General features: G+C 59.9%; 42 protein-coding genes and 4 pseudogenes (1 of these 46 only partly in view). 25 read left to right on the top strand and 21 right to left on the bottom strand.

Annotation, left to right across the window (positions count from 1 at the left end; all coding sequences use genetic code 11):
• The 3 genes from J2R76_RS17950 to J2R76_RS17960 all read right to left on the bottom strand — a co-directional run.
• Positions 1–6,782, bottom strand: the 5' portion of a protein-coding gene (locus J2R76_RS17950) for a non-ribosomal peptide synthetase (protein WP_253624400.1). It extends 5,674 nt beyond the left edge of the window; 6,782 of the gene's 12,456 nt are visible here — the first part of the coding sequence; the start codon lies at positions 6,780–6,782; its stop codon lies beyond the left edge, outside the window.
• Positions 6,779–7,165: an ectoine synthase gene (locus J2R76_RS17955; RefSeq protein ID WP_253624401.1), complete on the bottom strand. Its 387-nt coding sequence runs from the start codon at positions 7,163–7,165 to the stop codon at positions 6,779–6,781. Before J2R76_RS17955 ends, J2R76_RS17950 begins: the two co-directional genes overlap by 4 nt.
• 622 nt (positions 7,166–7,787) lie before the next feature.
• Entirely contained in the window at positions 7,788–8,507 is a 720-nt protein-coding gene (locus J2R76_RS17960; protein WP_309143540.1) for an aspartate/glutamate racemase family protein, read from the bottom strand.
• Between the two features lie 360 nt (positions 8,508–8,867).
• Here J2R76_RS17960 and J2R76_RS17965 point away from each other — a divergent pair, with 360 nt between their 5' ends.
• Positions 8,868–9,086, top strand: a complete 219-nt coding sequence (locus tag J2R76_RS17965) for an Lrp/AsnC ligand binding domain-containing protein (protein WP_253624402.1) — start codon at positions 8,868–8,870, stop codon at positions 9,084–9,086.
• A 20-nt stretch (positions 9,087–9,106) separates the two neighbouring features.
• Here J2R76_RS17965 and J2R76_RS17970 read toward each other — a convergent pair whose 3' ends face one another.
• Together J2R76_RS17970 and J2R76_RS17975 are read right to left on the bottom strand one after the other, a co-directional pair.
• Positions 9,107–11,230: a prolyl oligopeptidase family protein gene (locus J2R76_RS17970; protein WP_253624403.1), complete on the bottom strand. Its 2,124-nt coding sequence runs from the start codon at positions 11,228–11,230 to the stop codon at positions 9,107–9,109.
• 692 nt (positions 11,231–11,922) lie between these two features.
• The gene (locus J2R76_RS17975; RefSeq protein ID WP_253624404.1) at positions 11,923–12,315 is read right to left on the bottom strand and encodes an autotransporter domain-containing protein; all 393 of its coding nucleotides are present in this window, start codon (positions 12,313–12,315) and stop codon (positions 11,923–11,925) included.
• Between the two features lie 520 nt (positions 12,316–12,835).
• Between J2R76_RS17975 and J2R76_RS17980 the strand changes: the two genes are divergently transcribed.
• Both J2R76_RS17980 and J2R76_RS17985 read left to right on the top strand, forming a co-directional pair.
• Complete coding sequence (locus J2R76_RS17980) at positions 12,836–13,138, top strand: hypothetical protein (RefSeq protein WP_253624405.1); 303 nt, start codon at positions 12,836–12,838, stop codon at positions 13,136–13,138.
• 158 nt (positions 13,139–13,296) lie between these two features.
• Entirely contained in the window at positions 13,297–13,635 is a 339-nt protein-coding gene (locus tag J2R76_RS17985; RefSeq protein WP_253624406.1) for a helix-turn-helix domain-containing protein, read from the top strand.
• On the opposite strand, the gene J2R76_RS17990 is transcribed toward J2R76_RS17985, so the two are convergent.
• From J2R76_RS17990 to J2R76_RS40825, 6 genes and pseudogenes are all read right to left on the bottom strand, one after another.
• Positions 13,632–13,790 (bottom strand): hypothetical protein, encoded by a 159-nt coding sequence (locus tag J2R76_RS17990; RefSeq protein WP_253624407.1) that lies wholly within the window; start codon positions 13,788–13,790, stop codon positions 13,632–13,634. The genes J2R76_RS17985 and J2R76_RS17990 overlap by 4 nt on opposite strands.
• Positions 13,791–14,256: 466 nt before the next feature.
• A complete protein-coding gene (locus J2R76_RS17995; RefSeq protein ID WP_253624408.1) occupies positions 14,257–14,553 on the bottom strand; it encodes a type II toxin-antitoxin system RelE/ParE family toxin in 297 nt (98 codons plus the stop codon).
• A complete protein-coding gene (locus J2R76_RS18000; RefSeq protein ID WP_253624409.1) occupies positions 14,543–14,821 on the bottom strand; it encodes a type II toxin-antitoxin system ParD family antitoxin in 279 nt (92 codons plus the stop codon). The genes J2R76_RS17995 and J2R76_RS18000 overlap by 11 nt, the downstream gene beginning before the upstream one ends.
• A 450-nt stretch (positions 14,822–15,271) precedes the next feature.
• Complete coding sequence (locus J2R76_RS18005; protein WP_253624410.1) at positions 15,272–15,460, bottom strand: hypothetical protein; 189 nt, start codon at positions 15,458–15,460, stop codon at positions 15,272–15,274.
• A gap of 643 nt (positions 15,461–16,103) precedes the next feature.
• Positions 16,104–16,553, bottom strand: a complete 450-nt coding sequence (locus tag J2R76_RS18010; RefSeq protein WP_253624411.1) for a nucleotidyl transferase AbiEii/AbiGii toxin family protein — start codon at positions 16,551–16,553, stop codon at positions 16,104–16,106.
• Between the two features lie 83 nt (positions 16,554–16,636).
• A pseudogene (locus J2R76_RS40825) lies at positions 16,637–16,858 on the bottom strand (hypothetical protein); the annotation flags it as partial.
• Between J2R76_RS40825 and J2R76_RS18015 the strand changes: the two are divergent.
• Positions 16,777–17,370, top strand: coding sequence for a hypothetical protein (locus tag J2R76_RS18015; RefSeq protein ID WP_253624412.1), 594 nt, complete (start codon positions 16,777–16,779; stop codon positions 17,368–17,370). The pseudogene J2R76_RS40825 and the gene J2R76_RS18015 overlap by 82 nt on opposite strands.
• Positions 17,360–18,310 (top strand): nucleotidyl transferase AbiEii/AbiGii toxin family protein, encoded by a 951-nt coding sequence (locus tag J2R76_RS18020; protein WP_253624413.1) that lies wholly within the window; start codon positions 17,360–17,362, stop codon positions 18,308–18,310. The genes J2R76_RS18015 and J2R76_RS18020 overlap by 11 nt, the downstream gene beginning before the upstream one ends.
• A gap of 404 nt (positions 18,311–18,714) precedes the next feature.
• Here J2R76_RS18020 and J2R76_RS18025 read toward each other — a convergent pair whose 3' ends face one another.
• From J2R76_RS18025 to J2R76_RS18040, 4 genes are all read right to left on the bottom strand, one after another.
• Entirely contained in the window at positions 18,715–19,968 is a 1,254-nt protein-coding gene (locus J2R76_RS18025; protein WP_253624414.1) for a DUF6035 family protein, read from the bottom strand.
• Positions 19,969–20,133: 165 nt separating this feature from the next.
• Positions 20,134–21,330: a Fic family protein gene (locus J2R76_RS18030; RefSeq protein ID WP_253624415.1), complete on the bottom strand. Its 1,197-nt coding sequence runs from the start codon at positions 21,328–21,330 to the stop codon at positions 20,134–20,136.
• Positions 21,331–21,637: 307 nt separating this feature from the next.
• Positions 21,638–21,937, bottom strand: coding sequence for a DNA-binding transcriptional regulator (locus J2R76_RS18035; protein ID WP_253624416.1), 300 nt, complete (start codon positions 21,935–21,937; stop codon positions 21,638–21,640).
• Positions 21,938–23,053: 1,116 nt separating this feature from the next.
• On the bottom strand, positions 23,054–23,431 hold the full coding sequence (locus tag J2R76_RS18040) for a hypothetical protein (protein ID WP_253624417.1): 378 nt from the start codon (positions 23,429–23,431) through the stop codon (positions 23,054–23,056).
• Between the two features lie 257 nt (positions 23,432–23,688).
• Between J2R76_RS18040 and J2R76_RS18045 the strand changes: the two genes are divergently transcribed.
• Positions 23,689–24,378, top strand: coding sequence for a porin family protein (locus tag J2R76_RS18045; RefSeq protein ID WP_253624418.1), 690 nt, complete (start codon positions 23,689–23,691; stop codon positions 24,376–24,378).
• Between the two features lie 70 nt (positions 24,379–24,448).
• Positions 24,449–25,576 carry a type III polyketide synthase gene (locus tag J2R76_RS18050; protein ID WP_253624419.1) on the top strand — a complete coding sequence of 376 codons (1,128 nt, stop codon included), beginning with the start codon at positions 24,449–24,451 and terminating at the stop codon, positions 25,574–25,576.
• Positions 25,577–25,753: 177 nt separating this feature from the next.
• Here J2R76_RS18050 and J2R76_RS18055 read toward each other — a convergent pair whose 3' ends face one another.
• Positions 25,754–26,047 carry an integration host factor subunit beta gene (locus J2R76_RS18055; protein WP_253626027.1) on the bottom strand — a complete coding sequence of 98 codons (294 nt, stop codon included), beginning with the start codon at positions 26,045–26,047 and terminating at the stop codon, positions 25,754–25,756.
• Positions 26,048–26,670: 623 nt separating this feature from the next.
• On the opposite strand from J2R76_RS18055, the pseudogene J2R76_RS18060 reads away from it, so the two are divergent.
• The 9 genes and pseudogenes from J2R76_RS18060 to J2R76_RS18100 form a co-directional block, all read left to right on the top strand.
• Positions 26,671–27,456 (top strand): annotated as a pseudogene (locus tag J2R76_RS18060) (isocitrate lyase/phosphoenolpyruvate mutase family protein); the annotation flags it as partial.
• Between the two features lie 287 nt (positions 27,457–27,743).
• Positions 27,744–27,947: a hypothetical protein gene (locus J2R76_RS18065; protein WP_253624420.1), complete on the top strand. Its 204-nt coding sequence runs from the start codon at positions 27,744–27,746 to the stop codon at positions 27,945–27,947.
• A gap of 1,279 nt (positions 27,948–29,226) precedes the next feature.
• On the top strand, positions 29,227–30,123 hold the full coding sequence (locus tag J2R76_RS18070) for a S1/P1 nuclease (RefSeq protein WP_253624421.1): 897 nt from the start codon (positions 29,227–29,229) through the stop codon (positions 30,121–30,123).
• 274 nt (positions 30,124–30,397) lie between these two features.
• The gene (locus tag J2R76_RS40830; RefSeq protein ID WP_253624422.1) at positions 30,398–32,554 is read left to right on the top strand and encodes a CHAT domain-containing protein; all 2,157 of its coding nucleotides are present in this window, start codon (positions 30,398–30,400) and stop codon (positions 32,552–32,554) included.
• A gap of 16 nt (positions 32,555–32,570) precedes the next feature.
• The gene (locus J2R76_RS18080; RefSeq protein ID WP_253624423.1) at positions 32,571–33,029 is read left to right on the top strand and encodes a hypothetical protein; all 459 of its coding nucleotides are present in this window, start codon (positions 32,571–32,573) and stop codon (positions 33,027–33,029) included.
• A 150-nt stretch (positions 33,030–33,179) separates the two neighbouring features.
• Complete coding sequence (locus tag J2R76_RS18085; RefSeq protein WP_253624424.1) at positions 33,180–34,205, top strand: hypothetical protein; 1,026 nt, start codon at positions 33,180–33,182, stop codon at positions 34,203–34,205.
• 429 nt (positions 34,206–34,634) lie between these two features.
• Positions 34,635–35,435, top strand: coding sequence for an ATP-binding cassette domain-containing protein (locus tag J2R76_RS18090; RefSeq protein WP_253624425.1), 801 nt, complete (start codon positions 34,635–34,637; stop codon positions 35,433–35,435).
• The gene (locus tag J2R76_RS18095; protein ID WP_253624426.1) at positions 35,432–36,991 is read left to right on the top strand and encodes an ABC transporter permease/substrate-binding protein; all 1,560 of its coding nucleotides are present in this window, start codon (positions 35,432–35,434) and stop codon (positions 36,989–36,991) included. The genes J2R76_RS18090 and J2R76_RS18095 overlap by 4 nt, the downstream gene beginning before the upstream one ends.
• Before the next feature lie 372 nt (positions 36,992–37,363).
• Positions 37,364–37,693, top strand: coding sequence for a hypothetical protein (locus J2R76_RS18100; protein ID WP_253624427.1), 330 nt, complete (start codon positions 37,364–37,366; stop codon positions 37,691–37,693).
• 179 nt (positions 37,694–37,872) lie between these two features.
• Here the strand turns inward: J2R76_RS18100 and J2R76_RS18105 are convergent, their stop codons facing one another.
• Positions 37,873–38,175 carry an HU family DNA-binding protein gene (locus J2R76_RS18105; protein WP_253624428.1) on the bottom strand — a complete coding sequence of 101 codons (303 nt, stop codon included), beginning with the start codon at positions 38,173–38,175 and terminating at the stop codon, positions 37,873–37,875.
• A gap of 345 nt (positions 38,176–38,520) precedes the next feature.
• Between J2R76_RS18105 and J2R76_RS18110 the strand changes: the two genes are divergently transcribed.
• A complete protein-coding gene (locus J2R76_RS18110; protein WP_253624429.1) occupies positions 38,521–39,954 on the top strand; it encodes an ATP-binding protein in 1,434 nt (477 codons plus the stop codon).
• Between the two features lie 293 nt (positions 39,955–40,247).
• On the opposite strand, the gene J2R76_RS18115 is transcribed toward J2R76_RS18110, so the two are convergent.
• From J2R76_RS18115 to J2R76_RS41000, 3 genes are all read right to left on the bottom strand, one after another.
• Entirely contained in the window at positions 40,248–40,760 is a 513-nt protein-coding gene (locus J2R76_RS18115; protein ID WP_253624430.1) for a hypothetical protein, read from the bottom strand.
• On the bottom strand, positions 40,757–41,695 hold the full coding sequence (locus tag J2R76_RS18120; RefSeq protein WP_253624431.1) for a M35 family metallo-endopeptidase: 939 nt from the start codon (positions 41,693–41,695) through the stop codon (positions 40,757–40,759). The genes J2R76_RS18115 and J2R76_RS18120 overlap by 4 nt, the downstream gene beginning before the upstream one ends.
• 731 nt (positions 41,696–42,426) lie before the next feature.
• Complete coding sequence (locus tag J2R76_RS41000) at positions 42,427–42,678, bottom strand: papain-like cysteine protease family protein (RefSeq protein WP_375166502.1); 252 nt, start codon at positions 42,676–42,678, stop codon at positions 42,427–42,429.
• A 396-nt stretch (positions 42,679–43,074) separates the two neighbouring features.
• On the opposite strand from J2R76_RS41000, the pseudogene J2R76_RS18125 reads away from it, so the two are divergent.
• Positions 43,075–43,214: pseudogene (locus J2R76_RS18125) on the top strand (transposase); the annotation flags it as partial.
• Positions 43,215–44,761: 1,547 nt separating this feature from the next.
• Here J2R76_RS18125 and J2R76_RS41005 read toward each other — a convergent pair.
• A pseudogene (locus tag J2R76_RS41005) lies at positions 44,762–46,135 on the bottom strand (trehalose-6-phosphate synthase); the annotation flags it as partial.
• A gap of 545 nt (positions 46,136–46,680) precedes the next feature.
• On the opposite strand from J2R76_RS41005, the gene J2R76_RS18135 reads away from it, so the two are divergent.
• The 7 genes from J2R76_RS18135 (at position 46,681) to J2R76_RS18170 (ending at position 57,092) form a co-directional block, all read left to right on the top strand.
• Positions 46,681–49,833: a DUF2169 domain-containing protein gene (locus J2R76_RS18135; RefSeq protein WP_253624433.1), complete on the top strand. Its 3,153-nt coding sequence runs from the start codon at positions 46,681–46,683 to the stop codon at positions 49,831–49,833.
• Entirely contained in the window at positions 49,823–50,899 is a 1,077-nt protein-coding gene (locus tag J2R76_RS18140; RefSeq protein WP_253624434.1) for a pentapeptide repeat-containing protein, read from the top strand. Before J2R76_RS18135 ends, J2R76_RS18140 begins: the two co-directional genes overlap by 11 nt.
• 4 nt (positions 50,900–50,903) lie before the next feature.
• Positions 50,904–51,311 carry a DUF4150 domain-containing protein gene (locus J2R76_RS18145; protein WP_253624435.1) on the top strand — a complete coding sequence of 136 codons (408 nt, stop codon included), beginning with the start codon at positions 50,904–50,906 and terminating at the stop codon, positions 51,309–51,311.
• A 33-nt stretch (positions 51,312–51,344) separates the two neighbouring features.
• Entirely contained in the window at positions 51,345–52,301 is a 957-nt protein-coding gene (locus tag J2R76_RS18150) for a hypothetical protein (RefSeq protein WP_253624436.1), read from the top strand.
• Positions 52,302–52,318: 17 nt separating this feature from the next.
• Positions 52,319–52,975 carry a DUF3540 domain-containing protein gene (locus tag J2R76_RS18155; RefSeq protein WP_253624437.1) on the top strand — a complete coding sequence of 219 codons (657 nt, stop codon included), beginning with the start codon at positions 52,319–52,321 and terminating at the stop codon, positions 52,973–52,975.
• Positions 52,976–52,980: 5 nt separating this feature from the next.
• Positions 52,981–54,750: a lipopolysaccharide assembly protein LapB gene (locus J2R76_RS18160; RefSeq protein ID WP_253624438.1), complete on the top strand. Its 1,770-nt coding sequence runs from the start codon at positions 52,981–52,983 to the stop codon at positions 54,748–54,750.
• A 710-nt stretch (positions 54,751–55,460) separates the two neighbouring features.
• On the top strand, positions 55,461–57,092 hold the full coding sequence (locus tag J2R76_RS18170; RefSeq protein ID WP_253624439.1) for an NEL-type E3 ubiquitin ligase domain-containing protein: 1,632 nt from the start codon (positions 55,461–55,463) through the stop codon (positions 57,090–57,092).
• The last annotated feature ends 579 nt before the right edge of the window (positions 57,093–57,671 follow it).

A 57,671-nucleotide genomic window follows, 5' to 3' on the forward strand; every position in this document is an offset into this window, starting at 1 on the left:
TAGGCACCGCCCGCCTTGAGGATCGCCAAAAGCCCGACCACCATCGCCAGACTACGTTCCAGGCAGATCGCCACCGGCTGGTCCGGCTTGACCCCGAGGGCGATCAGATGATGCGCCAGCCGGTTGGCCCGTGCGTTGAGCTCACCATAGCTCAGCCTCTCATGTTCGCAGACCAGCGCCACCGCCTCCGGCGCCTTTTGCACCTGCGCCTCGAACAGCTCATGGATGCACCGCTCCGACGGATACGGCGCCGCCGTCCGGTTCAACTCCTCCAAGAGATAGCTGCGCTCCTCGGCCGGCAGGATGTCGATGCGGCCGACCTCTTGCTGCGCATCGGCAGCCATCGCTTGCAGCAGCGCCAGCAGATAACCACGCTGCCGCTCGATGGTCGCGCGATCGAACAGCGCCGTAACATAACCCAGTGTTCCGGCGATCTCCCCGCCATGCTCGCCAAGGCTCAGCTCCAGGTCGAATTTGATCTGATCGATCTCGGAGACAGCCTCTACACTCAGCCCCGGCAGCTCCAATGACCCAACCGCATTGTTCTCCCAAGCCAGCATCACCTGCAACAACGGCGTGTGATCAAGAGCCCGGGGCGGCTGCACGATCTCCACCACCTGCTCGAACGGTAGGTCCTGATGCTCTTGCGCAGCCAGCACCGTGCGCCGCGTCCGCTCCAGAAGCTCCGACACGCTTGGCTCGCCCGACAGGTCCAACCGAAGCGCCAGGGTGTTGACGAAGAACCCGATCAGCTCTTCGATCTCCCGATGCCCCCGATTGGCGCTCGGCACGCCGATCACAAGATCGTCCTGTCCCGACAGACGCGACAGCACCGCCGCCCAGGCCGCCAGCACCGTCATGAACAAGGTCGTGCCATGCTGCAGGCTCAGCCGCTTCAGCTCCCGCGTCAGATCCGCATCGATGACGATCGGGACCGTGGCCGCGGCAAACGACTGCTGGGCCGGCCGCACACGGTCGGTCGGCAAGACAAGACGGGTCGTGCCCGCCAGGGCGCTGCGCCAATACTGCGCCTGCTTCTGCAGCCGTTCCCCCGACAGCCATTGGCGTTGCCAGGCGGCGTAATCCGGATACTGGATCGCCAGCGCCGGCAAAGGATCGTCCTGACCAGCCCCGAATGCCCGGTAAAGCTGGCTGAGTTCACGCAGCAGCACGCCCATCGACCAGCCGTCCGAGACGATGTGATGCTGGGTCAGCAGGAAGACGTGCTCATCATTCGACATCCGCACCAGATGCCCGCGGATCAGTGGACCGCGCGCAAGATCAAATGGCGTACGCGCCTCTTCTTGGCACAGATCCAAAAGTGCCGCTTCCGCATCAGTTCTGTGCCGAAGATCGTGCTCAAGTACCGGCAATCCCGCATCCGGCGGCAGGACCTCAACGCGGGGCTTGCCTTGCGTCGCGACAAAGACACTGCGCAGCGCCTCATGACGCGCAAACAGACGGTCAAGGCTGCGCTGCCAGGCGCTGCGGTCGAGCACCCCGCGCAGTCGCAGGGCCAGCGGAATGTGATAGTTCGTGCTGCCTACGTTCAGCTGCGCCAAAAACCATAGCCGCTGCTGCGCAAACGACAGCACCAGCGGCTCACGCCGCGACACAACTGCAATCGCCGGCAGCTGTTGCGGACCGGAGCGGCTCAACAGCTCGAGGATGCTTGCCGCCAGGTCAATCAGCACTGGCCTGGCGAACAGCGTCGACAGCGGCAGTTCGATCCCGACAGCCTGTGACAGCCGGCTCGACATCTGCACGGCCAAGAGCGAGTGGCCGCCCAGTTCGAAGAAGTGGTCGTGGCGCCCGATGCGCTCGACACCGAGCAGCTCGGCCCAGATCCGCGCCAGCGCCGTCTCGACCGCGCCCTGCGGCGCCTCATAGGCCGCCAGCGCATAGGCTGCATCGGCTGGCGCCGGCAGCGCGTTGCGATCGAGCTTGCCGTTCGGCGTCAGCGGCAGCGCGGCGATCGGCACGAACGCAGCCGGCACCATGTAGTCCGGCAGCCGGCTACTCAAGTGCGCGCGCAAGGCACCTGCAAGCCCGCCTGCATCGCCCTCGTCCGAACAGGCCTCCGGCGCGCAGACCACATAGGCGATCAGATGCTTGTCGCCGGCGCGGCTCTGGCGCGTCACCACCACCGCCTCGCGCACAAGGGCGTGCTCGCACAGCTTTGCTACGATCTCGCCCGGTTCGATGCGGTAGCCGCGGATCTTCACCTGGTCGTCGTTGCGGCCCAGGAACTCCAGATTGCCGTCCGGCAGATAACGCCCGAGGTCGCCGGTCCGGTACAGCCGATCGCCCTCGACAAAGGGACTGGCGATGAACCGCTCGGCCGTCAGTTCAGGGCGGTTCAAATACCCGCGCGCCACCCCCGCCCCGCCAATGTAAAGCTCGCCCACCGCGCCGAACGGCACGGGCCCGCGATGACCGTCCAGCAGGTACACCCGCGTGTTGGCGATTGGACGGCCGATCGGGACCACCGACCCATCAAAATCAGCCGGACAAGTCCAGGCCGTCGCAAACGTCGTCGTCTCAGTGGGCCCGTAGCAGTGAATGAGACGTACGGGGCCTTTTTCTTTCAGCAATCTCAGAAATGAGGCGAGATCACCGCGCTCACCCCCACAGAGGACGTACTTCAGCTGCGCCAACGTCGGAGCAATCGATGAAGTATATTGGTTGAACAATGCTGTTGTCAGAAACAGTGATGTCACGCGGTGCTGTTCTAGCGCCCGGGCAAAACTGGAAGTATCTCTGACGGTGGCGGCATCCATTGCAACAATGCAACCACCGTTAAGCAGCGGTGCCCATACTTCGAATGTGCTTGCGTCGAAGGCGGGATTGCCAGCCCATGCCACCCGATCTCCTGCATCGACCTTCGCATAGCCACTGTTGATCACGAGCCGGTTGACGGCACGATGAGGAACAACAACGCCTTTCGGAAGGCCAGTTGAGCCGGAGGTGTACATGACGTAAGCGGCAGTCTCAGCGCTCAACACCAGACCAGGATCGCTACTACATCCCGTTCCAACTATGAGCGGCTCAATAGCGAGAACAGGTATCGTCGCCTCAACCAGGTCATCCCCGCAAAGCACCAGGCGTGCAGCACAATCGGCCATCAACAATTCTTGTCGCGCAGATGGAAGGGCGCGATCGATCGGTACATACACTCCGCCCGCCTTCAGAATCGCCAGCTGCGCCACCACAAGAGCGGCGGAGCGGTCCAGCACGGTGGCAATGCGATCCCCAGGCTTGACCCCGAGGGCGATCAGATGATGCGCCAGCCGGTTGGCCCTCGCGTTGAGTTCGCCATAGCTCAGCCGCTCATCTTCGCAGACCAGCGCCATTGCATCCGGCGCCCTTTGCACCTGCGCCTCGAACAGCTCATGGATGCACCGTTCCGACGGATAAGGCGCCGCCGTCCGGTTCAACTCCTCCAAGAGATAGCTGCGCTCCTCGGCCGGCAGGATGTCGATGCGGCGGACCTCTTGCTGCGCATCGGCAGCCATTGCCCGCAGCAGCGCCAGCAGATAACCACGCTGCCGCTCGATGGTCGCCTGATCGAACAGTGCCGTGGCATAACCCAGCGTTCCGGCGATCTCCCCGCCATGCTCTCCAAGGCTCAGCTCCAGATCGAACTCGACCTGGTCAATCTCCTCCCCGGCAACTTCGATACTCAGTCCCGGCAGGTCCAGTGACCCAACCGCATTGTTCTCCCAAGCCAGCATCACCTGCAACAACGGCGTGTGATCAAGAGCCCGGGGCGGCTGCACGATCTCCACCACCTGCTCGAACGGTAGGTCCTGATGCTCTTGCGCAGCCAGCACCGTGCGCCGCGTCCGCTCCAGAAGCTCCGACACGCTTGGCTCGCCTGACAGGTCCAACCGAAGCGCCAGGGTGTTGACGAAGAACCCGATCAGCTCTTCGATCTCCCGATGCCCCCGATTGGCGCTCGGCACGCCGATCACAAGATCGTCCTGTCCCGACAGACGCGACAGCACCGCCGCCCAGGCCGCCAGCACCGTCATGAACAAGGTCGTGCCATGCTGCAGGCTCAGCCGCTTCAGCTCCCGCGTCAGATCCGCATCGATGACGATCGGGACCGTGGCCGCGGCAAACGACTGCTGGGCCGGCCGCACACGGTCGGTCGGCAAGACAAGACGGGTCGTGCCCGCCAGGGCGCTGCGCCAATACTGCGCCTGCTTCTGCAGCCGTTCCCCCGACAGCCATTGGCGTTGCCAGGCGGCGTAATCCGGATACTGGATCGCCAGCGCCGGCAAAGGATCGTCCTGACCAACCCCGAATGCCCGGTAAAGCTGGCTGAGTTCACGCAGCAGCACGCCCATCGACCAGCCGTCCGAGACGATGTGATGCTGGGTCAGCAGGAAGACGTGCTCCTCGTCCGAGATCCGCACCAGATGCCCGCGGATCAGTGGACCGCGCGCAAGATCGAATGGCGTGCGCGCCTCTTCTTGGCACAGATCCAAAAGTGCCGCTTCCGCATCAGTTCTGTGCCGAAGATCGTGCTCAAGTACCGGCAATCCCGCATCCGGCGGCAGGACCTCAACGCGGGGCTTGCCTTGCGTCGCGACAAAGACGCTGCGCAGCGCCTCATGACGCGCAAACAGACGGTCAAGGCTGCGCTGCCAGGCGCGGCGGTCGAGCACCCCGCGCAGTCGCAGGGCCAGCGGAATGTGATAGTTGGTGCTGCCTACGTTCAGCTGTGCCAAAAACCATAGCCGCTGCTGCGCAAACGACAGCACCAGCGGCTCACGCCGCGACACAACTGCAATCGCCGGCAGCTGTTGCGGACCGGAGCGGCTCAACAGCTCGATGATGCTTGCCGCCAGGTCAATCAGCACTGGCCTGGCGAACAGCGTCGACAGCGGCAGTTCGATCCCGACAGCCTGTGACAGCCGGCTCGACACCTGCACGGCCAGGAGCGAGTGGCCGCCCAGTTCGAAGAAGTGGTCGTGGCGGCCGATGCGCTCGACACCGAGAAGCTCGGCCCAGATCCGCGCCAGCGCGGTCTCGACCGCGCCCTGCGGCGCCTCATAGGCCGCCAGCGCATAGGCTGCATCGGCCGGCGCCGGCAGCGCATTCCGGTCGAGCTTGCCGTTCGGCGTCAGCGGCAGCGCCGCGATCAGCACGAACGCCGCCGGCACCATGTAGTCCGGCAGCCGGCTACTTAAGTGCGCGCGCAAGGCGCCCGCAAGCCCGCCTCCATCGCCCCCGTCCGCAGCCCGCGGCGCGCAGACCACATAGGCGATCAGATGCTTGTCGCCGGCGCGGCTCTGGCGCGTCACCACCACCGCCTCGCGCACCCAGGCGTGCTCGCAAAGCTTTGCTACGATCTCGCCCGGCTCGATGCGGTAGCCGCGGATCTTCACCTGGTCGTCGTTGCGGCCCAAAAACTCAAGATTGCCGTCCGGCAGATAACGCCCGAGGTCGCCGGTCCGGTACAGCCGATCGCCCTCGACAAAGGGACTGGCGATGAACCGCTCGGCCGTCAGTTCAGGGCGGTTCAAATAGCCCCGCGCCACCCCCGCCCCGCCAATGTAAAGCTCGCCCACCGCACCGAACGGCACGGGCGCGCCATGACCGTCCAGCAGGTACACCCGCGTGTTGGCAATTGGACGCCCAATGTGAGGCATCTCGGGCCAACATGACGGATCAGCTGCAAGGTGGTGCTCGGAAATGACGCTGATTTCTGTGGACCCATATTGATTGATCAATCTCGCGTTCGGGTGCGCTTCGAAGAACGCCCTAAGCAGTGGAGTGGCCTGCAATCGTTCGCCGGCTGTATAAAGCTCTCTTAAAGAGGGCAGCTGCACGCGCTGCGTGCTCCAGACTTCTGCAAGATGATTTAATGCCACGAATGGGAGGAAAAGCCGCTCAATCTCTTCCCGCTCGACAAACTCCAGCAGGTCGGAAAAGCGCCTCCGGGTCTCTTCCCGCAGGAGCACAAGTACTCCGCCGTCCTTCCAACAAATGAACAATTCCTGGCAGGACACATCGAAGTTCAGGGTCGCGAACTGAAGTGTACGCAGTTTTGACGTGCCAATCCCGGCAAGCGAATTCACAAGCGAGCCGTGGGACATTTCGACGCCTTTGGGCGTTCCGGTCGAGCCTGAGGTGTAGATCACATAGGCGAGATGGCGCGATGTGAGACCAAGCGTGCGCGGGTCGGGGTCCGAAGGGGCCAATTCGCGCCAGGCCGGGGTGCCAGTATCCAGATCGACCACGCTGACATCGGCGAGCCCCTCGCGGCCCAGTGCGGTTCGGCCGGCGGCATCGCAAAGCAGCAGTCGCGGTTCTGCATCGCCGACAATCTGCCGCAGCCGCGCCGGTGGATAAGCTGGATCCAGCGGCAGATAGGCGCCGCCCGCCTTGAGGATCGCCAAGACACCAATCACCATCGCCACGCTGCGTTCCAGGCAGATCGCCACCGGCTGGTCCGGCTTGACCCCGAGCTCGATCAGATGATGCGCCAACCGGTTGGCCCGCGCATTGAGTTCGCGATAGCTCAATCTCTCCTTCTCATGAACCACCGCTACCGCCTCCGGCGCCTTCTGCACCTGCGCCTCGAACAGCTCATGGATGCACAGCCCCGACGGATAAGGCGCCGCCGTCCGGTTCAACTCCTCCAGTAGATATTTGCGCTCGTCGTTCGACAGAATGTCGATGCGGCCGACCGGCTGTCCCGCATCGGCCGTCACGTCATGTGACAAAGTTTGCAAAGGCTGCGTCATGCAGTCGATCTTCGCCTTGCTCAATATGTCGAGCCTGCCGGGTCGTTGAGCTTGTGGCGCTCGGTTCCGTTAAGGGGCGGGTTGAAGATGCTGACGAGGATCAGGTCCTTGTCCTTCCCTCCGCGCAGAAGATGCTTGTCATGCTTGTCAAGTACATACATGTCGCCCTTACGAATGGAGAAGACATTGCCGTCCATGTCCTCGACCTCTCCCTCTCCGGCGATGCAGTAGCAGGCTTCGAGATGGTTCCGGTATTGCAGAAGCGAAACGGTGTTAGCGCGGACCACAGTGTGGCAGACGCTGAAACCCATGCCGTCCTTCTCCGTCAAAAGGCGGTGGCTCGTACCATTGCCCCAATCGACGAAGTGGTCGGTCGCTTCAACATCGTGCAGGCTACGCACAATCATGGCGTTCGATTGCCGGATACACGTTAAATTCATTGTTGCGGCAGCTGGAGGAGGTCGTTGTACTGACCGGCAAGCGCGGCCTCCGCACACTGCCGAAATAACGGCGACACCCTAAAGGCCTACCGAGCCCTCGCCGGCGTCTGGACAAAAATATCGGCGTGAGCGTATTCCGCAGCTGAGCCGAAGGGGTGCACCTACCACCTTGATGTTCCCCAGTCGTCGTGGTGCGGCTGCCTGCGTTGGTTGGGTAGAGAATGCTGCTGGTGATGTTGCCGGCCAGACAAAGCGTTTCCGGTCGCAAATTTGGCAAGTTGTTTCCTTCGCTGTTCCTCGCGCCGCGAATACATCACCGCAGCCTCTCAGCTAACTGAGCAAACGTCATGCCATGGTCGCACGCAGATAAGAGATGAATTTGTGACTGTCTCAGCTGGCTAGCGAGCGGAAATCAGCAGGGCAGTGAAGCCAATCTGACAAACTGCTAAGTTCAAGCGAACAATTGTCCTTGATGCGCTGCGCGCTGCCCGAGATGGCCAGATACAGCGCGTTGAGAGCTGCAAAGGCCAGGTGGCCTCACCGCGGACGAGATCAGACGTCGATCAGCGACGCGATCGTCGCTGCGCGCTTAGGGAGGCGGCATGAGCCGACCGCTGCCCTCTGCGAAATCAGCTGCCGCCCTGGCATGCAGCCTCGCCGAATCGAACACCGGCAATTGTGTATGTTCGGGACCGATGAGAAGACCAATCTCCGTGCAGCCGAGGATGAGCGCGTCGGCGCCCCGGGCGCGACCTCGCGCAATGATGTCGATGACTTCCTGGCGCGAGTGATCAGAAACCGTGCCGCAGCACAGCTCATCGAAAATGACATCGTGGATCCGGCTCCGCTCGTGCTCCGCCGGTATGACCGGCGAAAGGTCGAACCGCTGCCGCAGGCGATCACAATAGAACGGCTGCTCCATCGTATAGCGCGTCCCAAGCAAGAGTGGTCGCTTGACGAAAGCGGCGAGCAGAGCCGCCGCGGTCACATCGACGATGTGAATGAGCGGCACACTCAGCTCGGCAGCAACAATGTCGGCAATCACATGCATCGTATTGGTGCAGATCAGGATGCAGCTGGCGCCTGCATCGACCAACTGCCGGGCGATCCTCGCCAGATAAGCAGCGGCTTGCCTCCATTCTCCCGCCTTCTGAAGGGCGACGATATCGCCGAAGTCAACAGAGCGAAGCAAGATGTCTGCCGAGGCGAGACCGCCGCGGCGCTGACGGACGATTTCATTGATTTCCTTGTAATAGATGACCGTGCTTTCCCAGCTCATTCCCCCGATCAGCCCGATGGTTCGCTGCACTTTACGATCTCCACTTGATACGAAGGCGACACAGGCGTGCCGCGCCTTCGGCTGGCAAATCTCGGCGTTGTTTCTTGCAATCTCTCTGGAAAGTGCAAATCAAAGGCCTTATCTCTGCGATGGCAAAACTCTTCTCACCCGAGCTGCGAAGCCGGCTGAAAGGGCATGCCGTCGCCCGAAAGATTCTGGACAAGTTGCAGCTCGACGCAACGACTCCCGTGACGACGCATGCCGGATCGAGCGATCTTTCGGTGTCCGCCTGTTGGCGGCGCGTCAAGCACCGTGGAGGACGACGGTCTGATCGGCGCGTCGCCCTGGTTGACCGACGCAAAATCAACGTAGCGATGACTGTGTTCATGGGTGTCCGCCGTCGCGCCACTCGATGGCTGGCTTGAGGATTTCCGGTGGGCCCTTGCAGATATTCCGGAAATCCTCGAAGCCTCTCGCTTAACCGGCGAAACCGATTATCTGCTCCGCCTCGCGGTGCCGGCCCTAGAGGTCTATGATGCAGTTTACAAGAAGCTGATCGCCTGCCTCGACTTTGCTGACGTCAGCTCGTTCACCAGCATGAAGAGCTGAGGTTTACCGTCGACCTATGCTTAGGGTGCGGCTCCCGGTGGCTCGGGGGAAAGCCGCCTGGATGCGTATGTGTATTCCAGAGCCAGCCGGCGCGCATGTTCGATGAGATTGGCCGGGGCGCTGTGCCCCCCATCGAGGTTCTCAAAGTAAAAATAAGGTTGGCCAAGCGCAGCAAGCTTTGCGGCGGCCTTGCGGCCGTGCGCTGGATGGACGCGGTCGTCCTTGGTGGAGGTGAAAATAAAAGGCTCCGGGTAGCTCCTGCCCGGTACCAGCTTTTGATAGGGCGAGTAGCCCTCGATCCACTCTCGTTGTTCGGGAATGGCCGGGTCGCCATACTCGGCGGTCCAGGACGCGCCGGCGCCCAAGTGGGTGAATCGAAGCATGTCGAACAACGGCACCTGTATGATCGCCGCGTTGAAAAGGTCGGGGCGTTGGGTCATTGCGGCGCCGACCAGCAGGCCCCCTTGACTGCTGCCGATCACGCCGAGCCGGCGCGGACTTGTGACTTTCCGGCGGATCAGATCGTCGGCGACCGCGATGAAATCATCCCATGTCTTTTGCTTCGTTGCCCCCTGGCCAGCCTGGTGCCATGGTGGACCGAACTCGCCGCCCCCGCGCAGGTTGGCAACAACATACGCATTCCCCTGTTCGAGCCATAGCCGACCTACAGTTCCTGCGTAGGAAGGGAGAAGCGGAACCTGAAACCCGCCATAACCATAGAGCAGCGTCGGGGTTGACCCGTCGAATCTTGCGCTCCTTGGTCGCACCAGGAAGTACGGAATCCGCGTACCATCGCGCGAAGTTGCCTTGAACTGCTCGACGACATGCTTCGATGCGTCGAACGCCGCAGGTGCTGTCTTCAAGAGCTCGAGCCGTTTGCTTTCGGCATCAAAGTACCAAAGCGACGCTGGCGCGAGATAGTCAGAGACGCTAAACATCATCTCGTCCGCTTGCTGGGAAACGGCTGATAGGCTGACGCTCGCATTCTCCGGCAGCGGGATCGGCTTGGCATGCCATCTGCCCCGATCGTACCTGTAGACGAATGCCTTGCTTTGAAAATTGTCCAAAATCGTCAGCACCAGGAAATTCCTGCTGCTACCAAATCCGCGGAGTGCCTGGCGGCAATTGGGCTGGAAAACGACAGATGGTTTGGCCCGCAGCGGATCCTGCTTCCATTCGGCCAAGTCATACGAGATCATTGAGCCGGCCTTGAAGCTGGTCTCGCCGCTGCGCATCCAGTCTTCGTCCAGTTTCACAAGCAGGCGGCCACTCGCGATGCCGACGATCGCCGACTTCTTCGGCAGATCGAGCTCGATCGGCCCCGCGGGCTCGAACAGCACATACTGGCGCTCGAAGCCGTTGATCCGACGGGCGACACCGGTCACATGGATTCGCCCTTCGCCAAGCACCAATGGCACGATTTCGAAGTCGCTGCGCTCGCCACGAAAGACTTCGCGCGCCTGATCGAGCGGCTGAGCGCGCTTGAGTTCCTTCAATACGAAAGCGTAGCCAGCCTCCGTCGTGGTCCCCTCGCCCCAATCACGTGCAACAAGGACAGTGTCGCGATCGAGCCAGCTGACGCTCTGCTTGCCCTCTGGCAGCTCGAATCCACCTGTAACAAAGCTTTTGGCGTCACGATCGAACTCGCGTATGGACACGGCGTCCTTGCCACCATCGGAAAGTTCGACGAGGCAACGGCGTCCAAAGCAGCTGCGCCCCTTGTAGACCCAGTTCTTGTTCTCGGCGGCAGCGAGCGCATCGATGTCCAGGATGGTCTCCCATCGGGGATCCTCGCTGCGATAGCTCTCAAGGGTGGTGCGCCGCCAGATGCCGCGCACATGGCTCTCGTCCTGCCAGAAATTTTCGAGACCTTGTCTTCCCAGCGAAACGTACGGAATCCGGTGTTTTTCCTGGAGGATGGTTAGGGCGTCCCGATAAAAGCGATCATAGCGAGGATCCGACTGCAGCGAGCCGAGCGTCTTTTCGTTCTCGGCCTGCGCCCAGGCCAATGCGCGCGGCCCCTCGGACTCCTCGAGCCAGAGGAACGGATCGTCCGCCGGCGTCGCACCGGACTGCCCGTGGAGCAGCGCGACTGTCACACATATGATCGAGAGCAACCCGGCGCGCAGAACGGACTTTTTCATTGTCTTATCCTCGGACGGGCACGCACAAGGCGAGCCCGCAGGTTCTTGCGACTGGGTCACAGTCGCGAAATTCGTGTTGCGAGCGTGCACGTGCTATGTCGCGCCGCCCGCACCTCGACTGTGCAAGCAGCATGCCGTCTGGAAAACAGCGGTTTCTGACGCGTCGTACCGCATCGCCAGGTCAGCTTCCCGACATTGGGTCTGAAGCTGACAATCAGGCGTGCGCCGGACAAGGTTTCGGCATCAGACAGCCTCGCCTGCCCTTTGAGGCCGCTGGTTCGACCTGGGAAATCGACAGTGCGATATCGCGGCGGGGCCGCTTCTCGCTCGCGTTCGGACAGACGGCGCAAGCTGTTAGCCGCCGGAGTGTTGGCGCGTTTGGGACCCCGCCTTTGCTGAGTTGAACGCGCCATAGTTCGGCCCGCCGCGAAGCGATGCGCTCGCGCCAGTAAGAGGATCTCCTGGAAAATGGAAGCGAGCCCGCCTTTTCGCTCGTCTTATGATCCAGACGCAATTCGTCCTTGAACTGCCATCCCCACGCTCAGCGGTCGCCACGTATGCGCAGGCCGGTGTCCGATATCGCAAAACGCATTCTTGCCTTTAGCGACATGACCCAGCCGCTCGCCTGCCTGTCGACACAACGCTTCGTGACTCCTTTGGCGTCCTAAGATGATCCGACACAGATCCGGGACTTACCAATTTACGCGAATGCCGAGCTTGCCGTCATAGGCGTAGGTTCTGCCTTCGAAGGGCTGCTGGTAGGAGGCGTTAGCGAACAGCGTGGTGAAACTGTTGATCTGGCCACTGATACCGACGTTGAGCTCGCCCCAGCCGCCGCCGAGGCTAGAGCGGAACGGAATGAAGCCGGTGTCGGAGGAGAACTGGGTCAGCGGGTCGCCGCAGAACTCATGCCAGACGTTCGGCCGCAGCCAAGCGGTGATGGTGCGGGCGAAGCCGCCGGCCGGTTCGGCATCCAGCGACCAGGTACGGCCGAACCGCGCGCCGATGCGCCCGGCCAGCGAATCGACGTTGCTAAAGCGGATCTGGGCGACCGCATCCGTCGCTCCGATGCCGTGCAAACTCATCTTCGTGCAGCTCAGATGCGACACAACCTTACGGCGCAATATCGTCTTAATTGTGTAAATATTAAACACATCTACAACTAGTTTTGAGTGTGATTCAGCAGCCACGCATCGTTACAATTATCGCGCGGTTGCGTTCCCGATACGCAAATCTCGAGCCTAACGGCCTAAGCGGCTTGCCACCCCCCTCGAGGTACACGAGACGAGCTTCTTTTGATTCTGCGACCCCATGTCCGTGATCGTGCGGGTTTGAATTCACAACCAAAGGTAGCTATTGAGTGATTGCGGACGGCCAAAAGAGCTAACGTCACCGTTCCAAATGTTCGTGACTTCTAATCAATCTGCATCCGAACCCTTCGTGCCGTTCAGCAGGCGCTTGAGGTAGAAGCTGGCGATGCCCTGGAAAGAACCGCCATGGAGCTGGAGGTCGCCGCGCAAATCCGTGCCTCGGGAGGGCGCGCCTTTCCGCTTTCCCGCGACGGCTGGGCACTGTCAAGCCGAAGTCCCGCGCCCCTCGCGGAACATGCAGGAAGCCCACGAACTGTTCGGAGTTTCCAAACACGCGCTCCAGCGCCTGGTCGCAACCGGGATGGTCGACATCAGGCGTGCGGATGCCGAGCAGTCGCCGGTGTTGATGAACGGTGATGAGATCGCGCCGTTGGCTGCCCTCCACAAGGACGCGATGGATGAGACCGAGCCAAGGCGCCCCCCTTCGGGTGTCGATCGCGAACTTCACGACTCGCTGACCGTGGCGTCGTCGACAGGATTGGAGAGCCAGCAAAATCCATGCCGGACAGCAAGACCGTCCATCGCGCCTCATCCGTGAACACGGTTCTCATGGCCATCGGGAACGCGCACTTCCGGCCGATCCGTCACGTTACCCCGCAAGGTAACGTCATGGAGGCAATTTCCAGATTTGCTTGACGATGCGGCAATATCGCTCTTGCCCGAGGCTATCCACAAGGCAACAAAAGGAAACCGATAATGAGCCCTAAGAAAAAGCTGCCGGCCCATGCCGTGGGCTCCGGCAACATTTTTGCTGATCTCGGCCTGCCCAATGCCGAGGAGCATCAACTGAAGGCGGCCCTTGTAGTCCAATTGAAACGTCTAATGGCGGACCGGGAAATGACCCAGATCGAAGCCGCAAAGCTTGTGGATATGAAGCAGCCCGACTTGTCCAAGCTGCTCCGGGGGCATTTCAAGCTGGTTTCAGTGGAAAAGCTGCTGCGCATGCTCACGGCGTTCGACCAGGACGTTGAAATAACGGTTAAGCCACATCGCAAGCGCGGCGAAGTCGGCCGGATCACGCTTATCCCGGCTTAGAGCGGCTCAAAGGGAGGGGTCATGACATTCAATGCGACGGCGGCCAAATCCGCCCATGAATTCCACTCTCCACTGCCCGAACTGCAACCACGAGATTCAGCTGACTGAATCGCTCGCAGCTCCATCTCGAAGATGGCGGTTTCAAGATTCACCATGGTCTTCCCCGCCAGCCGAAACCGACGAGCCAATTCCCGTACGACGACATTCTGTATACGCAGCCATTCGTAGATCAGCGCCTGGAGTCGAACGCGTCCCTCCTTCCGATCAAGCCCAAGCAGCAGGTCCCTGCGTTGCCGTCTTCAGTCAGACCGATGAGCTGATATCGATGGGTTCAGGCGCCTCCTGTCATGCATTTCCCCTATGGGTGGCCAACGGGAGAAGCGTTCGACGCCGCGCTTTCGAGAGGGCTACTGCCCCGCAATGGAAAGATGCTCCGCCGGCCAAGGCACGCGTCTCCCGTTGGCTAGCCGTCTCGATATTAAAGGGGCACCTCCATTCAGCTCGACGGAACAGAGTGGGTCGATCGCTTGAAATTGGGACGGGTCACTACGCCACTGTGCAACTTCATCCCGCGCCTCATAATCGAAAATGCGATTGTGCGACGGCTGACAAAGCAAGTTCTCAGTTGAGATCCTCCGGCGTGATATCGCGAGCACCGTGCAGCACTCGCACGATCTCAACGCCGTTGGGAAACGCTTCGTAGAAGAGTACGTAGTTGCCGACCGGAAAGCTCCGAATGCTCATACCCAACTCGGGCCGCTGTCGGCCCGCCAGTGGATTCTCGGCAAGCATCTGAAAGACGTTGCCGATACGATCGAGCACGCGGTCTGCAGCGGCGATATTGTCTGATGCGATGAAGAGCCAAATCTCGTCCAGGTCGGTCTCGGCCTGGGGCCGCCTGGTGAGATTACCCGCCATGCTTCCCGGCTTTCAGCCGTTCACGTCCTCGGGCCTTAATTTGTTCGACCAGTTCCCCGGGCTCAAACGGTTCGGCCGGACCGCTTTCAAGGCCTTCCTGTAAGGCAGCACGCAATGCTTCAAGCTTCGCCTTGCGACGCTCCTCGCGTTCTTCAACAAGGCGCAGTCCCTCCCGCATCACTTCGCTAGCGGTTGCATAGCGACCGCTGTCGACGAGATCCTTGATGAAGCGCTCGTAGTGCTTGCCGACAGTATAACTCGTGGCCATACGCACCTCCTTGCCTCATAATATATTACTTTATGCTATAGCTCGCAAGAGGTTCCTGAATACCGCGCCTCGGTTCTCCAGCCACGTGGGGGCTATAGAAGGACGGGGGCAAACGAAATCTCTTGGCCCAGCCCGTCCGAGGCGCATTTTGCTAGCGCCCACCAACTTCGTGTGGGAGGCATGAACAACGATCGAGGGGATCAGCCCGCAATGCGCTGAGCACGGGCCCACTGTTCTGCGGCGGAAGGCAGCGCCGGGGAGCAACGTTGTGAGGCCAGAGCGTTCAGATCGATGCGGTGGCATACCAATGATGCCGGGCTCTCAGCTCCTCGACGAGCCGCCGGACTTGTCGCGGGGCGCCTTGAGATCGGCGGTCAGCTGCGAGGATCAGCACAAGCGCAGCACCGAGAAAGATCCCGGCCCGGTGACTCGTAGCGCCATCTCTCAATTTTAGGGCGGGAAAATGGGTGACCTCCGTGCCGGCTGGTCAGCGCGATCTTGAGCTGATTTCTCTGGCTGACCAACGCGCCGTTCGTAATTGGCGGCCAGCTGCAACAAGCGCACCTTGATGAACGGGTCAGCTTGCTCGGCAAGTTCCCGCACGGTCCGCGCCCTCTCTCTACAAAACTCGTCGTCCATGACATCCTACCAGAAATTGTCTCGCTGATAATGCCAGTTGAGAAGCGGGACTGCATATGACCGAGGTTACACTGCAAGATATTTTCCCCCAGTCCCAGCCCTTGGAAGCAAGCGCTCGCCTCATTTAGCAACAAGGGGCGGCGTGTCCTTGCCCTTTCCGCCAGACGACTTTGCACGGGCAGGTCGTGTTCGGCGGAACGACCACTGTGAACCGCTCAGAAAGCGGCGAGGAGATCGGCCTTCAATGCTCCGCTCCGCTCCTCTCCTCTGAGGCCTCCGGGTCCAGCACAGTGACAGGAGCCAAATCCGTCCTGACATTATTGAGCAACGGATCACGCGCAGGGCTTTCTCCATCCGGATGGCATTTTTGCCCAGTTAAGTGCCGCGCGCCCCGCCCCCGGTGCGGGTGACAGTTAAGGCAACCGCCCCGTCGCTGTTTTTCGCTTCTGGTCGTAGATTGGGAAGGGCCGATCTGTCGCGCTACGCATTGCCCTTCAAAACGCGGGCTTTTCGGCTGGGGCGTCAAGAATTCCCAAAGCGTATTCGCAACGCTCGTCAATGGCCCCGGATCGACCGCGACCTGCTTGGTGAACGCGGCCCATAGATCTTTCTTGCCGGCGTCCTCGGTGAAGCTGGTCGTCAGTCAATCAGGGCGCGCGGTCGGAATCTCGGTGTTGCGGCGTTCGAACGTGGCCTGAATGGCGCGCGCCAATGCGTCACCCTCAAACTTGTAGGAGCGGATCAGCACCCAGACGCCATAGAAGTCCTTCATGCGGCTATTCGCTAGGCCAAGCGCGACCATGGCCTGGAATTTCTCCGCGACGACGGTTTCGCGCGGGTAAGAACGCAGCTTTGGCGCCGGAAAATCCAGCAGTACCGGCAAGTCGATTTCCTGCACGCCGGGCTCGACAGCGTCGCCGAACGCAATGTCGATCACGACGCGAACGCGCGCGTTGTCGACCGTGGCATTGCCCTTGATCCGGACACCGCCGTATTCGGTTTCGTCGCGGATGGGATCGACGGTGAAGCTGGCCGGGTCGAAGATGACGCCGTCGGTCGCATTGATCGCGGCGATCTCCTCGAAGATGGCCAACAGCGCATCAGGATCGGAGTTGCCCGGCCAAGAAGGTCGAGGTCACGCGTTGCCCGAAATTGGTTGTCGACCCAGGTCGAAAGCAGCATCGCGCCCTTGAGAATGAAGCGTTCGCGGTACTCGGTCGAGCCGAGGCGATAAAGAAGCCGCTCTAGCATCATAATTGCATGATTCTTCAATAAAAAACCGTGCAACCAGTCGATTTTTGATCTATATTCGAGGCATGACAAAGCTCGACGAATTGAAGCGCCACTTGAAGCCGGGCCACGCATACCGGCGCGCCGATCTCGCGCGTTGGTCGACATCTGTCGATCGGCATCTCAGGGAGCTGGTTGAGAGCGGCACCCTCAGGAAGCTCGCCGGCGGCCTCTACATGCATCCGAAGGAAACGGCCTTTGGACCGGCACCGGCGGCCGACAAGGATGTGGTGAGTGCGTTCCTGAAGGACGATACGTTTCTGCTGGCGTCGCCGAACGCCTACAACAGTCTGGGCGTGGGCACGACGCAGCTCTATGACAAGACCGTGGTCTACAATCACAAGCGGCACGGCGAATTCCAGCTCGGCAACCGCAAGTTCGCGTTCCGTGTGAAGCCGCGCTTTCCAAGATCACTGACGAAGGAATTCCTGCTCGTCGATCTTGTCAACAACGTCGATCAGCTCGCCGAGGCCAAGGACGAAGTTCTCAAGCGTGTGGCGGAGCGTGCTGCCCAATCCGATCAGAAGCGCTTGCGTCGTGCGGTGCGCGATTACGGAAGCGAGCGCGCCAAGAAATTCTTTGAGCGCGCGCTGAGAGCGAGCGAATCGCATGCCGCGTGACTTTCTCCACAATCACCCGCAGTTTGCTGATCTGATCCGGATTGTGGCGGACGAGAAGAACATTGATCCGGCTCTGGTCGAGAAAGACTACTGGATCATGCATTGCCTTTATGGACTTGACGAGCTTGGCTTCATATTCCAGCTCAAAGGCGGCACATCACTCTCCAAAGGTCACAAGATCATCAGCCGGTTTTCGGAAGACATCGATATTCTGATTCAGCCGTTCCCCGGCCAGGATGTGAAAACGGGCAAAAACCAGAACAAACCGGCTCATATCAAGTCACGCAAGGACTTCTACGATTGGCTGACTGGCGAGATCAAGATTGACGGCATCTCAAACGTCGAGCGCGATACCGAGTTCGATGATCTGCCGAACTATCGCAGCGCTGGCATCAAACTGAACTACACGACGGTCGTCGAGGCTATGGAAGGCTCGCGGGAGGGCGTCCTGCTTGAGGTCGGCTTCGACACGGTGGCGCCGAACGCGCCAAAAGACATCAGCTCGTGGCTCTACGATCGGGCTGTTGCAAGCAATGTGGACGTCATCGACGACCGCGCCATGGAGGTGCCTTGCTATGACGCCGGTTATACCTTCGTGGAAAAGCTGCAGACGGTCTCAACGAAATTCCGCAAGCAGCAGGCGGACGGTAGCGATCCGGTTGGGTTCATGCGTCACTACTACGATGTCCATGAGTTGCTGAAACAGCCTGACGTTCAGAAATTCATCGGTACGGAAGCCTACAAGGCTCACAAGCAGGTACGCTTTAGGCAGGGTGATAATCAGAACATCGCAGAGAACCAGGCCTTCATCCTGAGCGACGCGGAGACACGCGCGCTGTACGCTGACGCTTACAAGCGCAGCAGCGCGCTCTATTACGCTGGTAAGCCGACTTTTGAGCAAATACTGGCAGATATCGCGAAGTGGGCGAACAAGCTGTAGAGGCAAGAAACAACCCACTCAATGTTGCGGCAAGGCTCCGCCTTCGAGCATTCTCCTACACGGATTGGCTGTTTCGAAAGTCGCGATTGCGAAGGACGGCAATATGAAGTTCTGGACGAGATCGCAACGCTGGGCCTGATCAAGAAACAAATGCGGCGCGGCCGGACAGCGCGGCTTCAGCTGCCGATGGCTCGTCGTTTGCTGAAGCTACCGCAAAGTTTGCTACACGCCAAGGAAGTCAACGCCGTTATGCTCGTAGTCGTTTACGTCGATAGTAGTGCTGCTCGAACGCGGTCGCCACATGCTCGGCCAGCTTGTCAAGGCTGAACCCCGTCCGCAATCCTCGACTCACTTGATTGCGCTACAGAATACGTCAAGCATTGCGATACGCTGCTGGCATTGCCTCAAGCTGAAGAGAATATTTCCGGGAACAAGGCCAGCACGATCTTTCCTGACACGCTTTGGCGATCGTCTTGCGCCACTGTGCGTGCTTTCACGATCTTGTTGCGAACACTCTCGATTTCAAGGAGAGCGTCCCCGTTGGTCAGTCGGGCGAAGGTCCGAATGAGGCGCACATAGCGCTGTCGTCGCTCGACATTGAGGAAGGAGTTCAGCACCTCGACAAGATTCTGCTGCCGCGATCCGACCGGCCGACCGTCGACCAGGGAAAGTAAGCAGTTGATCAATGCATCCACATCGAGCGCGTGCAGCTCGTTGACGTCGCTCCGCGGAATCGCCACTTTGGCGACGAGTTCGCCAAACAGGATCTCACGCTCTTTCCGTTTCGCACCTCTTTCTCCGAGCGCGCCGCGCCAGCGCGACAGAAAGTCATGATGCCAAGACGGCCTCGACGGGACCGCGTTTGCGCGCCCTCCCTCGATCCAATTGAGGTCGGAAATCGCGACCAATTTCGAGCGCCATGCGTCTTCATCCAGCCAGAACGCGCGCAAGATTACTTCTCGCCGCTGTCTGGAGAGGGCTATCGTTTCATCGTCAATTGAGAACAGGTTCTTGTCGTGGGAGTAGAAAATGTCCTCAAACGAACTGAGTAATCGGCCGCTCGTGGGTGGCTCAAAATTCCATGTGAGCCAAATCAAACGAATGGACGCGTTCTCATAGAAATCTTCGCGTTGCACGATGATGGGGATTTGCGTGGTTGCAAGTTGAACCTCCACGACGAGTGGCATGCCATCATAGATCGCGCGTACGTCCGGCCGCCGTCGTCCATTCTCCAGGATGAGATACTGATCGACAACGACGCTTCCTGCGGTCGTGCTCGGATCGTTGGTCAATAACTCACCGACGATATGTTTGATTTTAGCATGCAGCGGGCTTTCCTGCGCTCCGTCAAATTGCTGCGCGCTAACGATATCGACGCTGGCCGGCGTCCCCGTCCACCAGGGACAAAGTTGTGGGGCACCCGGGTGGTGTTTCCAGTAGGGCTGGCCGGTCCGGCCTTCGCGCGGAGCATAGACGGCATGTCCGCATTTCGCGCAGACGAAACGCGCTTTCCTGTCGAGCCGCGCGCGCGTCGCCGCGCGACGGAGAACCTGATAATCGTCCTTGCTCATCGCTATGAGCGCATCACTCGTGATGCTGTGCATCGATGCAAGGTCAACCACTCTCTTGAGAGTCCTTCGGAGAATCACCTCGACCATCTACCGAATCTCCCTTTCTCCGACGTGATCAATGAGCATTTGCGGGATCGCGTGCTATGGAAAATCGCTTGGCGTCTCACGGAAGTCCGAGCCGACGGCATGACCGACGGCGGGGCGAAGCCGCAACTCGCGGCGCCACCGATTGTCAGCCTGGCATGGCGGCCGTCAGGTGTCCGCACCGGAAAGAATGGGTTCTTCGCCGAAGGGGCGATTAATGATCGATAGCGCGTCGGGCGCGGTGAAGACGCGGTTGCGCGCATAGCCGGTACGCTCGTTCAAGATTTTATGCTCGACCAGTTGTTCTACCGCTTGCGAGGCTGCAGGCACCGTAATGCTGAGAAGCGAGGCCAGACGCTTGACGGTCAGCACCGGATAGTGCGGCAGAACATCGAGTGCGCGCAGGCTGGCTGAACCCTGGCGAAACTTCCGCCGCTTCCGCCATAGATCGCCAAGAGCAGACAAGGCGTCGCGGGTCTTCAGGAGCTCATCTGTGGTGCCGACAATCGCGTCCGCCATGAAGCCGACCGCTTCGTGCCATTCGAGGCGCTGCTGAGCCGCCTTGAGCGATTCGTAGTAAGCTGTCTTGTGGGCTTCAATATACGGTGACAGGTAAATCGGCATCATGCCTTCAGCGGCCATCATCAATGGCAACAGCAGACGGCCAACGCGGCCATTGCCATCACGAAACGGGTGGACTGCCTCGAAATGTGCATGCGCAACCGCCATTCGCACGATGAAGCTCTGGTACATCGCCTGCATGCCCTCGCAGCGCATGTACTTCATCGTGTCCTCAAGACACGCGGCAATGTCCGACGGCGGCGTCGGATTGTAGGTCGAGTAAGCAATATCGCCTCTGCCGCCGATCCAGACCACAACCTGGCGAAGATCGCCGGGCTTGTCTTTGTATTCGGCGTCGCCGCGCATGACGGCGCGATGCAGATCCTGCACCAAACCGCTTGTAAAGATTTCCAGTTTCTCTTGTCTGGCCCGCGGCACGAAGTCATCGAGCGCGAGCGCGTAGTCACGCACCTGAACTAGCGCCTCGCTCAGCTGGGAATCTTCGCTTTCTTCACCGGACAGCAATTCGTCAAGCGTGCTGTTGGTGCCTTCGATCGCCGAGCTGCTGACAGCTTCCCGCCGTGGCAAGATGCGGCTGATCAGATACGGGTCCTTTAGTTCGGCCGCGAGCGTCTCGATGCGCACCAAGGCTGTATCCGCCGCCCTGAGCCGGGCAAGGATCGACCCCACGGCAGCGCCGTCCTCAGGCGGGGGCAGCGGAACCACGCCATAATGCGCCGCATAGGGCGCCGGTAGCCGCTTCAATCGTTCCCGCACGGCGTGAGTGAGATGATCGCGGTTCAACGGAAACCTTTCGCAGAGGAGCTAAGTCCAGATCCATAATAAATGTTATTTATATATACTTCAATAAAATGGCCGACGCAGGATCCTACGTAAGGCTTGCCGAGTTCCTTTTCTAAGGAAGGGCCTCGGCGAGGCGCAAAAAATTATTGGGGTTTGGGGTGTGAGCCGCCGCATGTGATGGATCGGCCTTGAGCCTCGGCTTCGATCCTGGCGCGCCGACACGATCGACGGCCATACTTCGACGACCATCGAAAAATAACGCGGGTGTGCGCGTGTGTGGGTGGCCGCGCCCACCACTCAGGCGGCTTCAGACTCTTGCGCGAGCGCGCGCTCCACGGCCGTCCGGATCACGATCGATAATCGTCAGATAGGCGCGCGCGGTCTGATCGGGAGCATATCGCACTTGCTCCCAATCTCGCAGGCTGGCGAGCTTTACAGAGAAGCGCAGGGCAAACTCCTCTTGCGTCAGTCCGACCTTCTTTCGAATTGCCTTCACATCGATCGTTGCCGGCACGAACGTCTTGTAAGTCGCCGGATCGGCCTCGCCGCGCGCGATCGCGCGGCCCTCCTTCGCCGACTGGATCAGCCGCTTACCAAGGGTGGTCATCGTTATCCCTCCAGACACACTTCATCACACCGAACACTCAAAACCCAACTACACACTCAATGACCTGAGATTGAAGCAACCTTGATCGCTACTCCTTTTCGATAGTCATCCGCATATCCCTCAAGTTCTTTCTTGAGGGCGTTCCGCTCCGCCTTGCTCAAATTTGCCGCCTCTCTGGCGGTCAGGAGCGGATGACCGGGCGGCGGGGCATGATGCCTTGCCCATCGCTTAGAGCGATCCTGATCGCGTTTCAAGGGGTGGCGCGACAGGATTGACGATGTCGCTGATGATGTTGGTGTCGAGAAGATAACGCGTCACAGATCGGCCTTACGCCCTTCTTCACGGGGGCGCGTCAGGTCGAGATCGGCACCAACGAGCGGCGAGCGACGCAACCCACTCAAGATGCCACCGGGCTTCGGTGGCTCGCCAGAAAAGGTCTGTTGCGCCGCGCGTCGGAGATGCCCGGCTTCCGTCTGTCTGTTTCCGCTTGGACAAAGTCCCGCGCGGCCTTCTGTGCGGAATCATATGAGTTTGTCGCGGCAAGCCGTGTTGCCATCGTCGATAGGCCTGGCAGCCGTCGGATACACTGACGGGATTTCGCGGCAGGTTGACATGTCGAACGAAATCGAATCGGTCGTCGCCAAGTATTTTGGCGATGCCCGCAACGAGATGTGAGCCTGTCAGGAACCAGTCATCGGCAACGCCGTCGGAACATGTGCCTAGGTTGCGGTCTTGCCTGATGTCGTGGGTCGCTTGGGTGTCGAATGCTGATCGAGACGGTGGCGACTACCACGCGCAGCACGGCCGACGCTTGGCAGATCACAAGCATCACCGCCAAAGGTCCGTGCTGATCGAGTCCGGCCGGGGCCCTTAGCGCTGGATCGCGCGGCGGGGCAAGCGCGTTAGTCCGCAAGGCGCTTGCGATTGTTCTGATATTGTGTCCGACCATCTCGATGTAGCTGGGAGCATTGCCATTCTCGTAGGTCAGGCTAACGGCGTTGACTTCCTTGGCGTGTAGCAAACTTTGCGGTAGCTTCAGCAAACGACGAGCCATCGGCAGCTGAAAGGGCAGCAGTATCTCCCACCTTCTCGATCGTTTTGCGCGGAAGCAACAATTCACGTCCCATCTTCCGTCACGCCACCACGTGGTCCAATCCAGAAGCAAACAATCGGCGCTTCCCTCGGATTGGTCGGCCAGCTTTCAAAAACCCAGAAGCTGAGCCCGTACTCGCGCATCACCTTCTTCTCTTCTCTGTCGACATTCGTGCTGAGAGGCTCGTCATCGGCGGCAAAATATAGTTCTAGTCGCCGCACCAGTTCTGGCTCGGATATCAAAACGTCCAGAATGCGAGAATTCGGCGGTCCTCTCCAAGGGAGGCGTTCGCGGGTCTTTTCCGCGTTCAGCAAATCGTTTTCTGTGATTGGTCGCCCGCGAAACCGTTCGTCGAACATCGTTCGAATTGAGGCCAAGCCGTCGGCATCGGTGATCAGCATTCGCCTCTATCGTAGTAGTGACGCATGAACCCAACCGGATACGGCGCCCGGAGCCCCGGCTGCAACCGTGGCCACATCGCGCCTGATCAATCTGGTGCGCCTGCTTGCTCGGCAGACGAGCCATTCATTCCCAGAGGCGGACACAATCTTTCCAGTCACCTACCAAGCCTATCAATTGATCAACAAGACAGACACATGGCATGCATCCGCGTCCGTGAACCCCTCAAGAACATTGACCTCGATTTGGGTCGAGAAGAATGAAAGGGCTGCTCCTGGGCACGATAGTCATCATCTTGCTGGTCGCAGCTGTCGCCGATCTGGCCGCGCGGCTCTGCCAGCGAAGCGGTTCAGACATCGGTATCAATCGCGGCGGTGGCCGTCGATGCTGGGAGTACGTCAACGACGGAGATGTGGTCCGTGCGCAGCCTCCTGCCCTGACGTATCCTGGTGCGACAGGAGGCCCGCTCGGCGGTGAAATCGGCTTCCGCTGGCAGATCGCGAACTCGGTGTTCGGCATCGCGGTGAAAGGCAACTGCGCCAATCCCGAAGACTGTAACGCTAAACTCGTTCTGCCGGGCCTTCAGGATGAAAGCCAGATTGTTACAGGCGGCCCGGTTAAGGACCCGTTCGGTTACACCTGGAATGAGGTGCTTGTGCACGTAACAGGCGCTACTACAGTCGCCCGCAATAAATATCGGCTGCGCGAGCTTGCGACTCCGCTGCTCCTCGTCAACGGCAGCGAGGGCCAACGGGGCGGTGCAGCAGGGGTGGACGTAAAGCTTCTTTTTCTGCCCACTAGGCCGTCAGCGCTGGGTACGATTGCGTGTTCATGGACCCTCCGATCATTGGCTTTTGCTCAACCGGAATCGCAGGCTTTTCAAACGGGCGCCGCAGGAACTGCCCGCATTGGGCAGGACATCAACATCGGATTGGTCCACGTGAACTAACGCATGGATGTCGCGGACGTCCTTGATCTTCGCTTTGGTGTGAATCTCTGTCGAGCGACGAGAGTAACTGATGTCCAGAATTTTGGCTGTTGGGACAGCTTTGCCACCGTTTCGTTTCTCTCAGACCGACGTCAAGGCATTGGCGGGTCACCACTTCGTATCCAGAATGGAGACGCTGAAGAGATATCTTACAGTATTCGATCATGCGTTAGTCGATCAGCGCTTCTTTTGTGTTGAGCCCGAATGGCTTCTCAGCGAGCATCGCATAAGTGAGACCAACCAGATATACTTGGATTGGGCGAAGGAGCTCGCGTGCAAAGCGACGGTGCTCTGTCTCGACCGGGCTGGGGTTAAGCCCGAGCAAGTCGATCGGGTTTTGTTCGTCTCCACGACAGGGATAGCGACCCCTAGTCTCGACGTGGACCTGATCTTCAAGGTCGGGTTGCGACCAGATGTGGGACGGACGCCGATTTTTGGCCTCGGATGCGCTGGGGGAGCATCAGGAGTTAGTTTAGCAGGAGCCCTTTGCCGGGCAACCAACGAACGCATTCTCCTCGTTGCTGTGGAGCTGACTTCCCTTACATTCCAACCGAATGATCTCACGCCAAAGAACGTTGTCGCCTCGAGCCTCTTTGGAGATGGCGCTGCCGCGTTATTAATCGGGCCAGCTGAAAACGGTTCTGGCAAGCTGGATATCGTGAGAAGTACGAGTTTGCTTCACCCGGACTCGACTTCTCTAATGGGCTGGCATTTTGGAGACTCCGGATTTGAGGTCGTGGTCTCCGAGCGCATTCCGTCAATGATTAGCGAATTGATGCCGAGCGCAATGCGATCGTTGCTCGCGGAGGATGGCATCCTTCCTAGCCAGGTGAAGAGCTTTATCTTTCATCCCGGCGGGAGAAAAGTATTGGAAGTTTGTGAGCGGGGCCTCGGCAGGTCCTCTGAGATCTTCTTTTCCAGCTATGAGACACTTCGACTTCATGGAAATATGTCCAGCGCAACTGTGCTATTCGTGCTGGAACACGTGCTGGCGCATGAGGAGCAAGCGCCTGGATCATTCGGTATCTTAGGCGCCTTCGGGCCAGGCTTCTCAGCCGAACTGACGCTACTGAAGTGGGCTGACACAGAAGCAGAACAGCCAAAGCCCGCCCACCTCGAGCTGTCGGGAAACCAATTGAAGCGGGTCGCCTGGTCGTGATCGGCATCACCAAACTGTTCGCCGGGTGCTGTCGAGCGCTCGCGTGCCCGAGATCTGCCGCTGGTCAGCTCTGTTCCACGGCACCCAGCAGCGTCCGCAAGACCGCTTACAGTTACAGCATCGCTCCGGAACCGATCTTGACTGCCCTCTCTTAGACAACCTCAGACGGCGAGTTGATCAATTTGGAGTCTCGTCACGGTTAAGGCGCTCATGCATTGCCCTGCTGGCCTTGAAGACCGGAAAGCGCTTTTGCTCGACTTGCACGTACTCGCCCGTTTGTGGATTACGGCCTAGGCGAGCCCGCCGATGGCTGACCGAAAATACTCCGAATCCCCTCAACTCAACGCGGTCACCGCGCGCGAGCCCCTCGACGATCTCATCGATGATTGCGTTCACAATATTGTTGACGACGCTCTGATAAAGATGCGGGTAGCTGTCGGCGATACGTTGAACGAGTGCGGACTTGATCATTGACACCGCTGTTGCCATTTGGGAAGCGGCCATTTGCTCGAAAGCGTTGGCAACTGTCAAGATACCCCTATGCCGGCACTGAGCAAGGCATGTCATCGCGCGACGAAGAACCAGCGTTTGCTAGCTGCCTCGCAGGTGAGCGCGACATGTCCTCGACTTACGCCTGATCGGCACACGAACCTTCAATGCCGCCGCCGAGAGATCCATAACGTTGCACGGCGGCGGCACGCCTGTTGCAACGACCCCACTATCGGCTGCTCAAGCTCAAATCATTTGCCAAAAACGCGGTCTGTCTTTGTGTTGGTCGAATGGAATGCGAGCACCGACCGGTCAGGTGTCCGAGGCGACACGGAACGAGCCTCGGCGTCGATGGCAGCTGGATTCTCGGTCGATCATTGCAAAAAGCTTAGCTAGCATTGCTTCGCACTACAGCGATATGCAGCCATCCCGCGGCCGTCAACTACCAATCCCGGCGATTGATCTAGATGACAGAAACAGGTCACCTTCGACTGATGAACGCTTCTCGGTCCGCCGCAGGCGCAGACACTTAGCATGCTTCACCAATCACAATCAGTTCGCGCCAAAGCGTCTAATCGAGCCGCCGACCATCACCTTCGCAAAGGCTGCGCACTCAGGTCTGCTCCAGCAGCGAACTTTCCCTCCTCACGGAGACGCATGACGGCCTCTCAGCCGCAGTAGCCGGGCGCGCGGGATTCAAGGGCCTCTGGGCGCCGGGTCTATCGATCTCTTGCTCGCTGGGCTGCCGCGATGCCAATGAAGTATCGTGGAGTCAACTCGCCGACGCAGTCGAACGGATCGTTGACTCGACCGAACTGCACGTCCTGGTCGACGGCGATAGCGGATTCGGAAATTTCGACAACGCCCGCCTGCTGGCGCGCAAGCTCCATCAGCGCGGTGCTGGCGGGATTGCGCTGGAGGATAGCTGTTTTCCGAAGACAAACTCGCTTATCGGCGAGCGGCATCCCCTTGCGGATACCGCCGAGTTCGTAGGCCGTCTACGGGCAGTGAAAGACACAGTTGCAGAGGACTTGGTCCTGGTGGCCAGGATCGAGGCGTTGATCGCCGGCCGCGGAATAGACGACGCAATTTCGCGTGCTCATGCTTACGCGGATGCGGGTGCTGATGCTATTTCTTATTCACTCCCGGAAGAGCAGCGCGGATGAGATCCTTTCGTGCGCCGCACGCGTGGCGGAACCAGCTGCCTATTGTGCTCGTTCCAACGAAGTACTATCGAACACCGGCCTCTGAATATCGGAAAGCACGCATCTCCACGGTCATCTGGCCCAATCATGCAAGTGGCGGAGATGCGGCGGGTCTGCCGTCGCATCCTAACCGAGGAGAATACGACCAGCATAGAGCCCGGCATAGCAACGCTCGACGAGGTGTTCGCTCGGCGCGTCATCACCCGCGGCCGGCATCAGTTGGGGAGGACCACGAGCCCATTGAGATCGCTGAATTTTGGCGACAGATCGAGTACGACAGGTTTGCTCTGCATTGGGAAGCACATGGGCTCCATTACGGTCTCCTCAAGCTCATCGACAATTGGCTCGACCAGAGTCATGTCGTCGTCGCCAATGGCTTGCGCTCCGTAGGGCCCGAAGCACGTCGCCGCTATGCCAATCTACAGGTCATCCGGATTACGGCATCGCCAGCCGTGCTCGCGGAACGGCTGGCGATGCGCGGACGTAAGGGAAATAAAGCTCAAAAGGAGCGCATAGCGAGAAGCGGCACGATCGACGTTGACCTCAACGACGCGCTGACGATTGACAACTCGGGCAACTTCATCTCTACCGGAAATCAGTTCATCGAAACTGTTCTGAGCGAATTGCCAGCAGATACTCACATTGAACACTATGCCGGACGCGGAAACGATGCATGAACTCATTACTGACGCGCGTTATCTGTTTGCGTCCGCCGCGCGAGCGAGTTGGATCCAAGGTCGCCGTGCCGGCACGAACGCCTCCAGCGGCACCTCGATTCACCGGGTTTAATGACAATTGCGTGGCGCGAGCTCCGTCCGGAGACACGCAACCATCGCATCGATTCTTCGAGATCCAGAATGGCGGTCCGCCACCACGGACCGCAGGTGTGGACGAGCACCTGCTAGAGGCCGCAATTGAGACGACCTTCGCACTCTCTTCATTGCCCGGCGAGTACCAGGAACGAAAACTCGTATTAGATAGGTGACCATTCAAATACCCGAGCACCGTAAATCCCTTTGTATAGGTGGATCTGGCAAAAACGTTTTGGGTATAACCGTCACCCGCCAAACCGGTACTGGTCAGTATCACCACCGGGGGGTGCTGTAGCTCGTTAGCGAATTCAAACGTGAATGTCCCCGCTGCTTCGCGCGAGACACGAACTGTTTTGGCCGGAACTACATCTAAGCCAAGTTGTGGTCCCTTACTATCATCGTAGCGGCCATAGCAAATTATCCTTGGATCGTTTGTCATTGCAAAACAACTCCATGCTTCGGTGAGACTGGTTCGCGTGATTGAATATCCTCCCGACGTCGACTGTGTGACAGTGCGAACGACTTATCTATGGATAGGCGTAGCCATACACCCGACTTCCATTGAGCGTCCGTTCTGTACAAAGATTTGAACGCCGACAACGACACCATCTGTCAACATAACCATGCAGCGGGCATGGTCCGCACCGTGATGTTCGCTGTGAAACTGCACTCTCTCGCCCGAAGGAGCCGAAACTTGATCTGATTTGCGCCGGCGACACCTCTCAACGTTCATCTATGTGATCTGGGAAGACCTCGTTCCACAATTTCGACCAACGCAATCTGGAGCTATCTTCGACCAAGAACCGTGCACAGCTCATTCGCTGCGGTATTGCAGCGGCATCGGCTATCTAGCGACTGACCGATTTCGAACCTGATCCTCTCCTTACCCCCGACGGCGGACAGAACGATTGCGGATTGGCAACGAGTGAATAAGGGGGCGCCGTCACTCGAACGCGGGATGTAAACCGACGATTCTCTTCTGGTTGTTCATTGACATTCACTCACTCTGTGCGAGAGTAGTTGCGTTTTCGCAAAGAGGCCCTTCTGACCACTTCGAACCTATGAAGAGCTTGACGGCATTAGCAGCTCCTAACTGAGCATTTTGACCTTCGTTGTTCCGCCAATGATTTTGAGGGAGTGGATTATGATCCGGCTTGCGACGAACTTAGCCATTCTTGCCTGCGGCGCGGCTCTCAGCTGTTTTCACATAAGTGGTGCGCTTGCCTGGGGCGACGAAGGTCACGAAGTGGTGGCGCTCGTAGCGCAGTCATTCCTTGATGGAGATGTACGCAAGCGTGTCAATGCACTGCTTGCTGCCGATACCGACTCGCTTACGGCGCACGACATTGCGTCGGCGGCCACTTGGGCTGACAAGTTCCGGGACACGAACGCGAACAATGCTCGCGAGCGCACGCGGCAGTGGCATTTCGTTGACATCGAGATCACGGCTCCGAACCTTGACGATGCCTGCTTCAATCATCCCCCTGTGCCCAATGGAACGCCCGCCTCCGATGGGCCTGCATCCGATTGTGTGGTCGACAAGATCGATCAATTCGCGACCGAACTCGCCAACCCCGCCACCGATATCGAGGAACAAGTCGCCGCGCTCAAATTCTTGCTTCATTTCGTTGGCGACGTGCACCAGCCATTGCACAGCTCGGACGATCACGATCGTGGCGGCAATGCCAAGAGGGTCTCGGCGGCAGGGCTAAGCGCAGGGAATCTTCATCATTTTTGGGACACCGAATTCGTAGACCAGTTGGGGCCCGATCCGCAAACGATTGCCTCCGATCTCATCGGGCACATCACGAAGGATCAGCAGACGCAGTGGCAATCGGGAAGCCCCGCCGACTGGGCCAAGGAGACGTTCGCGCTGTCGAAGGACGATGCGTATGGGCAGCTTCCAGCTCCCAACGCGCGTGGAAGCTTTCGGTTGACGGACGACTACGTCACGACCGCAACAAATGACGTCGGACTCCAGCTGAGCAAGGCGGGCGTACGGCTGGCGATGATCCTGAACCAGGCACTGCACAAACCATAGGACTTTCCGACGGCGAGGTCTGCGAAATTCGCAGCCGGCCGAAGAGACAATGAGGTCACGCTCAGACGTATCGTTTCAGACCAAGGATGTAAGCTCGCTTGTCAGGACGCTATAGGCTGCCTGGAGGCGCAGGCGGTCGAGGAGAGAAATGCCATGACCCAACGCGACGTCCATGCTGTTGTGCTCGTGATGCGGGATGGGCGCGGATCCGGCTTCGTATCATGGCCATGGCAATCGAAGCGACGCGGATCGCTGACGCGAGCGGGAGACGGCCGTGGCTAAGAGTGTGACTGGCCGCTTTGGTGTTGGCATCCTGGGCGATGCGACGGTCAAGCTAGGCGCGGTCGAAACCCTGATGACGTGCTTGCCGGAAATTTCGACGGGCAGTCGGCAAAAGCTGCTTGATGGCATTATCGCTGCCGCCGCCGAACACGGGCCATTAGATTTAGTGTACGGCCAGCTTAGTAACCGACACCAGCTGACGCTCGACGCCGAACAAGTCATTTCGGTGTGCCGGGAGATTGTCGATCACGCTGATGCGACGGTGCGTCGAACCTTTGCCAATCGTCTCGCTCGCGCCGACTGGGTCGAGGCTATGCCGTTTCTAGGGTATCTAGCGGGCGACACCGATACGAGGGTTCGCCGGAGAGCTTATGCCGGCGTGAAGCAACACGATCCGCCGCTCTTCCAGGCGCTAAAGACGATCGAGGAGTTGCCCACCGCCGCCAGGCGATTTGCGCCATCGCCGACTTCTTTCGATGTGCTGTCTCTGTCACCTGACATCGAATTGGATATGCTGCCGGAGGACTCACCGACTAGCCAGAAGGAATCGCCGGAGGCGACGCGGCCGTTCACGGCCATCAAACGGCGTACCTGTCTCGGCTACGCTCCCGACCTCAAGGCTCCCGGCCAAGGGGAGATCACCTTGCTGCTTCGGGTGGAGGGCGCCGAAGACGCCGCACGCAGTCTGGACATCCGCGTGCCCGCTGGAAAGGAACACGCGACGCTGCTTTTGCACGTTAGCTCACAGTCCGCTTCCCTGAAGGTTGAGCCTGAGGTCCAGACGATTCGCGTTCCGCGCAATGGCGACAGCGACGAAGCCCGCCTGCGGGTCACGGCGCTGCACGCGATCAACAGCGAAGGCGAAGTGGCCATCACGATTTTCGACGAGTTTCGCCTTGTCGGCAGCATCGCCGTCATGTTCCGAGCGGAGGTCCGTGATAGCACACTCATTCTCGAGAAGAGCCGCGATATGTTGTTCCGCGAAGCTGGCGACAGCGGAGCCGCGCCGTATATCGGTCCAACGATCCAGCTGTCGCTTACCAATGAAGCTCCTGCGCGCATCCAATTTCACATGCCGGCGCTGAACGAGTCGGGCCAACTAGAGATGGTGCCGCTCGGCAGCTCTCGCGACGACTACGACGCTTTCGCGGTGCTCAATGCCCTCGCCGCGGCGAGCACGCGGATCGAAGGCATCGAGAAGAATCTCGGCAACCCGCGTAAGGTCGGGGTCGAGAGCGTCGACCAGGTGCTGGAGCTACTGGCTATGGATTTCCATGGCATTGCGCGCGAGATCGTAGACAATCTGATCTCGCTGCAGACGCGGACCGTGCTCGCCCGCCTCGACACGAATGCGGTGGTACAATGGGTGCTCAAGAACCCGAAGCTCGACGCCGTTCCTTGGGAGCTGGCGTTTCAGACCGCCGCCCAGTCCACTCTCAAGGAGCCGATATTGCTGGTCCGGGTTCCAGTGCGTGACGACACCGGCGCAGCCGGCTCTCCGAGGACGGCCGCCAACGTGGCCGCATCACCGCAGACCAAACGGAGGCTTGTGTATGTGGTCGGCGATGGCGTGGCCTCCGACGCAACCACGCTGAACGGGGTGCTCGAGGTCGTCAACGTCGCCAGGAATAAGGACCTTGACGTTGTCCCCAATGTGACCGGCGGCGCCCGCGAGCCGATGAACCTGCTGAAGCTCAAGAACAGCGTCCCCCAGGCCGACATCATTCATTTTCTCTGTCACGGCATCGTCGAGTCCTCGGGCAGTCTGTATCTCAAGATCGAGAACAACCTCGGCGGCCAATTGTTGCCGCACCACATCCGCACTTTCGCGCTTCCGAAACAGCCATTGGTGTTCGTCAATGCCTGTTCGTCGGCGGCGGCGACATTTGGCGCAGTCGGATTCACCAGTTTCGCTCGCAGTTTTTTGGCCGCTGGTGCGTCAGCCTACATCGGAACGTTGGCCCCGGTCGTCACCGCGACGGCATTGCGCTTCGCGACCGCGTTCTTCGATGGCCTGCTGGGCAAGGGCCTCAGCATTGCCGGAGCGATGAATGCAGCGCACGCGGTTATGGCCGGCGACCCCGATCCGACGTGGCGTCTCTATGCGGTCTACGGCGACCTCGGCGTCGCTCGCGTGTCTGCGTCATGAAGACTGGGAGGGTCAGATGAATATGAAGGACTGGGTAATCGTCGTGCTGACGGCGGTGTTCGTAGCCCTGTATGTGCTTGCGCTCGCTGGCGTACTGCAGCCGCCGGGCAATGACAAGTTGGTGGTCCAGATCTCGCCAATCATCTCAGTGATCATCGGCTATTATTTCGGCAGGATACCGGGAGAAAAGAACGAGCAGACACTCCGGCAACAGGTTAATGACACCCGGGACGAGCGGCAGCAGGCGGTGGACCAGAGAGACCAGGCGCAGATCGAGCGAAACGATGCCGTCCAGCAGCGTGAGAGGTTGGCGACGAAGATTGCCGATGCAAAGGCGGCACTGAGCGCCGCTGCACCGGCAGCTCCGCCCGAGCAACTCGCCGCAACCCTCAGCGGCGGCGGGGCCGCGGCGCCTGACCCAGAGGCGGTGCAAAAGGCGGCCACGGCCGCCCTCAAGGTACTCGAAACCCCGTAAGCCGCCTCTACTCGACCATGTGGACGTCGCGATTCTGCTTGGCCGGGCCGGCAATTCAGAGCGTCTCAAATTGCACGATCGACGTCTTGCGCCAAGCGCTTCATGCAAACGGGTGGTATGGCAAACGCAACCTGCGAGGAGGATTTTACGATGCCGTTCGGAGACAACCAAGCGCCTCGACCTGAACGATCCTATCTCAATCTTTTTGAGCCCCCGCCACAGTTGGTTGAGCCCGCCGTCCGGGCCTGCCGGTTATTCAACACGACGCTGGACCTCATCTTCTACAATGTGCCGGCGTTAGCTATTCAGCTCGCCGAAAGAGACGCGCCGATGCGAGCCCGTGAGGAGAAACCTCCTTCCCGCATCGTCCAGTTCGATGCGCTCAGCGATCCGGAAGGCTCACTTCTCCTGATCGACGCCAATACCGCGCCCTACGTCCACAGATATACAGATGTGGAGCTGTTCCTGGCTTCACCTCACGCGGAGACGCGCGCTGTCGAGATCGCCACGATTACGGGAGTTGGGAGCTCGGCGCTCGGCAGCGCCGCGATGGCATGGGACATCTCTCGCGCGCTCGGAAAGCCCGTGCTTGCGATTGTTCCCGGATACGGCATGGCGGACGTCATGCTACAGGCACTTGGCGGGTGGTTCGGCTTCGGCCTCTACGACTATATGCATGCAAAGAGCCTGATCCAGAACACTCTCGCCAATGCCACGCCCCGGACCGCGAGCATCGGCCGTCAACTGTCGGCGTCCACACCGGACGCGAAGACGCTTCATGGCGCACCCGTTTTTCGCCACGGGTCCGGCTCCTCGGACGTACTGCACGCGCTCCTCCTTCATCGCGAGACTCCGTTCAGGCTGCTGGTTGGACACAGCAAGGGCGCCCTGCAGATTGGAAATGCGATCCGTTCCCTTCCGCCGGAGCGAACGCAAGACCTCCACGTCGTGACGCTTGGCTGCCCGATCTCGAGTGATGTCGAAGGCGTGCGCTACTATCAATACCTTGGGCTGTTCGACGCCCTGGGACAGCTCAATATGTGGGGACACCTGCCAAACAAATGGCCGCCGACCTGGCACAGCACTAACCCCAAGTTGCCGCCCGCAATGGCGGCGGGAACATACACGGTAGACGCGTTCCTGCCTGCTCCAAGCCGAGATTCACCGTCCACTTAACTGCTGTGCGACATTCATCGGCAGCGAAAGCCTAGCTGATAGGGAGCTCGACAGGTCCAAGATTCCGGCCAATTCCCGTATTCCTCGTTTAGGAGGCGCTCTACATGCGACGAAAGCAACCGTGGCCAGGGGAGCGTTCAACGTTATGGAGGTCATTGGACCGGATGGAAGCTGTGCTCACCACTGCGCTCTACCTAGCTTGGCGCGAAGAGCGCGGCCACCACGAAGGTCCCCCTCTGCAAAGCGTGTGAGAAGCACAACGGTACGTTTCGTACCGGAATGCGGCGACGCCATTGCCAATTCCGAGTCTCAAACCACCAACCGTCTTGCCTCGTGTCGCGGCAGTCCCGCATAGACTTGCGAGCGTCCTTCCCGCAGAATGAAGCGAAGTTCGGATTCGGGACACTCGCGCACAGGTCCAGTCCAACCATGGCACTCGCACCGCTGATCGTCTACGCCCATGTCGGGAAGCGCTTTGCCGACGGTCACGACGGCGAACGCATCACAGCCGTTGACGATGTCTCGCTCGATATTGCCGCGGGCGAATTCCTGGCGATCGTCGGCGCATCCGGCTCCGGCAAATCCACCTTGTTGCGGCTCGCCAACCGCCTGCTCGATCCCGACAGCGGCCGCATCATGGTGGAGGGCCAGGACGTGCGCGACCTCGATCCGGTGCGCTTGCGCCGGCGCATGGGCTACGTCTTCCAGAGCGGCGGGCTGTTTCCACACATGCGCGTTTTCGACAACATCGCCGTCACGCCGAGACTGCTCGGCTGGCCCACCGCCGAGATCGCCGCGCGGGTCGACGAGCTCCTCGACCTGGTGCGGCTCGATCGCTCCCTCCATCGCGATCGCCTTCCGCATGAACTGTCGGGCGGGCAGCAGCAGCGTGTAGGCGTGGCGCGGGCGCTCGCCGCCCGCCCCCGCATCATGCTGATGGATGAACCCTTCGGCGCCCTCGATCCGCTGACCCGCGATACCCTCGGCGAGGAGTACCGCGCGCTGCATCGCAGTCTCGCCTTGACCACGGTCATGGTCACCCATGACATGACAGAGGCGTTGCTGCTTGCCGATCGCATCGCGGTGATGCGGGCCGGACGGGTCATGGCGCAAGGCCAGCCGGCTGAGCTGTCAAACAATAACGACCCCTATGTGGCGGAGCTATTGCGTACGCCCAGGCGCCAGGCTGAGCGGCTAAACGCCCTGCTCCCGGGAGCAAGCGCGGGATGAGTTTCCTGACCGACCCTCGTTGGCGCGACGCTGCGGCGCACCTGCCGGATTACCTTGGCAGCCATGTTCAGGTCAGCCTGGCAGCGCTCGCGCTCGGGCTTGTGATCAGCCTGCCGCTCGCGATCCTCGCACGCAACGATGCCGTGATCCGCAGCATCCTGCTGGGCCTCGCCAGCGTCGTCCAGACCGTGCCAGGACTGGCGCTGCTCGCGCTGTTCTACCCGCTGCTGCTCGCCATTGCGTCGTTGACACTTCACTGGTTCGGCTTCGATTTCTCCGCGTTCGGATTTTTGCCCGCCATGCTGGCGCTGGCGCTTTACTCCATGCTGCCGGTGCTGCGCAACACCATCACCGGGCTGAACGGCGTCGATCCCGCGTTGCTTGAGGCGGCGCAAGGGGTCGGTATGACGCCGCGGCAATCGCTGTTCACGGTGGAATTGCCGTTGGCGCTGCCGGTGATCATGGCCGGCATTCGCACCTCGGCGGTGTGGGTGATCGGGACCGCGACATTATCGACGCCGATCGGGCAGACCAGCCTCGGCAATTACATCTTCGCCGGCTTGCAGACCCAAAATTGGGTGCTCGTGCTGTTCGGCTGCGTCGCCTCGGCGCTGCTGGCGCTCGCGGTCGATCAACTATTAACGCTCATCGAGCGCGGATTGCGCGAGCGCAAACGCCTCCGCACCATGCTCGGCAGCGTCGGGATCGCCGCACTGGTCGCGGCGACGCTGATCCCTTCGATGGCACGGACGCCATCGGCCTACGTCATCGGCGCCAAGACGTTTGCCGAGCAATATGTGCTCTCCGCGCTGATTGAGCAGCGGCTCCAGGCGGCGGGATTGCAGGCCTCGACGCGCGAGGGGCTCGGCTCCAGCGTGATTTTCCAGGCGCTCGCGGCCAACAACATCGACGTCTATGTGGATTATTCCGGCACGCTGTGGCTCAACCAGTTTCACCGCACCGATATGCCGCCGCGCGAAACCTTGCTCGCCGAGTTGAAGGAGATCCTGGCAAAACAGGACATTACCCTGCTCGGCGCGCTCGGTTTCGAGAACGCCTATGCGCTGGTGGTGCCGCGGCAGCGCGCCGATGCACTCGGTATTCACTCGATCACCGACCTGGCTGCGCACGCGCCGACGCTGTCGATTGCGGGCGACTACGAGTTCTTCTCGCGCCCCGAATGGACCGCCCTGCACAAGGCTTACGGCCTCGCATTTCGCACGCAACGACAGATGCAGCCGGATTTCATGTATGCGGCCGTGGCGAGCGGCAACGTCGACGTCATCGCGGGTTATACCAGCGAGGGGCGGATCAAGGAATACGACCTGGTGACGCTGGCCGATCCCAAGCACGCGATCCCGCCCTATGATGCGGTCCTGCTGCTGGCACCGCGGCGGGCGCATGATGCGGCGTTGCAGGCGGCGCTGAAGCCGCTGCTTGGCCGGATCGACATCACGGCGATGCGCGAAGCTAATTTGCGTGCCAGTGGCCGCGATGCGAACTCCTCGCCCGCCGCGGTGGCGCGTTGGCTGTGGCAGCGGATCGGTGGGCCGTAGACGCAAGCTCAGAGTATCAAATGGCTGGGAAGGCGGTGGACAGAAAGCGGTTGCCCTTCGCGCTGGCCGAGCGGCGGCGAGCGAGGGCGTGATGTGCGGCCCATGGTCACGAAGATGTTAAGCATTCCAGACATTGACCTACACGGGCAAAACAGCGGAGGGGCAGTTGAGCCCCTAGCCGGCTGCTGCAATGGCTGCGCGAGCGCATCGATGCGCAGATGGCCGCAGGGGACGACTGTCGCAGCGTGATCGATGCCATCAGGCCCCATACGCAGCGGCTCTGGCCTGCCGCTCGCTTCCGGGCGCCGTTTCCTCGAGCACGCACGGGCCTGGTGCGACATCCACCGCCATCGCACGGCGTCTGAGGTGGAGATGCGCCTCGCCCACGCGTTATCATCGGAGCGTCTCGCTCTGGTGGCTGCGAAGGTCGCCGGCATCGAGCCGATGCGGCCGGCGCTCTGGTTCGCTATCGCCGGCGGGGGTCAACAAGATACGGCCAGCCTCCAGGTCGGCTTGATCGTCGATTGCACGGGCATCGTTAAGGATCCGCGGGCGACCAACAATCCAGTCATCCGTCGCCTGTTTGAGCAGGGCCTGGCACGAGCAGACGCCCTACAGATCGGCATCGACATCGCGGATGATTGCGCCGTAATCAACCGGAACGGGACTGCTTCGCGGCGTCTGTTCGCGGTGGGCCCCTGACCCGCGCCGCGTCTGGGAGATCGTCGCGATTCCCGATACCCGCAACCAGTGCGCCGAGCTGGCGGCGCGCGTCACGGCCATCAGCGATCCGATCGTCGTTCCGCCGGACTTAGCGACGTTGAATGGAGAAGCGTCGTCGCCGACAGCGTCGATGCCCGCAACGCCGCTGTAAGGACCAGCTATACCGCGACTGCGTCTTTGGCAACCTTGAGCGGTGACGCTTTAACCGATTTGCTGGCAGGCTTGGCAGCGAATTTCATCGGCTCCTTCGTGAAGGGATTAACCCCCATGCGGGCCTCGGTAGCAGGCTTGTTCACGACCGACATTTTGACGAAGCCGGGAACGACGAACTCACCGGACTGATTCAATTCCTTGTAACCGATAGTCGCCAGCTCCTCGATGACGGCCTTTACGTCAGTCTTCGATAGCTGCGTTCCTTCAGCAATCGCGTCAATTACCTGGTTCTTGGTCATCTTGGCCATGATTAACTCCTTTGAGAGGCGCAGAACGGTTCATAACCCGATCAACCGATGTCCGAACGTGGTCGTGCCAGTGCACGAGGTCGAGCGGTTTGACCGCGAATTCGTGTCTCCTGTTCGCGATCGCCAGGCAGCGAGGGTGGCATTTCATGGCGGTCAAGAAAGAGCTCCAGGACGCCGGCGTCGAGCCCGTGTTCAATCCGAAAACGATCGGGGCGGCGTTCTATCGGAGGGCGTTAATTTGCTGCAGCCCGGGTATTGGGACGCCAATTGCCGCGGAGCGGGACAGCCTCTTGCATATAACATAATTTCGATTATAATAATTCAGATTATCAAGTATTAGTCAAAATGACCGCTTTCATCGGACGCCACCAGGACCTTGCTGTTCTTGAACGTGAATTCGAAGCCCAACGTGCATCATTAGTTATTCTGTATGGGCGACGCCGCGTCGGCAAATCAACGCTTATCCAAAAGGCATCCCTGGATCGGTCGGCCATCTATTTTCAAGCGACCCTTGTCGACGATTCCCTCAACCTCGCTGCCTTCAAAGGGGAGATATCCCGCGTTCTCGGGAGCGATCCGATAATCGATGGAATCTCCGATTGGCTCGGCGTCCTGCACTACGTCGCCAAAAAAGCCGAAAAAACCAAAGGGCTCATCCTTGTTCTTGACGAATTTCCTTACCTCGTCGGCGGCAACTCGGCGCTTCCGTCCATCATGCAAAAGTTCTGGGATTCGAAAGTCGCCGAGCCCGGCGCCTTGAAAATCGTTCTCTGCGGATCGTTGATCGCGCAGATGGAAGAACTCCTCGCTGGGCGCAATCCCTTATATGGCCGCAAGACGCTGGCCCGCGAAATCCTTCCCATGTCGCTCAGAGAGGCCGCCGAATTCGCGCCGCAATGGGATCCGGTCGACCAGATATCTCTCTTTTCTATCCTCGGCGGCGTTCCGTACTATTTGAGCATGTGCGACGCATCGCAGTCGCTTGCCCACAACGTCCAAAACTTGTTCCTCGTCCCCTCGGCGCCCCTTCAAGAGGAGCCGGAATTCTTACTTCGAGCCGAAGTCAATGAACCGCGTCGCTATGCGAGCGTCGCGGCCGCTATCGCAGATGGCGCGACCAAAGCCTCTGAAATCGTCGCCCGTATCCCGGGGCTGAAAGAGGTAGCTCAGCTTTCGCCTTATCTCGTCCGCCTGCAGCAGATGCGCGTGATCGCGCGTGAGCGGTCTCTGGACGCCGATGAGCATGCGCGCAATCACAAATATTCGCTGCAGGATCCGCTCTTCAGGTTCTGGTATCGGTTCGTGCGCCCCAATCTCGGAGCTCTTGGCCGTGGATTCGGAGCCGAAGTTTGGAAGCGGAACATCCACCCTCAAATGAACAATTACATGGGACCGGCGTTCGAAACCGTCGCGCGCGATCACCTGCGTGATCATGCCCAAGAGCGCTTCGGCGTCCCGGCCTCCGAAATCGGCCGAGTCTGGGGGAATGATTTCGAGATCGACATCGCCGGCCGGCTCCTCGACGGATCCGCGGTCTTCGGCGAGTGCAAGTGGGAAAACGCGATGATCGGCGAATCCATCCGGAAGCACCTCGAGGAGTGCATTGCAAAGACCCGATATGCGGAAGAGTCTCAAGCGAGACACCTTGTTTTCTTCGCTCGCAAGGGCTTTTCTGACGCCTTGCGGAAAGCTTCCGAGATTGACAGTAGCGTTCAGTTGATCGACCTGGAGGAGTTGGTGCAAACACCAGAACCGCATCCCGCGCCTCGCGGACCCTGAGGTTTTTGACATGTCGTGGATCGACGAAGTGAAAGACAGGCCCGACCGTCCAGCAGTTCATCGAAATCGCTGGTAAGGAGCGCATTGCCAAATTGCCTCATCGTTCCCCTGCGCTTCATTGCTGTTGGGAAGCAATCTATGTGAGGCAACAACTCAGCATTCAAGACCTTTCTGGCGACGCAATGCGTTTACGTCTTGAAAGGGTTTGCTGCTCTGTCCGATACGCGAGTGCCGAGCCACGTCGCTTACTGACTTCACTATCCAGCGCGGGCGCGGTAGGGACAGCGTCGGCTTCAATCGGCCGGCGACACTGTCGTGCGCAAAACGGGGACAGCAGAAGCCAGCAGATCCACGCTGAAGGTCCAGTGAACGTTGAGGGTGCCAGCGTGGGAACAATCGATAAGCGGATCTGTGAAACGAGCATCGACGCAAATTTCGGCGCGGCGGCGATGCATCAAGAGAGTGAGAAAGTCCCTGCCCCATCTCGCCCCGATGCGCCCGCTTGCGGTAATTGAGGCGAAGAACAGGGCCAGATTGCCGGTCTGGAAACCGAGCTTCGTCCAGACCAATTCTGCCCAGTTGGCGGTCGGAATCGGAAGCTCGGGGAGCTCGATGAAGAGTGTTTCGATCTGAGCGGTGTCATAGGCGAAGAGCCGCCCTTTCTTCTTGCGCCACGCGATCAGTACCTGGTTCGTCCCGGACTCCAGAGCGAGCGCCGCTTGTTCAGACGGATCGACCAGTATGAGGCGGCAGCCGGAGTACAATTGGGATCGAATGTTGCGGTCGGCATTCCAGGGCAGGTTCATGAGCGGCTGACCCTTTCAGCGAACAGCCCGTAACTATCGGCGTTGGTCATGTGTTGGGTTGTCGAAAGGTGACCGAATCTTGGTTCGTACGCGTAGGCATGGTCGTCGGTGCCCAACAACAGATGTGTTGCCTCGTGCACGACCGTTGAGGATCGGAAGCGATCGGGGTAGGCGAAGTGCCCTTCATGCAAATTGATTCCGCTCGCGGAAGTCAAGCGCCTGAGTTGATTTACCCCATAAGACGCGCCGATCATTGCCGCGGCAAATCCACCGAACAACACCGCACCTAGCGCCACAGCACGCTCTACGTGCCGTTCCTCAACAGACCTGCCGCGATGGAGCATCGCAAAACCACGATGGTAGGCACTCATGCCCGCCAGAAACAGGCCCAAACCCGACCATCCCGAGCTGACCGAACGGGACCGCAGTGACCGCGGAACGATACGCCAGTCTGGCCAGCAGATGGGGCTGCCTCTGACGTAAGCCAACGCGACATTGGATTCCGGCCGAATCCGATAAAGAGGAACATCGACAAACCACGCCTTAAAACGCTGCGCTCGGGTTAGTGGCTCGTCGCGATTGAGATAGCTGGCCACCTTCCTGTAGTTCGTGAGGATTTCTTGGATGTCGGCGACGTCCTGTTTTCTCGTGCCCGCGATACCAAAATATTGGCTCAGGGTCGCTCTCACGTCTTGCTCCACGTCTTCGCGCGTGACGGGATCCAGGTAGGCTTCCAGCTTCTGGATGGTAAAGCGGACAATGCCCTTCGCCCGTTCATGGTCCCTCGCAACAATGTCTTGGTAGTTGTGCAATTGTCGAGGCGTTCCGCGTATCTCGACCCCATTGGTGCCCGAAGGATTGATCAGTGACGACAAGTTATGATTGATATAGCTGTCGATGTTGATGATGCGAGCGTCGTCGGGATAAGTATCCATTCGTCGGCGCCCTATCAGGAGGGGCCGGAGGCCAACGGCTTGGAGTTCTTGCCCGTCAGGCGTGAGGCTCCTGAGGTGAGGCAGCGCTGGCTTGAGAGAGTCACGAACGTCCCCATTGGGTGTCATGTGCTCCTGCCTATCGTAGGCCGGCAACCTTGGGGGACGGTCAGTCCGCCGAGTAGCCATCGAGTCCTTGTCTTCTGTTGGAAGCAAATGATCACGTCCCCTAACAACCCCGAAATTGGGGTCACGTACGCGGGGCAATAACGTGTCGGCTTGGCGGACGATGATCTCGTCTGGTCTGCCTATTAGGCGGAACATGGCCGTGTAGTTCACGTGGCCGATCGTGAAATTTGTTTCCGGCTGAGACGCGCTCGGCAGTACTCCATTGGAGAGCATTGCGGCCCTGAGCTCGGGTGACGCGGGTTTGTCGCCGTGCTGCCAAGCTCGAACGTACATTGCTAAATTTGGAGCCGCAGGCGCGCGTACACTTTGCTCAGCCAGATAGGTGGGCCACGGCGCCCTCCGGAGAGGGCTAGGTGTATTCCAATTGCGGGCTGGCAACTGGTTAACTAAGTCCACTCCCAACCGAAACTCCGTCGAAAGCGGCAACCGCGTGGGTTCATCAGCCACTCCCAAATCTCCCCTTCATGTCGCTGACTTGAAGACCCTGAAGGGCCCACATCCTATGAATGCATCTGCAAATGCTGAACTTCCCAGCCCGAACGATTCTAACTCAATCCCCCAGCAAATGCCGGGCCTAAACATCGGGGAGTGTTCACAGAGGATCGCGATTGTTGACGAAAAGCTCCTGCGAACTGAAAATCAGAGAAGTCAATTGGCTTGCGCTCTGGCTCCCAAGGATCGTTGTAGTACAATGTGTTTGCTTCCAGACCAGTCAGTATGAATACATGCGGATCCACTGACGGCAGATGCAGCGCAGCCCAGATCGACCCTCGTGTCTCCAAACGTCTCAACGACAAAATCGCGCGTAAATCCGTCAGGCGGCTCTACGAGCCTCTCTAATCCTTCGTAGAGAGCCACCAGTCAAACTCGCGAACGTTGAGGCCTAAGTCGGGCCGCCAAAGCGTAGGCAAACCGAGGCGAGGCTCTGGGCGAAAGTAGTATGACACCATACGAGCGGAGGCATACCAACAAGCGTTAATCCCGTGCGGCCGGATGTTTCCGCAATAATCTGGTCGCATGTTCAATTGACCATCATAGCCATGCTGTTGGCCGGCAAGCGGAGCATTCGCTCGTATATCTCGCACTTTACAGCATTCGCTAAATTGACGGGCTCAAAGCTACGCAAATAGCGTGCCGTCCGGCCAAGCGCAGCCGCAGACGATCCGGGACTGGTGGTGCCTCGAGGAGCGGTTCGGTTCGGCGCGATCTACGAGGAGAGGCCGGCCGGCCGCCGCTGCCGACGCGGCTGATGGCGGGATTGGCGATCCTCAAGCACAGCGACAACCTTTCCGGTGACGCTGCTTGTGAGCGCTGGATGGAGAGCCCCTGTTACGATTGACTAAGCACCGACGCAGGTTAACCCCAGACGGCCGGGAAATATTCGCGCTATTCGCGCCCCGCCTTCGCTCGCGGGAGTTTCGTTTCACTCGCGCCGGCAAACTGGACAAGCAATAGCCTCACCCGATGTTACCATCAGATGAAGCTTTCCAAGCAAGGGCATGCTGGCACCGTGCTGAGAACCAGCGCACAGCAACGTTACTGGACCGACTGACACAGACCTGACGGCGGGAGCTATTTGCTTCTCGATGTGTCTGTTTGGTTACGAAAGGGGGTAAATCGCCCAGGGTAAGGAATTCGAGCGCCCCACCTACAATACATGCGAGGCGAAGCATCCACGAGTTGATGCTTCCAACCACGGACCATTCGAGTGGCTACCGCTCCCGGAATGCTCGTGTCATGGTGTCCTCAAGCGGCTTGGCGATGTACCATAGGAAAGTCCGTTCCGTGGTCTTGATGAAGACCTCAACCGGCATTCCGGGCGTCGGACTGAAATGCGGCAGGTTCGCAGCTTCTGCCGCATTCAAGCGCACCCCACGACATAGACGTCCGTCGGACCCCGGCGGTGATTGCAAGGAGTCAATCATAGTAATCAGCGAAGAAATTAACCGACCCGACGTTCAAAGTGATCGCGGGCCACCGCGAGGTGTCAAAGGACTACGATGACGCTGGCGCCATATAAAAGCGAAATTTATCCCAGGGCCCGAAAATGAGGCCGTCGGGTGATCCTCACTTCTCAGGAACGCGTCGCAGCCCGTTCGCCGCTTCCCATGCGCTCGCCCATGGTCCTCGATTTCAGCCACCAGGGTGGTACGTGAGATAATAGCGATCGCCTTTCAACTCGGCCGCGTAGAGGTGACGGTGAATTTGGAAAATCGTAACTTCTTCGCCGCGCGCGGTCGGCAGCCGCCCTCGTTCACGTAGTGCATCCTCCAGGTGCGCCGGAACCTGTTTCTTACCGTCGTGCCAGTCGCTGTGGGTCCAGTTATCGCCGACCACATCTCCGAAATCCGGCAGTTGCTCCTCCTCCCCGGGCCCTGCCATGGCAGACGACGATGCCCCTCGCGCGGATGCCAGTGAGGCTGTGACGCCTGTACTTGACGACCAGTAGGGCTCCGCTCCAACTGGAACGGTAAGAGCAATGGTCGTGCCCGACGGATTGGTCAAAGTTGCCCGCCTTCTCGTTGCCGGCGACTCCGGCGCATAGGCCCGGCCATGGACGTAAAGATGTGACGGCTGCGAACTCCTCGGCGGGCTGCCGGATCTGACCAATTCGTCTCTCACGGAATCCGGTACCGAAACCGATCGCACGCCGTGATCGAAGCCCAAGGGAACCCAAGGGCTGAGATCTGTCGCTGACATCCGAGGTTGGGGGCCCTGCTGCCCACCTAAGCCGACGTGTGGTTCGAAATCCTCATCTCGTATCCTAGCCCGCACACCGAATGCTGGGAATGGCAAGTGCCCCGGCAGGTCAAAATGGCTTAAGCCTCCGGCCAATTTCCCCTCGACCTTTTGTTTCGAACTGCTGGACTCCCCCACATCCCGCGGGCTCTGTGTTGCGAGTTTCTCGGTCCGAATTTTCTCCAACTCGGAGATAAAGTGCGCCGACCATTTCTGGATGGGATACTCTCGAAGCTTCGCCATCATCTTCTCCCAGCGGCAGATGCGCTTGGGCAGTGACATTGAAAGTGCGATCGCTATCTTCTCTGCTATGTCTTCGATGTCGTTGGGATCGATGAGCAGCGCCCCGTCGAGTTCCTTGGCCGCGCCGGCATATTTCGACAAAACGAGCACACCGGGTTTGCTAGGGTCTTGCGCGGCAACATACTCTTTCGCTACGAGATTCATCCCGTCACGCAACGATGTTACCACGCCGACACGTGCGGCGCGGTACAGACCCGCGAGCACCGGCTGACTCTGAGGCTTCGTTTCGTGACGGATCGGCACCCAGCCATCCGCGCCGTGGCGAACATTGACATCGTCGACAAGACGCGCGACATCCTGCTGATAGTCATCGTAGCTTTTGATGCCGGATCGTGAGATGGTCGCGATCTGCAAAAGGCAGATGCTGCGCGGGTCTTTGTTCAAAGCGTGATTGATAGCCCGAACGCGATTGTCGAGACCCTTGGTGTAGTCGAGCCGGTCGACGCCGACGGCAAGCTTCTCACGATCGAGACCTTCCAGTAGCGACGAGACATCGGCATTCGAACTCGCGTCTGCAGCATATTGTGCAAATTTTTCTGTATCTATGCCGATCGGAAATACTTGGCATCTTGTGATGCCACCACGGTGTGCAATCACAACACCGTCTTCGCTGGGTGTGAGGTCGAGATCGGCACGGACGCAGGCAAGGAAATTCTGCCGATCCTCGTCGGTCTGAAAGCCTACCAAATCATACGCAAGCATCGATTCGATCAGTTCGCGACGATGCGGTCCCAGCTGCACGTCGGGCGGCGGCCATGGCGTGTGCAGGAAGAAACCGATCGGCCGATCGACGCCCCGATCACGCATCTCAGCGCCGAGCGTGAGGAAATGATAATCATGCACCCAGAACGCGTCCCGGTCCCTATACTCGAGCAGCGCGTCCGCCATGAGGGCGTTGATTTTGCGATAGCTATTATAACCACCTGGCGAGGAGGAGACCCGCTCTGTCAGCGAATGTAACGCCGGCCATAGTTCCGAATTCGAAAAGCCCTCGTAATAGCGGTGATAATCCTCGGCAGGCAGATCCACCCTCACGAGCTTGCCTCCACCGAGCGCCACGACGAGCGGTTCAGCCTCCGACGGGCGCCTCGGCCCCACCCAAATCGCGCCGGATTGTTGCACCACGGGAACCAGCGCGGCCTCAAGCCCGCCTGTCCTTGGTTCAAGGGCGTTGCTGCCGGCAACCCGGTTCGAGACGACGACGAGATTCACAAGTCATCCTTTCCCGTCTGGATCTGCGTTTGCCGGGCGTTCGATCAATTTGCCACGCCTGATCGCTGACTTTTACGGCCTGCTGCCCGCCCCACTTCGACGATTTCATGCGGGCTTCGTCGGCTGCTAATGAACACAGCGCGCAGCTTCGAATAACGAGCGTAGGCCCTCGCTGCCCGACAAGGCGAACGGTCATTCCGGCGCCGAGCGCACCAACGGCTTCGTCGCGCGAAGGCGGCCTTCGCAAGCCAACGAAGCACCGGTTTTCTGCAGACAGAACGGCCTGTACTTTTCGGCCAGCCGCACCTGGTCTTCTATCTGACCACTCGAGCGGCCTTGCGGGACGATGATTCCGCGGCAGCAAATCGCGGCTACCTCGACCATCAAACCGTCACGGTGCGGAGCGACCATTTATGCAACGCGATGCTGAATGGCTGCCTACCTAACTTGGTATGTGGCACAAAGACGCGGTTGGATGTTGGAGCCGAAAGTCCGTCACGCTCAAGAAATATTGGTAAAAAACCAAAATCGTCACGGCAGGCTTCATGCCCGTTCTTGTAAAGCCCCGCACACTGGGTCTGTTGACCAAATGCGAGCGTCGTCGTCCAGGAGCGAGCCTCATCATTTCGGTCTTCGCGATGTTCGACCTCGCCAACCCGGGCGCCGATCGTCTGCAGAGTGAGCAGGAGCTTTGGGTGATGGCCGCGAAGGAGCTTCCGCCCGGCACCCCTCTCGACATCGGCATGCCCAAGCCGCAAGCTGAGCTGCTCATCAGCGGACATGCGGCGGCGCCTGAGGGACGGCCGACCGAGCGCATGATGTTGGGCTGGACACTCGGACCGATCCAGAAGCACCTTCTGGTGACGGGCGACCGCTATTGGCAGACGACCACCTCCGGCTGGCGACCGACAGAAGTGCAACCATTCCAGCAAATGCCGCTCACGCGCCAACGCGCGTTTGGCGGGCCCGGCTACGCAGCGAACCGGGTCGGCGCTGGCCATGAGGCTCTCCGGCGCAGCATGGCCGGCGAGCTGGTGGCCCTACCCAATATAGAACGCCCCGAGCATGCTATTCAGTTCATCGACGCGATCGCACCGCCCGCAACCTTCGGACCAATGGCACTTGATAGCAACGAGCGCCTACAGTACGCGGGAACCTATGATGCCACGTGGCTGCAATCAGTTGCCCCTGCTCTGGCGAGCGATGCCGATCCGCGGCTTTTTCTGTTCGCTCCACCAGACCAGCGCTTGAGCGGCTTCATCTGCGGCGGAGAATCCTACGCGCTGCAGAACTTCTCCGCCGAGCATCCGTTGATTGAAGGCCGTCTGCCGACCTTTCGCGTGCGCTGCTTCATCGGCTGGCGCGATGTGATGCGTGGCGTCACGGAAATGCAGACGCACATCGATACCCTGTGGCTGTTCGCAGGGGCCCGCCGCGGCGTCATGATCTATCGCACTGCGATTGCCGTGCAGGAATTGGACGGCAGCGACGTTGGCGACGTTATCGTCGCTTACGAGCAACAAGGCGAGCCGGCGCGGCCGTTCGATCATTATCTGAATGTCCGGCGGCTGCGGCTCGACCCGGCGAGCGCCCCACGCTATGCGTTTTCGGAACATCAACTTGCCCCTGAGATTTCGGCTGCCGAACGCGAACGTCGCAAGGCTCGGCGTCGGCATCTGGCCGAACAGCGCACAGCGCGACAGCTGGCCTCCATGCACTGGGCGCTCGATCAGGAGTTCGCACGCATTGAGCTCCCGCCTTCGCTGCGTCCGACGACCGAGATACCATCAAGCGAACCATCGAGCATTCCCGAATTGTTGCCGGAGGAACTCGAGAGCGGCGAGATCGAATTGTCCGAGATCCTCGACGCGCTGGAGACGGTCCAGGCAAAGGCAGAATCCGACGTCGACAGGCTTGACGCACAATATCGACCGATACGTGCAGCCTATGAAAAGGTTGCTAGCGGAAACGCCGCATCGAGCGATATCGACGCCTTGCTTGCCGCAATCTCGTCCACGGACGCCGCGCAGTCGATGGACGCAAGCTTTGAGCACGCCTCGCCATTCCCTGAGTTGCCGGATACTGATCCGGGCCTCATAAAGGATATCGAAGACAAGTTTGCTCGGGCGAAAGACTGGCGCGGCGATGTCCTTGGGACGGCAACGCAACCGCTCGACGAGCAAAAACAATTCGAACTTGCGCATGCTCGTTTCTTTGACTTGGCGGCGGGACGGCCACTCGAGCCGATACGTAACGCGATATCGGACGACGCCTTTTTGCTTCCCGATATCCCAGAGCCGGACCTGCCGGAAAAGTCGCGTAGCGTCACGCCAGAGGCGCCGCCGCGCCTGACCATTGACGAGATACTGGCACAGATCGACGCCTCCGATCCACCGCCTGACGCGGCCCAACGAGCGCGTACGGCACTCACCGATGCTGAAAAGGCGCTCAGAAGGGTCCTTCCTGCGTCACTGTCCGATGATCGCGCGCCGTTTGCGGCTTTGAGTGCACCCCATCAAGGGGCAAACAGTGACGAGCCCGGAGCAGGGATCGCCGCAGCGAAGATAGAAACTACGAAAGCGGTGACCGTCCTACGGACCGAAATCGATAGAGCGGAAGGTCAGTTGGCAGCCGGCACGGCCGCGGTAAGGCTCGCCTCACCCAAGCCGCTCAAGCCTGACGCGATGCTGGCGCCGGCTGTCGCACGCGCGCTGGGCGATCTGGTGGAAGAGGAGTTCCGACGCGGCAGCCTGGTTTCTGGTCGGGATCTCGCCGGCGCCGACCTCTCCGGGCGACGGTTCGCGAACGCGGACTTCTCTGGCGCCTTCCTTGAAGGCGCGAAGCTGAGCGGAACCAACCTGGCCGGTGCGAAACTGATGAAAGCCGCGCTGACCGGCGCAACGCTCATCAACGCTGATTTAAGCGCGACCGATCTCACCGAAGCCAATCTCGGTGAAGCCGACTGCCGTGGAACACGTTTCGCGCGCAGCCAGCTTGTGCGCACCAATCTTCTCGGCGCGCGCATGGTGGGCGCATGCTTCGACCAAGCGCATCTTGGCGAGCTCCAGGTTTTGCGGGTACCGATGATCGGGGCGACCCTCCGCTCTGCGCAAATACGTGAATGCTCCTTCATCGAAGCCGCGCTCGATAACACGGATTGGGGGAACGCCATCCTCGAGCGCGGACAATTCATGGATCTCTCGCTATCTTGTGCGAGCTTTGCTGGCGCGCGACTTGAGCAAACCTGTTTTCTCAAGGTGACAGCGGCCCTACTCGATCTCTCGAGCGCGCGATTTGACCAAGTCAGCTTCATCGGCGATGTCGATCTGCGCGACGCCCGGTTCGGCCGCAGCAGCGCCGAGGCGCTCTCCTTTCAGACGGTCGACCTCAGTGGCGCCGACTTCACCATGGCTCGACTGGACGGTGCCTATTTCGGCAAGTCGACGCTGGCGCGCGCCACCTTCCGAATGACCTCGCTGAAACGCGCGGTCTTCACCGCCAACGATCTGCGCGGCAGCGACTTCTATGCGGCCAACCTGCTCGAGGCGCATCTCAACCAGGCCAACCTGGCCGGCGCCAGCCTGCGCCATGCAAATCTCTATGGTGCAGACCTGATGGATGCTTCCTTGGTCGCGACCGATTTGAGCAACGCAAATATCGACCGCACCGTCCTGATGGTCACGCGCCATGTCAATTGATCTCCTATTGCAGTCGATCGACCATCAGTTCCCCGTACGCAACGCTAACCTCGATGGCGAGACGCTATCTGGACTACGCCTGAACGATGGCGTGGTGCTGAGTTCCTCTTTTCGCGGCAGCCAGTTCACGCATGCTCGCCTGACCGGCATGACGTTTCAGGACTGCGATTTCAGCGGCGCTTCCTTCGCCGATGCTTACCTTGACAAATGCACATTTGTCGATTGCCGCGCTGGCGGATCCGACTGGCGGCGGGCGCGCTTGACCCAGTCGACGTTCATGACATCAGATTTCAGCCATAGCGACTTCGGCGGGACGCGGCTCAGCCAGACGACAGCGATGCGTTGCAAGTTGGCTCGGACGATCCTGAGCAAGGCCAGCCTATCTCAAAGCGCGCTCATGGATTGTGACCTCGCCAATGTCGCGCTCGACAACGCCACGCTGACGAACGCCGCCATAACGCAGGCCGATTTGCGTAGTGCACAGCTCACGGGACTGCGCTGCGACACGATCCATTTCTCCGAATGCGATCTGTCGGAGCGGAATCTCTCCGGGCTGATGCTCGCGCGAGCGAACCTGAGCGGTGCCAAGCTGAGAGGCGCAAACCTGTCCGGAACAGACCTGTCCGGTTCCGTGTTGACGGGCGCGAGCCTCGTGGGTGCCGATCTCTCCGGCGCGACCGCTCCAAACACACTGTTCGTCAGGGCTGACCTGCAAGCCGCCAGGCTGCGCAATGCCGATTTGAGGCAATGCATCTTCGTAGAAGCGCGCCTCGACGGCTGCGATCTTTCCGGCGCTCAATTGGGAACAGCCGTTTTCACACGTGCATCGGCCAGGTGCGCCTCGTTTGCCGGCGCCGACATGTCCTATACGCTGATGCACCACGCCATGGTCGATGGCAGCGACTTTTCCGGCTCGCGATTTCTGCGCACTGACTTTCACTGCGCGTCGACCGAAGACAGTCGGTTCGTGACCCAGCATGAGCGTGTCTTAAAAACTGTGCCGGAACGCGCCGTCGCCGAACTCTATGATCCAAGCCGCGTCATCCCTCTCTATGGAGTGAGCTAAACAAATGACTTTTGTCAATTCAAGTGGCCCGATGTCGGCGGAAGATCAAGCGTTTCCCGACGTCTGCAACACACCATCCGGACTCGCCATTGTGCCCACCCCCTATCCAAACGTCGCTATGAACACGACGGCTATTCCTACGCAGTCTCGGTGCCTGATCATGTGTATGCCTGCACACAACATGACGACCGAACGCGCGATATCGATGGGTGATAGCGCAGGTGTGGCCCTCGGCGTCATCTCTGGTCTTGTCATGGGTCCAGGCCGCGCCAAAGCGGGATCGGACAATTTGTCAATCGGCGGGTCACCGGCAACCAAAATGGGGATGCCGACGAAGCAGAACGGCGCCAACCCGAACGCGTTCGGACTTTCGATATCACCCTCTCAAACCCGATTGACGGCGCAGCGCTAATGTGCCGACAGCCACCCGATTAGGATATCCGCTATGCCAAATGCCTATACGCGACTGGTCGTTCCAGACAGCCTGACTTCTCCCCTGACGAAGTCAACTTATCTGCGTCTCGGCTCTTATTCGGACGAAGAAGAAAAGCTTGTCACTGGTCTCACAACGACTATTGGCGAAAGTCCGGCTGCGATCAGCAAACATGAGAGCGACAATGCCGGCTTACTTGCCTTCACCAACAAGGACTTCCAGGCCAATATCGAAGGCGCTGCGCTGCTCAAAATCGGTCGCGGTCAGACCACGGAGGTCACGAACGGCAACTCCCAACATCAGGTCTCGAAAGGCACTTATGAGATCTCCGCCGAGAACGGCGTGTCAATCAGTGCTGGCGCTAATGGGACGCCCGCGGACATCATCCTGACGGCCTCGAACCGAGTCAAGCTCATCAACAACGGCCACAAGCTGGAAACGACCGTTGGCAATTCGGAAAAGCAGACGATGGGCGACACCAAGGAATTATTTCAAGGCACTAAATTCACCTGCATGAGCGGCGCAGCTACCACGCTGACGATGGCCAAGAACGTAAGCATGTTCTTTGGAGAAGCGTTCACCTTCAAGATCTCGCGAGAATGTTCAGTCAATCTCAGCGATATGAACTGCATGACGATCGGCAACAAACTTGACATCGTCGAAGGACACGACGTCAAGCAAGTGATTGGAAATTCGACCAAGTGTGTTTTTGGACCCGATTTCAAGTCGGCTGACAGCGATACCAAGATTCTCAGGACAAGCGATTTCAAATTCGCTCCTCTCGAAGACTTCAAGTCGGTCGGTCGCGACATCAAATTCTGCAAGACCAGCGTATCCAAATCAGAAGAAGAATTGAGAAAGGGACAGTCGAACACGGAAGAGTACAAGCTCGTGAGCCGAAAAGCTGAGATCACGTCCAGTTCCGGTAATGAGGAAGTCATACAAAAGAAGTCGATAAATTTCATGTAGCGAGCTGGAGAACAAGGATGACGATGCCGATCCGTGCCACAAGCACCGACATCTTGGCGATGGCCGAGCGCTTGCTTGCGCCTGGGCATCACACCGCCCGTGTCGTGTCGGTCAACAAGGATGGCTCTGCGGTCGAGGTCGAGGTCGCTGGCGCCCGTCACACGGCGACGGTCGCCCTTGGCTGCCTGGTCCGACCCATGCCACAAGACGTGGTGCTGCTCTTCACCAACGTTGAGCAAATCTTCATCGTCACTGTGCTGGAGCGGACGGCTCCCAATAATGGCATGGTCGGCCTGCCCGGCGGGCGTAATATGTCGATTGAGGGCGAGACCATCACGATCGCCGCGCGCCAGCGCCTGTCCTTGCGTGCCGACAGTATCGATTTGCAGACTAAGCTGCTCGCTGTGCTTGCGGACAAAGGCACCTGGATCGGCAAGCTCTACACGTTGATCACGGACCGTTTCCGATGCTCAGCGCGGATCCAGGAAGCGAGCGCCGAGCAACTTACGGTAAAAGCGGTCGAGCGTGTCGCGGTGATCGAGCGTATCGACACATTGCAGACTGAAACCCAGGCCATTAGGGTCACCGGCATTGCCTCCGAGATGGCGCACAGCAAGGTCATCGCGGTGAGCGAGGATCTCCGCCTCGATGGCAAGCGCGTTACGGTTGCATAGCGCAGATGCTGTCCACTGGCATGTCGGCTCCGACCTGGCAGGAGAGGGTTAGAACCGCCCAGGAGTTTATCTCGGCCGGCCGTCTGGAGGAGGCAGAGGCGCTGCTGGAGGAGGTCGCCACCACAAGTGATCCCGATACGCTCAATGCGAGGGCCACACTGGCGCTTGTGCGCCGGCGGATCGAGTTTGCCTTCGACATGCTGTCTGAAGCTGCGACCATCTATCCCGAACACGCCGGCCTCACCACCAATCTCGGCATCGCCCACGGATTGCTCGGCCGCGCTGAGGCGGCGGTGATTTGCCTCGAACGCGCGGCGGCTCTCGCGCCGCGCAACGCGGAAATCAAGCTGGCGCTCGCTCACGCCTTGCTGAGCCGCGGCGAGGTTGCGGAAGCCCGTGCGGTGACAGAGACCGTCGTGCACCACGAGCCCGGGAATGCGCGTGCGCTGCTTCAACTTGGCGCCATCGAGTTCGCCTTGGGCCACAGCTCGGCGGCTGAGGCCGCCCTGGTTCGTGCGCTTGAGATTGCTCCGGACGATCCCGATGCGCTGGGCAATTTATCGGTGCTCAAGCTTGAACGCGGGCGCCTCGACGAGGCGCTCAGCCTTGCCGCGCGCGCGCATCTGCGCGCCCCGCTCGATACAGCTGGGCTCTTGCATCTGGCTTATTGCCACGCTGCATGTGGACTCTGGTCGCAAGCGGAGGCCACCTGCAAGAAACTGCTCGCCTATGCGCCCGCTCATGTTGGTGCGCGCGAAATCTTGGCCCGCGTTACGATTGCCAAGGGTGAGGTGGACCGCGGCATTGCGCAACTGACGGAATTCGTGCGCTCTCGCAAATCGGATCCTGCATCCGCGCTTGCTCTGGCGCGTGTCCTACAGCTCGTTGGCCGGCTCGACGAATCCCTCATGCTTGTCGGTCACGTCGTGCACATGCGACCTGAGAACGACGCAGCGAAGTCTTTGCAGATGACGCTTGAGCTGACGCTCGGCCGCTTCCCGACGCCCGAGCCGGCCGCCTTGGCACCTGTGAGGCGGATAGTCGTTCCGCCGACGATGGGCGCCCTTGAGTTCATCGCACTCGTTCGTCTCTTGCGTCGGCTGCCGAGCCCGCAAGACGTGCATGTGGTCGCGCAGCCACGTCATCAGGCTCTTCTTACCCACCTCGCCGAGCAGGTGATTTTGGACGAAGCGAGGCCCGCGATCTCGGCCATGCCGCTGCAATCATTATTGCGCGTTCTGCCGACCGACGCCGGCAACATTGCCGATGGCATTCCCTACCTGCGCCCCGAGGCCGAACTGCTCACCAAATGGCGGGATGCATTGGCCGCGTTCGCAAGGCCTCTGGTGGGCATCGTGTGGGAGGGTGGCGCGCTCGGCTTATCGATGGAGCAAGTCGCAGCTGCCACTCCAAACTCCGTCACGCCCGTCAGTTTGATGAGTGGCGCGCAACGGCATGACCTGAAGCGATGGAGTCGTCCGATCGATGCTGGCGTGCACATCGAGAGCCCTGCGGAAATGATCGCAGCGATTGCCAATCTCGACGCTGTGGTCGGGCCCGACAGCTTCGCCGTCCATATCGCCGGAGCGCTTGGCGTTCCCGGCGTGGTTTTCGTGCCGCGCGGTTATCCCTGGTATTGGGCTCAGGCTGGCGGAAAGCCATTGTGGTATCCTTCATTCGAAGTTGTCATGCAGGAACGGTTCGGGCATTGGTCCGGCGCGATCGACGAAGGTCGGCGCCACCTCGAGACCCTGCTACGCAAACAAACCGATTGACCGAGCTGCGCGCTCCCACAGCATCGCGGCGAGCGCAAGTCGCTGATTGTTGAAGCCGCGATTGGTGCTTCTTTGTGGTCGAGTCCGATCGGCGGGAGGACGGCAATAGCCGAGCGGCTCGACCCCATCGTGCACGTGATCAAGCCGCTTGAACGCAATTAAAGTGTCACGTTCGAGGCAATAGCGTTGCTCGTCCGCTTTTGGATGACGGTACCATCGACATTGCCGAAGCAGTCGAGCATTGGAGCAGGCGGAAGCTCATCACCCGACAAGAGACATGCCGGCCATCGCCGACTCATTTGGTATATGCGCGCCGCCTCGGAGCGAAACCCGACGCCGTTACACGAGACTTGTCGCCCACGAGAGCGTCCCTATCTAGGAGTCACCGTTTGACCTGGTCAGATTTAGAACGAGGAGCGTGATGAAACCCGTTCACAACATCAACCACGGCGACGGCCGCAGATGTCGTGCGGACCTACGACGTCTCACTGCAACTGCTCGGCAGCGGTCCTTGATCGCCTGCTTCATCAATCGTCGGTGATCACCATTCGTGGTGATAGCGATCGGTTTCGAGACGAGTCGTTGCGCATTTGCTTGCTTGAGAAGGCATTGATGAACACAGAACAAGCCCAGCGAGGCGCTGGCATGGCTTGCGAAACTCCCGAACAAGGGGATCAGCAAGGTTCGAGCACGCGGAGAAGGGCAAGGCCTTGACAGAGCCGCGGGCGTCAGCCGCCGATGATCCGACGAACCTCGAGGCTCCGGCTCCAGGCGAATCGTCGCAAGACCAGATCCTTGAGGCCTGGGCGGCCGAAGCGGGGCAGGGCGACCATGAGAATCGGCAAGAGGCGGTAAGACGAACGAAAGCTTGGCAGGAAACAGCGCCCCATGAACCACCGTGGCTGGATCTTTCTTTGCTGTCCCTGACCACCTTGTCCGCCGCGCTCCCGGCGGGGCTCCAACACCTGAATATCGACGGCAATCAGCTGACGAGCGTGCCCGATATCCTTCCGAGCGGTCTGCAAACCCTCCACGCCAGAAACAATTGGCTCGCCAACCTGCCCACCAATCTCCCGGCCAGCGTCGAATGCCTTCGCGCCAGCGGCAACCGGCTGACCAGCCTGCCCGCAACCCTCCCCGTCGGGCTCCAGCGCCTGTACGTCCCAAACAATCAGCTGACCAGCCTCCCCGCAACGCTTCCAGCCGGCCTCACGCTGCTCAGCGCCAGCGGGAACCGGCTGACGAGCCTGCCCACGACTCTCCCGTTAGGACTCCGTCAACTGCACGTCGACAACAATCGGTTGACCAGCCTGCCCGAGACCCTGCTAACGCAGCTCGGCTCCGGCTGCCTCGTTGACCTGGATGATAACCCGCTGCCTGCGCGGGTGCGGACCAACCTGACGGCGGCCACGACGGCTGAGGGTTATGCTGGCCCGAACGTGTTCTTCTCGGATCCCGACGAAACAGCACAGGCTCGGGCGCGGCCCCTGCCCGAGGCAGTCGCGGATTGGCTCGACGAGCCGGACGCGGCGGCCATCTGGCGGAGCTTCGCCGACGAGCCGGGAGCCGAGGAATATTCACGCTTCCTCGACAGGCTGCGGGACACCGTGAACTATGACGTATTCCGGCGGGCGGTGGCCGCGGACCTGCGGCAGGCGGCGGGCAGGCCGACATTGCGCGAGCATTACTTCCAGGCGGCCGTCGCAGCGAACGAGAGCTGCGAGGATCGCATCAAGTTGAACTGGAATGGCATGCAAAACGCGCGCGTGAACGCTGATGTTCTGGACGGAGCCTATAATGAGCATCTCGACAAGCTCCTTCAGCAAGGCCGCATTATGTTCCGCTTGGTCGCGCTCGAGGGGATCGCGCGCGAAAAGGTCACCTCCCTCCCCTTCGTCGACGAGATCGAGGTCTATCTCGCTTATCAGGCCAAGCTGCGCGAGCCGCTGGAGCTGGGGCACATCGCGCCGGACATGCGGTTCGTCGAGGTCTCCTACATCACTGAAGACGATCTTGCGGCGGCTAAGACATCCGTGCGCAACCAGGAGGCGGCGGAGTTCGCCGACTTCCTCGCAACGCGCTGGCAGCCATGGGACACGCTGGTGAGCCGCATCGCACCCGAAGCCTATGCCGCGATGGAAGGCCGGATGGACGAGGAGATGGAGAGCCGATTGACGCAACGGCTGGCTGATCATCAGCCGACGAGTGACGCCGAGCCGTCCCTCCAAGCCCAGATCCGAACTGAAATAGTCCGCGAGATCAAGGGCGAGCTCATGCAGAAGGTGCTCGCAGAGCACGGCCTGGAAAGGTTGCTCTTACCTGACAACTCCGCCACGGGGTAAGTCCTTTGGTCTGCCATCCCGCCTAACGCGCAATCGGCGATCCGCTGAACTGCCTAGCTGGAGCGTCGCCTGATGCTCCCTATTGCAGATCGCCCCCGTCGCGCGGCGGCATTGAAGCCTGTCGCGATCTGCACAAAGATGTCGGCCCGCCTCGCCTCGATATCGGCGATCGCCATCGCAAGGACGATTGCCCACCGATCATATATCTTAAGAACGACTTTAGCCGGTCTGGGTCAACTTGGCGTCGCAGGCTCGACGAACCCCGTTGTTGTCGCCCAAACCGATACAATTAGTCTAGATGGCGAAAACAGCGGACTGGTGACACCGCCCTATGACGCGACATTATCGAGCAAGCGATAACGGGCCAGCCCTATTGCCCCAGATCAAGCAACTATACTCCGCGCAGTCGATCACTGCGTTATTCCGGATGACTGCGGCACCGTCATCGCCCACTTCTCGTTTTTGGAGCGCGACCAAAGTCTTTCTTGAAATGACAACCTGCGGATTGCGTCCCCGCCTCATCGTTCGCTCGAACGAGCCGCTTTTTTCATCCTCCTGGATTCGACCTCCGCGTCTCAG

Source organism: Bradyrhizobium sp. USDA 4532, assembly GCF_024171315.1.
GTDB classification, from domain to species: domain Bacteria; phylum Pseudomonadota; class Alphaproteobacteria; order Rhizobiales; family Xanthobacteraceae; genus Bradyrhizobium; species Bradyrhizobium australafricanum.

Coding starts and splice junctions, on each gene's coding strand:
- J2R76_RS17955 (WP_253624401.1), bottom strand. CDS start 7,165: ATGATTGTGCGTAGCCTGCACGATGTTGAAGCGACCGACCACTTCGTC.
- J2R76_RS17970 (WP_253624403.1), bottom strand. CDS start 11,230: ATGAAAAAGTCCGTTCTGCGCGCCGGGTTGCTCTCGATCATATGTGTG.
- J2R76_RS17975 (WP_253624404.1), bottom strand. CDS start 12,315: ATGAGTTTGCACGGCATCGGAGCGACGGATGCGGTCGCCCAGATCCGC.
- J2R76_RS17980 (WP_253624405.1), top strand. CDS start 12,836: ATGCAGGAAGCCCACGAACTGTTCGGAGTTTCCAAACACGCGCTCCAG.
- J2R76_RS17985 (WP_253624406.1), top strand. CDS start 13,297: ATGAGCCCTAAGAAAAAGCTGCCGGCCCATGCCGTGGGCTCCGGCAAC.
- J2R76_RS17990 (WP_253624407.1), bottom strand. CDS start 13,790: ATGGTGAATCTTGAAACCGCCATCTTCGAGATGGAGCTGCGAGCGATT.
- J2R76_RS17995 (WP_253624408.1), bottom strand. CDS start 14,553: ATGGCGGGTAATCTCACCAGGCGGCCCCAGGCCGAGACCGACCTGGAC.
- J2R76_RS18000 (WP_253624409.1), bottom strand. CDS start 14,821: ATGGCCACGAGTTATACTGTCGGCAAGCACTACGAGCGCTTCATCAAG.
- J2R76_RS18005 (WP_253624410.1), bottom strand. CDS start 15,460: ATGGACGACGAGTTTTGTAGAGAGAGGGCGCGGACCGTGCGGGAACTT.
- J2R76_RS18015 (WP_253624412.1), top strand. CDS start 16,777: ATGACAAAGCTCGACGAATTGAAGCGCCACTTGAAGCCGGGCCACGCA.
- J2R76_RS18020 (WP_253624413.1), top strand. CDS start 17,360: ATGCCGCGTGACTTTCTCCACAATCACCCGCAGTTTGCTGATCTGATC.
- J2R76_RS18025 (WP_253624414.1), bottom strand. CDS start 19,968: ATGGTCGAGGTGATTCTCCGAAGGACTCTCAAGAGAGTGGTTGACCTT.
- J2R76_RS18035 (WP_253624416.1), bottom strand. CDS start 21,937: ATGACCACCCTTGGTAAGCGGCTGATCCAGTCGGCGAAGGAGGGCCGC.
- J2R76_RS18040 (WP_253624417.1), bottom strand. CDS start 23,431: ATGCTGATCACCGATGCCGACGGCTTGGCCTCAATTCGAACGATGTTC.
- J2R76_RS18045 (WP_253624418.1), top strand. CDS start 23,689: ATGAAAGGGCTGCTCCTGGGCACGATAGTCATCATCTTGCTGGTCGCA.
- J2R76_RS18050 (WP_253624419.1), top strand. CDS start 24,449: ATGTCCAGAATTTTGGCTGTTGGGACAGCTTTGCCACCGTTTCGTTTC.
- J2R76_RS18055 (WP_253626027.1), bottom strand. CDS start 26,047: ATGATCAAGTCCGCACTCGTTCAACGTATCGCCGACAGCTACCCGCAT.
- J2R76_RS18065 (WP_253624420.1), top strand. CDS start 27,744: ATGCGCGGACGTAAGGGAAATAAAGCTCAAAAGGAGCGCATAGCGAGA.
- J2R76_RS18070 (WP_253624421.1), top strand. CDS start 29,227: ATGATCCGGCTTGCGACGAACTTAGCCATTCTTGCCTGCGGCGCGGCT.
- J2R76_RS18080 (WP_253624423.1), top strand. CDS start 32,571: ATGAATATGAAGGACTGGGTAATCGTCGTGCTGACGGCGGTGTTCGTA.
- J2R76_RS18085 (WP_253624424.1), top strand. CDS start 33,180: ATGCCGTTCGGAGACAACCAAGCGCCTCGACCTGAACGATCCTATCTC.
- J2R76_RS18090 (WP_253624425.1), top strand. CDS start 34,635: ATGGCACTCGCACCGCTGATCGTCTACGCCCATGTCGGGAAGCGCTTT.
- J2R76_RS18095 (WP_253624426.1), top strand. CDS start 35,432: ATGAGTTTCCTGACCGACCCTCGTTGGCGCGACGCTGCGGCGCACCTG.
- J2R76_RS18100 (WP_253624427.1), top strand. CDS start 37,364: ATGCGCCTCGCCCACGCGTTATCATCGGAGCGTCTCGCTCTGGTGGCT.
- J2R76_RS18105 (WP_253624428.1), bottom strand. CDS start 38,175: ATGGCCAAGATGACCAAGAACCAGGTAATTGACGCGATTGCTGAAGGA.
- J2R76_RS18110 (WP_253624429.1), top strand. CDS start 38,521: ATGACCGCTTTCATCGGACGCCACCAGGACCTTGCTGTTCTTGAACGT.
- J2R76_RS18115 (WP_253624430.1), bottom strand. CDS start 40,760: ATGAACCTGCCCTGGAATGCCGACCGCAACATTCGATCCCAATTGTAC.
- J2R76_RS18120 (WP_253624431.1), bottom strand. CDS start 41,695: ATGGATACTTATCCCGACGACGCTCGCATCATCAACATCGACAGCTAT.
- J2R76_RS18135 (WP_253624433.1), top strand. CDS start 46,681: ATGCCCGTTCTTGTAAAGCCCCGCACACTGGGTCTGTTGACCAAATGC.
- J2R76_RS18140 (WP_253624434.1), top strand. CDS start 49,823: ATGTCAATTGATCTCCTATTGCAGTCGATCGACCATCAGTTCCCCGTA.
- J2R76_RS18145 (WP_253624435.1), top strand. CDS start 50,904: ATGACTTTTGTCAATTCAAGTGGCCCGATGTCGGCGGAAGATCAAGCG.
- J2R76_RS18150 (WP_253624436.1), top strand. CDS start 51,345: ATGCCAAATGCCTATACGCGACTGGTCGTTCCAGACAGCCTGACTTCT.
- J2R76_RS18155 (WP_253624437.1), top strand. CDS start 52,319: ATGACGATGCCGATCCGTGCCACAAGCACCGACATCTTGGCGATGGCC.
- J2R76_RS18160 (WP_253624438.1), top strand. CDS start 52,981: ATGCTGTCCACTGGCATGTCGGCTCCGACCTGGCAGGAGAGGGTTAGA.